This window comes from Corynebacterium sp. MSK012, from assembly GCF_030232435.1.
Lineage (GTDB): Bacteria > Actinomycetota > Actinomycetes > Mycobacteriales > Mycobacteriaceae > Corynebacterium > Corynebacterium jeikeium_D.
This window is the reverse complement of the sequence record NZ_JASPJU010000002.1, coordinates 1-57,671: the sequence shown is the minus strand read 5'-3', so window position 1 is coordinate 57,671 and position 57,671 is coordinate 1. Positions and strand designations below refer to the sequence as shown.

The window sequence follows — 57,671 nt, the reverse complement described above, 5'->3', positions numbered from 1 at the left end:
ACGCCCTTTGTCGTCGCGATGGCTCGCGCCCGTAGGCTTGCGCATCTCGGTGTCGAAGCAGTGGCCGATGTGACCTGCTCCATCGGTACTGAAGTGGCAGCAATTGACCACCTGGGCCTGACCGTCGTCGGGTCTGATCTCGACCTTGCACGGCTGGCCATGGCGCGGCATAACGTCGGCAAGAACATTTTCGCGCAGGCCGATGCTTTGCAACCGGCCTTTGACGCACCCGTCATTGTCGCTGACCCTGCACGCCGCTCCGGGGGCCGCAGGATCACCAACCCGGAGGACTTGCTCCCGTCGCTGCCGGCGCTCATAGCCGCCTGGCCCGACAAAGAACTAGCTATCAAATGTGCGCCGGGCCTCGACTTCAGCGAGTGGAGCGGGGAAGTGGCTGTCACTTCGGTGGACGGTGCGGTCAAGGAGGCGTGTCTATATACGCCGGGGCTGGCCGGAGTTACCGATGGGCAATCCGTAACGCGATCGGCGATGGTTATCCAGACCGTCGATAAGCACAGGCCGTTAGAGTTGTCGGCGGTGGACGTGCAGACCTACGACGACACCATGCCTGACGACGTCGATGTGCGCGCTGCCGGCCGGTACATCATTGATCCGGATGGGGCGATTGTGCGCGCCGGGCTGGTGCGGCATTTTGCGGCGGCGCATGGGCTCTGGCAGCTCGATGAGCGGATTGCGCACGTCAGTGGCGATGTTTTGCCGCAGGGGATTGCCGGGTTCGAAGTTATTGAGCAAGTGGGGTTGAAGCAGGTTCGCAAGGCACTGGCAGCGTTGGATTGCGGATCGGTGGAGATTCTCGTGCGCGGGGTAGACGCCAACCCCGACGCGTTGCGCAAGCAGTGGAAACTTAAGGGCTCCAGGGCATTGGCGGTGGTTGTCACGCGCATCGGACGGAGCGCGACGGCGTTTATCTGTCAGCCCCGGGAGATCGGTTAAGGACCGCTTTACGACGGAAAACTGGTGGGGGTAGCCCGTTGGGGATCGGTGTTTGCTGTCGGCGAATACTGCGGAGATAGCTGCAGTTGATTGCGTACTATTAACGTCTGACATGCGGAAATAGCATGTTGGCGGGCGGGCTGTGCTCGTGGTGTAGAAAAAAATTTAAAAAAATAACGACATTGTTATCTGGATCACCTTCGCATTGGCGATAGGTTCTGTTATCTTCAACACAGACGACCTAGAGCGTGGCCTGGTTCACTTTATTGTGAGGCGGCTTGCGAAGTAAGGTCAGATAAACGTTCACCAGTAATCAACCAGTAAGGACGACAGAAAAATGCCGAACATCGTGGTTCTGGTCAAGCAGGTTCCGGACACCTGGTCCGAGCGTAAGCTCACCGATGACAAGTTTGTCCTCGATCGTGAGTCTGCAGACGCAGTTCTCGACGAAATTAATGAGAACGCTGTTGAGGCTGCCCTGCAGCTGAAGGAAGAGCACGGCGGAAACGTTACCGTCGCAACTGTTGGCCCGGATCGTGCCATCGAGGCACTGCGCAAGGCTCTGTCCATGGGTGCAGACGACGCCGTCATTCTTTCGGACGACGCACTTGAAGGTTCCGACGCTGTTCAGACCGCATGGGCTCTGTCCAACGTCATTGACACCCTCGAAGATGTTGACCTCATCGTCACCGGTAACGCCTCCACCGACGGTGGCACCGCTTCCGTCCCGGCTATCCTCGGTGTCTACCGCGACCTCCCGGTTCTGACTCACCTGCGTTTCGTCGCTATCGACGGTGACTCCATCACCGGTGAGCGCGAGGTCGAAGACGGCATCTACCAGCTCAAGGCATCCCTGCCGGCAGTCGTTTCCGTCACTGAGAAGGCTAATAGCCCGCGCTTCGCATCCTTCAAGGGCATCATGGCCGCTAAGAAGAAGCCGGTCACCGAGCTGACTCTGGACGATGTTGCTGCTGAGGCAGAGCAGGTTGGTCTCGAAAACGCTGCTACCGGTGTCACTGGCTCCACTCCGAAGCCGGCTAAGACCGCTGGTGAGCGCATTAACGATGAGGGAGACGGCGGCGCCAAGCTGGCCGAGTACCTCAAGGCCCAGAAGTTCATCTAAGGCGCTTGACGCGAATAGAAGACAAATAGAGATACAAGTAGGAGAAAGATCACTATGACCGACGTCCTCGTTCTCGTCGAGCACGCAAATGGCGAGCTGAAGAACACCACCGCTGAACTGCTGACCGCTGCTTCCGCATTCGGCACCCCGGCCGCAGTTGTCGTGGGTACCCCGGGTACCGCTGCTGGCTTCGCAGACACCCTGGCCTCCTACGGCGCTGGCGAGATTCTCGCTGCTGAGTCCGACGATGCCGACAAGTACCTGATCACCCCTGAGGTTGACGTTCTCGTCGGCCTGGCCTCCGAGCGTGAGGTTCCGGTGCTGGTTTCCGCTTCCGCAACCGGCAAGGAAATCGCTGGCCGCGTCGCTGCGCTGACCGGTTCCGGTCTGCTGTCCGACGTTGTTGCTATCAACGATGACGCTTCCGTTAAGTACTCCATCTTCGGTGGCGAGTACATCGTCGACGGTGTCGGCTACGGCGCATCCCCGGTCTACGCTCTGCGTCCGGGCTCCGTTGACCCGGAGGAGAAGTCCGGTTCCGCTGACGTTACCGAGATTGCATTCCCAGAGATCGGCAACAACGCTGTCGAGATCGTTTCCTTCGCACCGGCTGAGGGCGGCGACCGTCCGGAGCTGACCGAGGCTAAGCTGGTTGTTTCCGGTGGCCGCGGTGTCGCATCCGAGGATGGCTTCAAGAACGTTGTTGAGCCGCTGGCAGACGTTCTCGGCGCAGCTGTTGGTGCTTCCCGTGCTGCTGTTGACGCTGGCTACTACCCGGGTCAGTTCCAGGTTGGCCAGACCGGTAAGACCGTTTCCCCGGACCTCTACGTTGCTCTGGGTATTTCCGGTGCTATCCAGCACAAGGCAGGTATGCAGACCTCCAAGACCATCGTTGTGGTCAACAAGGACGAAGAGGCTCCGCTGTTCGAGATTGCTGACTTCGGTGTCGTCGGTGACCTGTTCGACGTTGTCCCGCAGGCTATCGAGAACCTGAAGTAATACGCACTTGCCTTAAGGCTGCTAGTTGCGTAAGGCTGCTGGCCGAGAGTCAACTCGGCTAGCAACTACCCGCTCGGGGTGGGCACAGATTTCCTGTCTGTTCCCGCCCCGAGCATTTTTTGGTCCTACTCATCTGTTCGTGCAGACAGTGAGGTTTAACTATGGCGGATAGTGAGCATAAGGCGCACGCAGCGTTATACTGCCTGCATGCTTAATGACCACATCGTTGCCGCTCCGGACGAGAAGAGTGAAATGAAGTCTGCTGCGAAGACCCGTTACTTTGTGGATCATGCCGCGACTACACCATTGCGCCCAGAAGCGCGCACGGCAATGGTCGAGAACCTAGGTCTGGCCAACCCCTCGGGGCAGTACGCCACCGCACGCATTGCGAAAAAGGTTCTGGAAGAGTCCCGAGAAGAAATTGCAGAGCTGCTCAGTGCCGATCCCATCGAGGTAGTTTTTACTTCCGGTGGAACTGAGGCCGACAATCTAGCGATTTCAGGCCTGTACTTCAAGGCCTCTGGCTCGGACATTGTGGTTCCACCAATCGAGCACGATGCAGTGTTGAAGACATGCCACCATCTGGAAAAGGAACACTGGGCCAAGATTGTTGAGGCTCCTGTAGGTGCTGATGGTCGCGTTGACATGGTGCAGTTCCCGGAGATGAGTCGGCAGAACACCGCGCTGGTGACGTGCATGTGGGCGAACAATGAGACCGGCACCATCCAGCCGGTGGAGGAGATTGCCAAGCGGGCGAAGGATGCTCGCGTGCCTTTCCATATCGATGCTGTGCAGGCAGCCGGACATCTGCCCATTGATTTCCACGCAAGTGGCGCCACTACAATGGCCATCTCCGCGCACAAGTTCGGCGGTCCCCGTGGGATTGGGGCGCTGCTTGTTCGTCGTGAAGCGAAACTTACCCCGCATAACAACGGCGGCGGGCAGGAACGCGGACTGCGTTCGGGCACGCAGGACGTGGCGTCGGCGGCGGGCATGGCGGCAGGACTGCGCGCGGCGGTGGACACGATGGCGGCGGACGATGAGCGAATCCGCGGTCTGACGCAGCAGCTCATCAGGGCAATCATGCACATCGACGGTGCGATTATCCACACCAGCGAGCTCGCTTTGCCGGGGCATGTCTACGCCAGCTTCCCGGGCGCGGAGGCCGATAGTTTGATCATGCTGTTCGATGCGGCGGGAATTGACTGTTCTACGGGATCGGCATGTAGCGCGGGCGTTAATCGTCCCTCGCACGTGCTGATGGCGATGGGCGTTTCGGAGCCGGAAGCGCGGTCGTCGATTCGTTTTACGCTGGGGTACACCTCGACGCAGGCGGATGTCGACGCCGTCATTTCGGCGCTGCCGGAAACGGTCGAGCGGGCGCGGCGTGCTGGCATGGCTTAGTTTTTGCCCCGTGGTGGTACGGTGACACGTGCACAAAATCTAGAGGGGAAAGGTTGCAACGCAATGCGAGTTCTTGCAGCAATGAGCGGTGGTGTGGATTCGTCCGTGGCTGCGGCGCGTGCATTGGCCGCAGGTCACGAGGTCGTCGGCGTGCACTTGGCGCTGTCGAAAGATCCGCAGTCCGTTCGCGCCGGATCCCGCGGCTGCTGTTCGCTAGAGGACTCCGGCGATGCCCGCCGCGTCTGCGATGAGCTGGGCATTCCTTTCTACGTCTGGGATTTCTCCGAGCGCTTCAAGGAAGAGGTCATGGATGACTTCTACGACTCCTACGAGCGCGGCGAGACGCCGAACCCATGCCTGCGCTGCAATGAACGCATCAAGTTCGCCGCTCTACTAGAGCGCGGCATCGCGCTCGGCTTCGACGCTGTGGTCACGGGGCACTACGCTTTGCTTGGCGACGACGGCCTGTTGCGCCGCGGCCGCGATGCGAAGAAGGACCAGTCCTATGTCCTGGGCGTGCTGGATCGCGAGCAGCTGCAGCGCTCGATGTTCCCGGTAGGAAACACCGAGAAGCCAGAGATTCGTGAAGAAGCCCGCGGGATGGGACTAGGCACTGCCAACAAGCCGGACTCTTACGACATCTGCTTCATCCCGGATGGCAATACCAAGGCGTTCCTGGGCGCGAAGATTGGCCGTCGCCCGGGCACCATTGTGGATAAGGAAACTGGCGACACCGTCGCTGAGCACGACGGTGTCTACGGTTTCACCATTGGTCAGCGCAAGGGGATTGGCCTGGCGGGGCCGATGCCGGATGGCAAGCCGCGCTATGTCACCGGCATTGATGCAGAGACCGGCACGGTGACAATCGGCACGGCTGCGGACTTGAATGTCAACGTGCTCGAGGCCGACCGTGCCATCTGGCTGGCCAACCCGGATGAAGTACTCGCTGCCTCGGAGGCCGGCAAGCTGCAGGTGCAGGTGCGTGCGCACGGTCGCCCCATCGACTGCCGTATTGAAGTGCTGGCAGGACCTGACGATGACATCACCGGACGCGGTGGCGCCTTCCGGCTGCGCCTGAGCGATCCGCTCCGTGGTGTCGCTCCTGGCCAGGCCGCTGTTTTGTACCACACTGACACTGCGGGCGACTACGTGCTGGGCTCCGGCACGATTGTCTCGACCGCCCGTGAAGAGGACTTGTCGTGACCTCCTTTGTCGGCCTTGGCCCGATGCCGGGCCGCAATCCACACGAGGCGGCAGAGATTGTCATTGGCGAATGCCTGGAAGGTCACCTCACGCTACCGACGTTGCCCGCCCGTGGGTTCGGCGCCGATGCCGTCGGTCGCACGGCCGCCCTCATGGCTGACCTCGTCGTGGACAGGGGAGCGCGCTCCTGGAAAGTCGCCGACCGTCGTGGTCGCGCGAGTGCCTTGGCCACTGATTATCTCCACCGAGACATCGACGCGTGCGAGGAAGCGTGGGGACGCACCCCGCAGAAGATTCGCCTGACCGCTCTCGGCCCATGGACGATGGCGACTTCGGTGGAAAATGCCGCAGGCCATCTCATCGCCGTTGACCGCGGCGCCGTGAAGTACTTCGCGCAGTCGCTGGCCGCGGGATTGGCTTCCCACATCGCCGATGTCCGTCGGCGTTTCGACAGCGACATCGAGGTACTTCTGGCAGAACCCGCACTCGGCGCAGTCGTACAGGGCAAGATCAAGGCTCCGTCCATGCTGATGGGCAACGCGGGCTATCTCCCCGCCCAGGGGCACCGCGAGATCGCGGAGATCTTCCTCGAGGTCACGGGGCCGCTGCGTGACGACGACATCGAAGTGACCATCGCGCTGTCGAGCCCCGATGGCCTGGCTGTTCAGGCCTTGGCGGATTCCGGTGCGGCCGGAGTGTGGCTACCTCGCAAAGAACTGACCACCACGCAGCAACTGGATTTTGCGGCTGCCGTGGTCGGTGCCGATATGTCCCTGGAGCTGGGTATTGTGCCAGTGACGGTCACGGAGCGAGAAGAGCACACGGGCGTCCCGATGGCGACACCGGCTCGAGCACTCGCTGAGCAAGCAGCGCTGTTCTGGGATGAGCTGGGCTATTCGCGCCTACAGATTGCTGAGAGCTTGAATCTGGCGCCGATGGGCGGCTTTGCTGCCAGCTCCAATGAAGAAGCACAGGCGCAACTCGGCGCAGGCCGTAATGCCACGGAACTTCTTCGTCGGGCAGCCGGTGACTTGGCTCGCGACGAATAGCGACCTTATTCCACCAGCGTATTGAGGTAGTCGGCGAAGTAGGGAAGTGTGAATTCCACGTATCCCGTCGACGCTGACACAATCAACTCGCGGTAAATCAGGTCATGGCGAAGCTGTGAGATGCCAGAGAGTTTGCGTCCCATGGTCTCTGCGATGGCGCTCGTGGCCACGGGCTTTCCATTGGGGGAGAGGCGCGCCATCGCTTTGAGAAAATCAATCTGGCGAGGTGGCACTTTCCGCAGGCTGGGCGCATGAACTTGCAGCCCGATGCGGCGGATGGATTCCGCTGCGGCATCCGAGACATGCTGAGCGGTAATGGTGTCCGAGTGGGCCAACCTGGCCTTAGCCCAAGCGACTGAGCCAATGGTCTGTATGAGATACGGGTAGCCGTGGCTGAGTTCAGCGGCCAGCTCGACGGCATCCTCGGTCATCGCGCGTTCGCCGAGTTCTGCAGTTCTGCGAATGATGTCCTTGGTGGTCTCCAAGTCCAATCGGCCCAGAGACACGCGCTCGGCACGGCGTAAGAATGTTGCGCCCTCTAGCTGGAGCAAGTCTTCGATACCGCTGGGCAGCCCGGCTGCGACAAAGGCAATCTCCGCATCGTCGCGATTTAGGTCCTGGATTGCATGGGCAATTTCGTTGAGCTGTGCGGGTTCTGCACTTTGCACCTCGTCGAGAGTGAGCAAGATGCCGGATCCCTGTGGCATGAGGAGAGCCGAGAGATCCTGAAGTTGGCTGAGCAGATTCCTGCCGGGCTCGGGCTGAGAAGTGCTGACTTCCGTCTTAAACCCGCCAATGCCGGCGATGGACAGGCCGGTGAGGTGACGGCCGTTGCCCGTCGGTGCACTGTCAATGGCACTGAAAGCGCGCGGAATGGTGACATCGGTGAGCTCAGAAATCATTTCAGAGCCGATGTGAGCACGCAGCACAATCCATCCCAGTTGCTTTGCTGCGGCTTCAAACTCGTTGAGAAGTACCGTCTTGCCGATTCCGCGGGTACCGGAAATTAGCGCGGTTCGCCAGGGATTACCGGGGCCTTCCGCCAGAGCCAGCTCAAACGAGTCCAGCTCGACATCGCGCCCACCGATGATGGCCGGGGATCGGCCGAATGTGGGGTGGAAAGGATTGCGTGGGATGGAGATGGCCTTGTCGCTGCGAGTGGTCACGCATCAATAATAGCAATGGATAATCCACATCGACTTGGATAACTTGGATATCCCGCCGAAATTTGGATATTCGGTTTCCGTTGGATAATCACAAAACTCTGGATATTGGGAGAGCCGGGGAGGGTGAAGGGGTCGCTGCTCAGTCCATCGGCCACCCGAAGGTGAAGTCCGACGTATCCTTACCCTTTTCGGTCAGGTACTGCTGCAGGTTCTTCTTGTACTGGTAGTACGCGACGGCCTGCAGCTCCATCAGCTCTTCCCCTGATTTTTCGGTTAGCTCCCGGTAGTGGCGCGCCATCACCCATGCGATGCGCGCAGCCGCCAGAGCATCTTCGGTGGCATCATGTGCCCCGTCCAGGCGCACCTGATAATGGCGGGAGACATCAGTCAAAGTGCGTTTTTCACGACGTTCTGGGTCGACGTAATTATCCAGCACAAAGGGGTCGACGACGAGGCCGTCAACAGTAAAACTGGGATCCTGCGAGCGCAGTACCGTCAGATCATAAGCCGCGTTATAGGCCACTACGGTCAGACCATCGCGCCAGGCAGCTCGAAGGCCGGCAATGGTATCCGCTAGCACTTCATCGTGCGGGCGCCCCTCCGCGCGAGCTTTTTCAGTGGTGATGCCATGCACATCAGACGCAGCTTGTGGAATTTCGACACCGGGATTAGCGAGCATGATGGTGGAATCTTTGCCCTGCTCAGTCAGTCGGACCAGTGCGGAAGTGACAATCTTGCAGGTGCGAGGATCCGTGCCGGTAGTCTCCAGATCAAACGCGAGCATGCGTCGCGGATCGAAATTATGCATGTCTCAACTGTAGCGGAGAGTGCGGATTCGCTGAGGGGCAGGAACAAGGTCAAGAGAATTTCCGTGTCCTCCGGCGCATCCGGGCAATGACATAGAATGAGCGACGTGACTTCCTCGACCGATGAGAACTCCGACCTGTCAACCTCCGATTTGTCTTCGTTTTCCAGCGCCCCCGCCTCCGAGCCAGCGCCGGCGGACGTCCGGGAGAAGTGGCAAGATCTAGCAACTCGCATTCGTGAAAACGCTGCGCTGTACTACACCGCGCAGCCGGTTATCTCCGATGCTGAATACGACGAGATGTTCCGTCAACTGCAGCGGTTAGAGGAGCAGTGGCCCGATCTGGTGGTGCCGGACAGCCCCACGCAGCAGGTCGGTGCGCAGGTCGACACGCCTGCCGACGGGGAAGTGTTCGAGCCTGTTGAGCACCTCGAACGCCTTTACAGCTTGGACAATGTTTTCGATGAGCAGGAGTTGCGCGGCTGGCTGGCCCGCACCCCGGCCAGCACGTATCTGACCGAGCTGAAAATCGATGGCCTGTCTATCGATCTGGTCTATGAGAATGGCCGCCTTGTCCGGGCGGCCACCCGCGGAGACGGCCGCGTGGGGGAGAACGTCACCGCCAATGCGCGCACTATCGAAGATATTCCGCATGAAATCAGCGGCGAGAACATCCCCGACGTGCTCGAGGTGCGTGGTGAAGTCTTTATCTCGTTGGAAGAGTTCGAACGCATCAACGCCGATCGCGTCGAAGCGGGTCAGAAGCCGTTTGCCAACCCCCGTAACGCCGCCGCCGGTTCCCTGCGACAGAAGGATGTTGCAGAAGTGGCCAAGCGCCGGTTGTCCATGATTTGCCATGGAATTGGTCATATCGAGGGCTGGCGTCCACAGTCCCAGCACGAGGCATATCGTGCCTTGGACGAGTGGGGTTTCCACGTGTCGCCGTATACAAAGCAGGTTCATTCCGCGGATGACGTCGTTAAGCAGATGCAGTACTGGGGCGAGCACCGCCACGACGCCATCCACGAGATGGACGGGCTTGTGGTCAAGGTTGACTCCCTTTCCGAGCAGCGCGCGTTGGGCGCGACCTCGCGGGCGCCGCGCTGGGCGATTGCCTACAAGTATCCGCCAGAAGAGGTCACCACGGACCTGCTGGACATTCGAGTCTCCATCGGCCGAACTGGTCGTGCGACGCCATATGCCGTGATGAAGCCGGTCTTCGTGGCCGGGTCAACTGTCGAGATGGCGACGCTACACAACCCTTCCGAGGTGCACCGAAAGGGTGTGCTCATCGGGGACCGTGTGACCATCCGCAAGGCCGGTGACGTGATTCCAGAGGTACTCGGCCCCGTAGCCGATCTCCGAGATGGTAGCGAGCGAAAGTACATTTACCCGACTCTCTGCCCCGAGTGCGGTACTCGTTTGGCTCCGGCAAAGGACAGCGATGCCGATTGGCGTTGCCCCAATACCCGCTACTGTCCAGGTCAGCTGCGGCGTCGAATTGAATTCCTCGCCTCCCGCTCCGGGTTCGATATCGAAAACCTGGGGGAGAGGGGCGCTGCCGATTTGATTCATCGCGGCGTGCTTGCCGACGAGTCCCGCCTCTTCGACCTCACCGAGGAAGATTTGCTCGGCACTGAGGTCTACACTACGGCTTCGCGGAAAACCCTGAACGCCAATGGTAAGAAACTGTTGGCCAACATCGAGGCAGCTAAGGATAAAGAGCTGTGGCGCGTATTGGTCAGCCTGTCCATTCGTCATGTGGGTCCAACAGTGGCGCGGACCTTGGCACAGAAGTTCGGCTCGATGGAGGCGCTGCGCGCTGCGAGCCGCGAGGAGATTTCGGCCATCGATGGCATTGGCGAGATCATCGGCGATTCCGTGGCTGACTGGTTCGAGGTGGACTGGCACCGCGAGGTTGTCGAGCGCTGGGAAGCTGCCGGTGTGCGTATGGCCGATGAGGTCGCCGATCGTCCAGATCAGGTGCTAGAGGGATTGACCGTGGTAGTCACCGGCTCTTTGGAGGACTTCACTCGCGACAGCGCGAAGGAAGCCGTTATCTCCCGTGGCGGTAAGGCCGCAGGGTCGGTGTCGAAGAAGACCGACTACGTGGTGGTTGGCGAAAACGCCGGTTCCAAGGCCACAAAGGCCGAGGAGCTGGGCTTGCCCATCCTCGACGAGGATGGGTTCAAGCGATTGCTGGAAACTGGTCAGGCCTAGCTGGGGCTTGGCCCAGCCAGGATTTGACCCAGCCGGGCCTAAATCTTGGTCTCTTCCAGCTTCCAGACCTCATTGGCGTAATCGCGGATAGTGCGGTCGGAGGAGAAGCGGCCCGAACGGATGATGTTCAGGAAGCACTTCTTGGCCCACGCCAGCTCGTCGCGGTAGTCCTCGGCCATGCGGTCGCGGGTCTCGCGGTAGTCAGCGAAGTCGCCGAGGACGTAGTAGACATCGGCTGGCTCGTACCCGTTGGACTCCAGCAGCGAGAAGTGCAGGTCGTGGAACATTCCGCTGCCACCGTCAGCAAAAGTGCCGTCGACAAGCGAATCGACCGCGCGCTTGAGCCCCGGCACCGTTTCGTAAGTGCCACGCGGGCTGTAGGTGCGACGCAGCTCCGGCAGCTCCTCTTCCAGCGCACCGAAGATGTAGGCGTTCTCTTCGCCGGCGGCGTCGACGATTTCGACGTTTGCGCCGTCCATGGTGCCCAGCGTCAGTGCGCCGTTCATCATGAACTTCATGTTCGAGGTACCCGAAGCCTCCTTACCGGCAGTGGAAATCTGCTCGGAGACGTCGGTGGCCGGGATGATGTGCTCTGCCGGGGTGACGTTGTAATTCTCAACGAAAGCGACCTGCAGGCGACCGTCCATGTCCGGATCGTTATTGACCTTGTCCGCGATAGCGTTGATGAACTTAATGATGGCCTTCGCGCGAACGTAGCCTGGGGCGGCCTTGGCACCGAAGATGAACACGCGCGGTGGCACGTCCAGCGCTGGGTCTTCCTTGATGCGGTAGTAGAGATCGAGGATGTAGAGCGCGTTGAGAAGCTGGCGCTTGTACTCGTGCAGACGCTTAATCTGGGTATCGAAGATGGCGTCCGGGTTCACCGAAATACCCTGGCGGTGCTCCAGCCAGGTGGCGAAGTCCTTCTTGTTCTCGTGCTTGATGTCGAGAATCTCACGCAACACGGCCTCGTCGTCAGCAAACTTTTCGAGCTCAGCGAGCTTGTCCAAGTCAGTGACCCAGGCGTCCGAACCCGACAGGCGAGTCAGCAGTGCCGACAGGCGCGGGTTGCACTGGTTGAGCCAGCGGCGCGGGGTGACGCCATTGGTCTTGTTGTTGAAGCGCTCCGGCCAGATATCGTGCCAGTCCTTCAACGTTTCGCGCTTAATAATCTCCGTGTGCAGGGCAGCAACACCGTTGATGGAGTACGCGGCGTAGCAGGCGATCCACGCCATGTGGATGCGACCGTGAGAAATCGGCGCCATGTAGTCAATCTTGCCCTGGTCGAAGCCGCGCTCCGCCAGGTCTTCGCGGAAGCGGCGGTCAATCTCGCGGGTGATCTCCAGAACGCGGCCGAAGAGACGGTCAAAAATGGAGTATTCCCAGGTCTCCAACGCTTCTGCCAGAACGGTGTGGTTGGTGTAGGCGAAGGTGTTGGACACGACGTTCCAGGCGTCGTCCCAGCTCATATCGTGCTCATCCAGGAGCAGACGCATCAGCTCTGGGATAGCGAGCACCGGGTGGGTGTCATTGAGCTGAATGGAGTTGTACTTGTGGAAATCGCGCAGGTCCTCGCCGTGATTCTCGATGTAAGAATCGATCATCGTCTGCAGCGAAGCGGAGACGAAGAAGTACTGCTGGCGGACACGCAGGACCTTGCCGTCATAGGTCGAGTCATTCGGGTAGAGCACGCGGCACAGGTCATGGACGCGCTCCCGTTCGACAATGGCGTCGGTGAAGCGCTGCGAGTTGAAGGCGTCATAGTCGAACTCACGCATCGGCTCCGAGTGCCACAGGCGCAGCGTGCCGACGTTATCGGTGCCGTAGCCGGTAATTGGCATGTCATATGGAACAGCGCGCACCACCAAGTCATCAAAGGTGACAATCTTGGACAGTTCCTCGCGACGAATGACGAAGGGGTAGCCCTCTTCCATCCACGGGTCCGGGTGCTCATCCTGGAAGCCATCTTCGAAGGTCTGCTTGAACAGACCGTAGCGGTAGAGGATGCCATAACCGGTCACCGGCAGATTCTGCGTGGCACAGGAATCCAGGAAGCAGGCGGCCAGACGACCCAGGCCACCGTTACCGAGAGCGGCGTCGTGTTCAGCCTCGAGCACGTCTGTCAGATTCTTGCCGTACTTTTTCACGGCAGCAGAGGCCTCATCCACCAGACCTGCATTGAGCAGGTTATTCAGCAGGGCGCGACCCATGAGGAACTCGGCGGAGAAGTAGTGCTGCTGGCGGGTAGCAGCGTATGCCTCCGTGGTGCGCTGCCAGTTGTCCGCTAGGTCATCGACAACAACCCGTGACAGACCGGACCAGAATTCCATCTCAGTGGACGACTGGGGGACACGGCCGGATTCGGCACGCACGTGGGATCCGACGAGGTCACTCAAGTTCGACATCAAAGAAGCTCCTTATTGACTGGTATCATTTCCAGACTTTACCGCTAAGCGTGAATCACTGCGCTCCATAGGGGAGGAGCCATAGGGTAAGAGCTTCGAGCAGAAGGGAGCAGCCCACAGAAGGGAGCAGCCCACTAGCCGCTGCTAGTCGATAATCGCACCGACAATCGTGCCAATACGTCCCAAGTGCTCAACCTCACTTGGCAGGAAGTCTGGCCCGCCGGGCCGGCCAATAACGAGAACGAGGCCCTTGCCCATTGGGGTAGCGGCAATGGAGGAGTCCATAACCGTCCAGTCCTCCGGAAGCCACGTTTCTTCGTCCGGATCCAGGTTTCGTGGCGAGTCAATCGGGGCTTCCGGCAGAGTCCGGCCGTTATCCTCTGGAGCAGCGGTAGAGGAAGCGCGACGTACCCACCGGCCATCGCTCTGTTCGCCGAGGACGATAGCCCAGCCGGCAGTCATAGTCTGAGGCAGGCCGTCGACGACATCTCCGAGGGCACGATCCAAATTCTTCGTGTGCTGTGAGAACTTGGCCAGCAGCGCAATCTGTCCGCGGCGGTCGACCGAGCCGGAAAAAGGCCTAATTGAATCGACTTCCACTCCGCTAATGGACTGAGCCGCCGTAATCAGTGTGTCTGGGAGCAGGCCCATGGGCAGGTCAACCACGATGTCGTCGACAACAACGCCATTAGCGCCGTAATCTACGACATCGACACTGCGAATATCACCTTCTACTTCGCCCAGGGCAGCCGCGACGTAGCCAAGTGCGCCTGGTTCGTCGGGAAGCTGGATGCGAAGGAGGTAACTCATGGCTGTGTGCACAACCTTTCGAATAATTGATAGTGATGCTTGCGGTGTAACTATAGAAGTAGTGATTTAGGCTACAGGGTAAACCTTTGAAATGTAAGACCCTGCGGACAACTACTTGGCGACAACGACTACTGTTGGCAAGTACAGCCCGCTCGCGCGGTTCAAAATCAGTTTCAACTAAACTTCTGTGCACTAGCTTCGTACGAAGAAATGAAAGGGGTACTAGCGTGCCAGCTATCTCACGCGATGAGGTCGCCCACCTAGCGCGATTGTCCCGTCTGGCTCTGACTGACGCGGAACTCGACGAGTTCGCCGGTCAGATCGACGGCATTATTAACCACGTCCAGGCCGTTCAAAAGGTGGCTGCGGATGATGTTGAACCGATGAGTCACCCCTCTTCGCTGTCCGGTGTGATGCGCGAGGACGTCGTCAAGCCGACGCTGACTGCGGAGCAGGCGCTGGACCAGGCGCCGTCGCAGGACCGCCAGCGCTTCGAAGTTCCCCAGATTCTCGGCGAGTAGGAGTACGTGGAAGAAATGATTGCAGCTAACCCGAACCTGCATGCCGCTGTTGCTGAGGACCCGATTCTGGGGCTGAGCGCTTTTGAGCTCGCACAGAAGATTCACGCTCGTGAGCTGACCTCGGTAGAGGTCACCCAGGCGTTCCTCGACCGTATCGCGGCAATTGATGAGGACATTCACGCATTCCTGCACGTCGGTGCCGAAGAGGCCCTGGCTGCAGCTCGCAAGGTCGATGAGTCGCTGGATGCTGGCGAGGAGCCGGCCTCCGCGCTGGCCGGTGTTCCGCTGGCGCTGAAGGATGTCTTCACTACCACCGATGCGCCGACCACCTGCGCTTCCAAGATGCTCGAGGGCTACATGAGCCCTTACGACGCAACGGTTACTGCCAAGCTGCGTGCAGCTGGCATCCCAATTCTGGGTAAGACCAACATGGATGAGTTCGCCATGGGCTCGTCGACTGAAAACTCCGCTTACGGCCCGACTCACAACCCGTGGGATGTTGAGCGCACCGCAGGCGGTTCCGGTGGTGGCTCTTCCGCGGCGCTGGCCTCCGGTATGGCTCCGCTGGCTATCGGTACTGACACCGGTGGCTCGATTCGTCAGCCAGCAGCTCTGACCGCAACGGTCGGCGTGAAGCCGACCTATGGCACGGTATCCCGCTACGGCCTGGTCGCTTGCGCCTCCTCGTTGGATCAGGGTGGGCCGACCGCGCGAACCGTTCTGGACACCGCGCTGCTGCACGAAATCATTGCTGGTCACGACGAGAATGACTCGACTTCCACGGAGCAGCCGATTGCCGATGTGGTTGCTGCTGCCAAGGAAGGTGCTACCGGTGACCTCACGGGGGTTAAGGTCGGCATCGTCAAGCAGTTCGACCGCACCGAGGGTTACCAGGCCGGCGTACTGGACAGCTTCCACGAGGCCGTCGACAAGCTTAAGGAAGCTGGCGCAGAGGTGGTCGAGGTCGATTGCCCGAACTTCGACCACGCACTGAGCGCGTACTACCTGATTCTGCCGTGTGAGGTCAGCTCCAACCTGGCTCGTTTCGACGGCATGCGTTACGGCCAGCGTGTTGGTGATGACGGTTCGCACTCGGCCGATGAGGTCATGGCTATGACCCGTGCCGCTGGTTTCGGCGATGAGGTTAAGCGACGCATCATCATTGGTACCTACGCGCTATCGGTCGGTTACTACGATGCCTACTACATCCAGGCACAGCGCGTCCGTACCCTGATTCAGCAGGACTTCGAGCGGGCCTTCGAACAGGTAGATGTCCTGATCTCGCCGACCACTCCGACCACTGCGTTTAAGTTGGGCGAGAAGGTTGACGACCCGCTGAGCATGTACATGTTCGACCTGTGTACTCTGCCGCTCAACCTGGCCGGCATGTGTGGCATGTCCGTGCCGTCGGGCCTGGCTGAAGACACCGGCCTGCCGGTAGGCCTGCAGATTATGGCTCCGCGCCACGGTGACGATCGTCTGTACAAGGTCGGCGCTGCCTACGAAAAGGTTCGCGGCTCGATTGCATAAAGACGCTCAATAAGCCTTAGTCGGTTTTCTGCAACCGTCGTTTTCTCACTGAAGTGGGAGAGCGGCGGTTGTTGTCGTGTCGGGGAGAGTTTCATACATACGCAGGAACGCAAACATGGAGAGAGTTAGATTTAAAAACCCACCGCGGTTTATGCCTTGGATCTATGGGCTGGTCATTGTCATAGCCATTGCCGTCAGTCTGGTCGCTGCGGTGGTCTTCGGCTCGGCGGATATCACCTGGTCCACCACGACACAGGTCATTTCGCATCACATCTTCGGCATTGAGCTCGATGAATCTGTGCCCGCCAGTTCGGACACCATCGTCTGGAATCTCCGCGCTCCCCGGGGTATTCTCGCAGCGATTGTAGGGGCGGGGCTAGCTGTCTCCGGTGTGGCTATGCAGACATTGGTCCGTAACCCGTTGGCAGACCCATATCTGCTAGGTATTTCCGCCGGCGCCGGTGCCGGTGCGACCGCGGTGATTATCTTTGGTGCTTTCTCCGGTAGCCCCATCGCGCCGCTGACATTCGGTGCACTCCTCGGTGCAGTAATGGCCACCCTCGCGGTCGGTGCTTTCGCCACTGCAGGCGGTGGGCTGACTCCGCTGCGTTTGGTGCTCTCCGGCGTTGTGCTCTCCGCTGCGTTTTCCGCGCTGAGTAGCTTCATGGTCTTCGCTGGGCCAGACCCGAGGGCCGCGCAGTCCGTGATGTTTTGGATGCTGGGCTCTGTTGCCGGTGCGACATGGCTGAAGACGCTCTTCCCGCTCATTGTCCTCATCGCAGTACTGTTGTTTTTCCTGGTCAAAGCCCGTCATCTGGATGCGCTGGCAACTGGTGAGAGCACCGCAGCGGCCGTAGGTATTGATGTTTCTCGGCTACGCACACAGGTATTTGTGCTCCAGGCTGTCCTCGTTGGCACGCTCGTTGCGGTCTCTGGCGGCATCGGGTTTGTCGGCCTGGTGATTCCACACTTGACCCGCATCTTGGTAGGGGCCACGCACCGCGTTGTCCTACCGGTTGCTGCCCTCATGGGTGGACTGTTTCTCATCTGGGTGGACATCATCGCGCGCGTAGTGGGCGGAAGCCAGGAAATGCCGCTGGGAGTAGTCACGGGATTGGTTGGCGCACCACTTTTCCTCTACCTCATGAGCCGCTCGCACTACAGCTACGGAGGTGCTGAGTAAATGAGCGCTCTACCAAAATCTGTACTCGCCGCTAAAGATATGCGCTGTGATATCGCTGGGCGCACCATTGTCAGCGGAGTCAACCTCAACTTCGGTGCAGAACCCATGACCGCCATCATTGGTGTTAACGGCGCGGGTAAATCCACGTTGCTGCGTGCGCTCGGTGGAATCACGAAACCGGCCACGGGCGAGGTCGAGATTAACGGCAAATCGATGAGCTCAATCAGCTCGAAGCACCGCGCCCGCGATCTGGCTTTCGTCGCGCAAAACGAGGTTCCACCCGCCGAAATGCGCGTGCGCGACTTTGTCTCCCTGGGGCGCTTGCCCTACCAGCGCCTTTTTGGTGGCAACACCGCCGAGGACAATTCCCACGTCGACCGTGCGCTGGAGCTCGTGGGGTTGGAAGCGGTTGCGCAACGCCTGTGTGGGCAACTCTCGGGTGGGCAACGTCGTCGCGTGTGTCTGGCGCGTGCCATCGCCCAGGACTCGCCAATCATGCTTCTCGACGAGCCCACTAACCACCTCGACGTGCGCCATCAACAATCCGTCCTCCGTCTGGCCCGCTCCAGCGGAGCGTGTGTCATTGCCGCGATCCACGACTTGGACCTGGTGATGAACCACTTCGACCGCGTCATCGTGGTCGCGGACGGCGGTATCGCGGCCGACGGCATTCCCGCAGAAGTGCTTACCCGCGACTTTGTCGCCCAAATCTTTCAGGTTGAATCCTGTCAGCTCAATTCCCCCGCTGGCCGCCGCCACCTCGCAATCGATAGCGAGCTGGATGCTGCCACCATCAACTAGGAGTACTCCCTTGAATAACGCACATGCTTTCCGACGTCCCCTTCGTGCCTCAGCAGCTGGTATCGCTGTGGCTGCTCTGGCATTCGGAGCCGCCGCCTGTGGCTCTGATGAGGGAACGCAGGCCTCGTCGTCAGGCCTTACCCTCACCAACTGCGGTGAAGAAGTCAGCTACCCGGGTGTAGCTAAAAAGCTGCTGATTAATGACGGCAATATTGCTTCGCTGGCGCTGGCTGTCGGTGCTGCGGATGAGATCACAGCGGTGAGCTCTATGGCCTCGCATCTGCCGGTGTTGACCGCAGCTTATGGCGATGCAATTGCGCAGAAGCCAGAAGTTGCGAAGGAATACCCGAATCTGGAGCAGGTCATTGCGGCCGAACCGGATGTGATGCTGGCGGGCTGGGGCTATGGCTTTAGTGAAGACAAGGGCATTACCCCGGAATCGCTTTCCGAGCACGGTATCGGTGCCTACACCCTGACGGAATCTTGCCGTACTGGTGACGCAGCCTCGGCGGGCAAGGAAGGCAGTGGCGACCCGGGGCATACTCGTGGTCTGGTGGATCCGTGGGAAGCTGTCAAAATTGATTTGAAGAATATCGCTACCTTGACCGGACACGACGGTGAGGGCGACAAGGTTATTGCAGATATTGATAACCGACTGCAAGCCCTGGATGCCGCGCCAAAGGGAGATAAGAAGCCAGTGGGCTTCCTCTTTGATTCTGTCGGTGAAGCACCAATTACCTCGGGTTCCTTTGGCGCACCGCAGGGCATCCTGGAAAAGGCCGGTGCAATCAATGCGACCGAGTCGATTAAGGACACTTGGACTACGACCTCCTGGGAGCATGTCGCGGAGATGAATCCTGACTTCATCGCGCTTGTGGACTACCCAGGTCAGACCTTCGAAGAGAAAATCAAGGTTTTGCGCACGAATCCGGCAACGAAGGATCTCGAGGCGGTCAAGGAGAACCGCTTTATTAACCTGCCGATTGCATTGTGGACGGAGTCTCCGCTGAACGTCGATGCCGCAGAGTACGTGCGCAAGGCGCTCGAGGAATATGGTCTTGTGCCGGCGTCGGAGGTGACGACGAAGATGGAGCTACCGTCTGAGCTACCAGGGCAGGAGTACCTGCAGAAGTAGTTTCGACCAAGGCCGTCAAGCACGAACTGACTAACGCGACTAAGGTGGGCATCATGCGAATTGCGACCCTTACCTCCGGTGGAGATTGTCCCGGTCTGAATGCCGTTATCCGTGCAATTGTCCGTACCAGCTCGAGCGAGTACGGCTCAACCGTCGTCGGTTTTGAGGACGGTTGGATTGGTCTTATGGAAGACCGTAGGGTCCAGCTTTACGACGATGAGCGGATTGACCGTATGCTGCTGCGTGGCGGCACGATGCTGGGCACCGGCCGCGTGCATCCGGACATTCTCATGTCTAACCTCGACCGCATCAAGGAAAATCTCTCTGATGCGGGCATCGATGCCCTGATCCCAATCGGTGGCGAAGGTACGCTGAAGGCCGGCAAGTGGCTTTCGGACAATGGGGTGCCGGTCGTCGGTGTTCCGAAGACTATTGATAATGACGTCAACGGTACGGACTACACCTTCGGTTTCGACACGGCTGTGGCTGTTGCCACCGACGCGGTTGACCGTCTGCACACCACTGCGGAATCCCACCAGCGCGTCATGATTGTTGAGGTCATGGGTCGACACGTGGGCTGGATCGCTTTGCATGCGGGTATGGCCGGCGGTGCTCACCACATTGTCATTCCGGAAAAGCCATTCGACATCAACGAGATTGTGAAGTCGATGGAGCGCCGTTTCCAGATGGGTGAGAAGTACGGCATTATCGTCGTCGCTGAGGGCGCCACCCCGAAGCCGGGCACCATGGAGTACGAAGAGGGCGGTGTCGACCAGTTCGGCCACCAAACCTTCAACGGCATTGGTCAGGTTATTGGTGCGGAGATTAAGAAGCGCACCGGGTACGACGTTCGCACCACGGTGCTGGGTCACATTCAGCGTGGCGGTACGCCGACTGCGTACGACCGCGTGCTTGCTACCCGCTACGGTGTCCACGCCACCCGAGCAGTACACGAGGGGGACTTCGGCAAGATCGTCGCTCTGCACGGTGAGAACATCGAGCGTATCGACATCGACGATGCGGTTGCTGAGTTGAAGGTTGTGCCGGATGGCCGTTACCGCGCAGCTGCTGCGCTGTTTGGTTAAACGCGTCGGTTAAGCACGCGTTGCTAAACATTTAGGCACATCTTCGTAACAAAATAGGCATACTGCCCGAGCTGGTGTATCAATCACCAGCTCGGGCAGTATGCTTTGTAAGGTTCCGGTTTTTGAAAAATAGACTTATATTTAGGATTTTCTCGTTATGTGGAAAAGAGCCACAACAATCGCGATGGCCTTTGTCGGCCTAACTGTCGGTGCCGGATTCGCATCCGGCCAGGAAATGATGCAGTACTTCGTGGCATTTGGCACTAACGGCTTGTGGGGCGTGGTACTTGCCTCCGTCGTGATGATTGCCAGTGGCCTGGCAGTGCTGTCAATTGCCAGCTACTTGCAGGCTGATGAGCACTCCGAGGTCTTCGACGTAATCACCCGCAGTTGGGTTTCGAAGATTTTGGATATCGCCGTGATGATCACGCTGTTCTGTACCGGCTTCGTCATGTTCGCCGGTGCCGGTGCGAACTTGAACCAGCAGTTCGGACTTGAGGTGTGGATCGGCGCCGTCATCATGGTTGCCCTGACTTTGGGTGTAGGCATGCTGGATGCCGACAAGGTCAGCCGCGTGATTGGCATGATCACTCCATTCATTATCGTGTTCCTGCTTGGAGCCGGTATCTACACTTTGTTCACCACCGACACGTCGATGTCGGAGGCCGCGCAGTACACCAATGAACTGTCGACATCGCTGCCACACTGGTCTATTTCTGCCCTGAACTATGTCGGTTTCTGTGTGATGGTGGCCGTATCGATGTCGATTGTCATCGGCGGTAGCTACCTGAACCCGCGTGAAGCTGGCATCGGTGGTCTCATGGGCGGGAGCATCTATGCAGGTCTGCTGACGCTGGTGACCTTTGCCCTCTTCTTCAAGGTCAAGGATGTTGGCCACGAAGATATGCCGACCCTGGCAATCGTCAATGACATCCACCCGGTCCTGGGTACCGTGATGGCAATCATCATCTACGCCATGATTTTCAACACGGCCATTGGCATGTTCTACGCGCTGGGCCGCCGCCTAACACGCAATACCCCGCAGCGTTTCCGCCTGGTATTCATCGTGACGGTGCTGATTGGTTTTGGCCTAAGTTTCTTTGGGTTCAAGGCCCTGGTTGGCTCCATCTACCCGGCCCTTGGCTACGTCGGTATCGCTCTTATCGTGATTCTGTGTGGTGCGTACCTGGCTGGACGTAACAAGCTGATGGAGGAGTCGAAGCGTCGCGGCCGTATCCGTAAGCTCGCACGCCGGAAGATGCACCCGAACAAGAAGTTCACCACCGCCGATCAGAAGAAGCTCGACCGCGCTTTGGCCAACTCCAACATTTCCAACGTCGATCTTCAGGAGAGCGTCCGCGACGACATCGTCGAGGAACTGGTCAGCGACGATAATGTTGAATTCACCGAGGATGACGCCGAGCGCATCGTAGAAAAGGATAATGAGCGCCTGGAGAAACTTTCCGAAATCGAGGAAGCCTCCGATGATGACAATCCTCGCGAGACCGCGAGGGACTCCTTCCCAGGCGAGGCCACAGCCACTGCGCCGAAGAAGCTTGCCGGACAGACTAAGAATGCATTCAAGCGCGTGGCTCACCCTAAGCCGAAGAAAGAAAAGTAACTAGCGCGACTAGGCAGCTCGAAAATTTAGGCAGCTCGAAAATAGAAGGCATCGCACCGGTAGGGAAGGGCGATGCCTTCTTCGTATGTGTGCCCCAAGTGTTCGTGGAGATACCAATGCAAGTTCGCCTCCACCTTGGCGCGAGTGGCGGGCTTGGAACGAAGCCAATAGGAACGGGTTCGTGCCAGCAGCACGATGTCCTCGATGGTCAGTGTCTGCTCCCAGGCCAGACGCACCTCATCGACTAGCTCCAGCTCCGGGCCAACCTCGGGGTAGAAGCCGGGACGCAACACGTCGCCGGCGTGCATTATGCGGCTGAGCCGATGCACCCACGGTACGGAAACATCCAAGGTGTTCCACACCAACATAGCCACGCTATCCGCGCGTAGCACCCGAGTGAGTTCTTTACTTGCAGCTGTCGGGTCCACCCAGTGCCATGTCTGCGCACATGTTGCTACATCGACGCTGTTGGACTCCAGTCCCGTGCGCTCCGCAGTGCCTTCCAGGCATTCCGCCGCTGGCACATTGTGCATCAGTGCTTGCCGCATCGCGGTGGAGGGATCGAGTGCCAGCAGGGTGGCATCGCGGTAGACGTCGGCAAGCGAGGCGGTGAGCTTCCCAGTGCCGGCGCCGATATCGGCGACTACCTGTGGGTGCGGTGCGAGACGGGTAAGCGCTTCGATGACGGTTGGAGGATATCCGGGGCGCACGCGGTGGTAGCCCGTGGCTCCGTCGGCGCTTTCCTGCAGGTCGTTGTCGAAAGTAGCGCCTGCGCGGTGGCGGTCAGCGGCGTCGCGGAACGTTGGCGTATCGCGTGCTGACGTCGGTGGAATCGGTGGGTGTTCGTTAACTCCGGGCACGACTTATACCCTAGGGCACGCCTGCGGGGCCATCGCTAGTAGACTCTACAAACATGACCGCTGCATACGCTGATGACTTGATGGACTTTGATGAGGTCCTCGAACGTTTTGACCCGGTAATGGGCATGGAGGTTCACGTCGAGCTCTCGACGAATACCAAGATGTTCTCCTCCTCCTCGGCGCACTTTGGTGCCGAGCCGAATAGCAACGTCGATCCCTGCAGCCTCGGCCTACCTGGCGCGCTGCCTGTGGTTAACCGTCAGGGCGTTGAGTGGGCCATCAAGATTGGCCTGGCGCTGAACTGCGAGATTGCTGAGTCCTCCCGCTTCGCGCGCAAGAACTACTTCTACCCGGACCAGCCGAAGAACTACCAGATTTCGCAGTACGACGAACCAATCGCCTACGACGGATATCTTGACGTTCAGCTTGACGACGGCACGGAGTTCCGTGTCGAAATCGAGCGCGCTCACATGGAAGAAGACACCGGCAAGCTGACGCACTTGGGCGGTGCCGATGGTCGTATTCACGGCGCCACGCGTTCGCTGGTGGACTGCAACCGCGCAGGTATTCCGCTGATTGAGATCGTTACTAAGCCAATTCTCGGTGCAGGGGAGCGTGCCCCAGAGGTTGCTCGTGCGTACGTTTCTGCGCTGCGTGACCTGGTGAAGTCCCTCGGTGTCTCCGATGCCCGCATGGACCAGGGCTCGATGCGTGTGGACTCCAACGTTTCCCTGCGCCCAATCGGCCAGGAGGAGTTCGGCACTCGTACCGAGACTAAGAACATCAACTCCCTGAAGTCGGTTGAACAGGCTGTTCGCTACGAGATGCAGCGCCAGGCTGCTGCGATTACTAATGGCGAGGAGATCGTTCAGGAAACCCGCCACTACCAGGAGACCGACGGCACGACCTCCAAGGGCCGCCCGAAGGAATCGCAGTCGGATTACCGCTACTTCAACGACCCGGATCTGCCACCTGTGATTGCGCCGCGTGAGTGGGTGGAGGAAATCCGCGCAACTCTGCCGGAGCTGCCGTGGGTGCGTCGTGCCCGTATTCAGGAAGAGTGGGGTCTGAAGGACGAGGAAATGCGCGACCTGGTTAACGCCGGCGCTCTCGACCTGATTGTCGACACCGTTGAGGCTGGTGCCGGCCCGGCTGAGGCTCGTTCCTGGTGGGTCGCTTACCTGGCGCAGAAGGCCAACGAGGCAGGCGTGGAGCTGGCTGAGCTCGCGATTACCCCGGCACAGGTTGCACGTGTGATTGCACTGATTGAAGAGGGCAAGCTGACCAACAAGCTGGCCCGTAAGGCCGTTGACGGCGTGCTCGCAGGCGAGGGCGATGTTGATGAGGTCGTTGCTGCCCGTGGCCTGGAGGTCGTTCGCGACGACGGTGCTATTGAGAAGGCCGTCGACGATGCACTGGCTGCTAACCCGGACATCGTCGAGAAGTACCGAGCTGGCAACAAGAAGGTCGTCGGTGCCATCGTGGGGCAGGTCATGAAGGCCACCCGCGGCAAGGCAGACCCGGCTCAGGTCAACCAGCTGATTGCGAAGAAGCTGAGCTAGCCTCCCTGAAAGCTAATCCGGGGAACCGCCGGCGGCACCATCGCTCGGCAGTCTGACGACGCGCTCGTCGGACTCCGACGGTTGTGCCCCGGCGGTTTTGTTGGTCGTGGCACCCCAAACTTCAATACCCTGATTTGCTGCGACAGCCGCTACATACGAGATGTGGCCGAAGTCGCCGTCGACAAGCACTTCAGGGGAACCCTTGACCTCCCACGCCGCGTCGGGCCCACTTGACTTCGGACCCACCGGCATGGAGATGACCTTCTGCGCGTCTGGGATGGCAATGACCACGCGGTCACCCATCACTGCGCATCCACCGATGGAATCGTTCAGGTCCACACCGCCGAGGGGATTAATCACAGGGCCGGTGAGCTGAACCAGCTGTGGGGTGCCGTCGAGAATGGCGGTTGCCAACGGCGGCATTCCGTCCGGACCATGGCAGAACTGCTGAAACTCAATGCCTGGATCTCCCACGAGCAATTTGCGCGGGGACAGGGTGTCCGAAGTTCGGTCAAAATAGATTCCGAGAATGCCGGGCTCGCTGAGGTCCGGAAGTTCGCGCACATCAGCGGTGCTGCCCTCCACGAGGGTGACGCGCGCAATGGTGTCGTCGTTACGCAAAACAAAGACCTGACGGTCCTCTTCAACCGAGGGACTGGGCAGCAGTTGTTTTGCAGGGGCGCCGAGCCGTGCGACCTCACGCGGTGTCTTACCCGGTGCGACAACGGTGAGTGCACCGTCGTCGGTGGCGACGAGAGCCTCCCCAGGGCCGGTTGAGGCTAGCGCGGTGGTAAGCGGTAGGCAGGCCGCGAGAGTGACATCGTCGAGGTCGCAGGGACCTTTGTCTTTGGCTTTGCTTTCCGTGGTTGGGACCGGGGTAGAGGGCAAATCAGGGGAGGAAAACTTCGGCATGGCAATGCCTGTCGGTTCCGACTTGTCTTCAGTAAACGGTGACTCAAGCGCGCTCGAGGCACTCATGCAGCCGGAAAGAGAGACCATCCCGACGACACCAGCGGCGAGCGCAGCACGACGACGCCGCCCGCGAGCGCGAGCCTGTGCACTGCTGGTGTGGACGAGGTGGAATCCCATAGGCATACACAATACAGCCTCGTTTCCCGGCCACGCCTGCGACCAAAAGTGAGGCAGTAGTTTTAATGTGGACGATGTGAGCGACTCAGAGAAGTACCCGAACGACCGCGCCCTCGAGAATGTGGAGGACGGATTCGATGACGATCTCGACGTCCCGACCTACCGCAAGCTCGCTGAGCCAATGAACGAAGAAACAAACCGTGACGACAGCGACAACACCGCAACGCAGATTTTTCCGGGTGTGCCGGAAAAGCGCGTAGAGGAGGAGTCGGAGGCGGAGGTAGACCAAGAAAACCTGCCGCCGGAAGCCGAGACCGATAGCGGTGCTGAAGCCGAGGTGGAAACCGAGTCTGAAACAGAAACAGTGACTGAGCCGAGCCCCGAGCCGGAGCCTGAAGTTCAGGAAGCCCCGAAGAAGCGCTACGACGCCTACGCCGCTGCAGGCCGCACGGCACCTCAGGTGATTAGCCCTGCCGGTAAGCCTTCGCCGCGGGATGAACAGGCCGAAACTGAATTGGCACCCGCGGCCGATAAAGAGTCGGAGGTAGCCCCGGAGTCGGAGGCGACCGAAATCTTTGAGCAGCCGGCCCGTAGCGAGCGCGTTGATTCAGATGAGGATTTCAGTCAGCCGACGCAAGCCTTCTCGGCTTCTGAAGCAGCAGCAGCGTCCGCAGCGGGAACTGCCGCAAATAAGTCGGAAGCACAGTCAGCATTCGACGATGAGGCGGAGTCAACCTATGGCTCTGCACGCAATTCCGCAGCTGAGACTCAGTATTTCGATGAATCGGATTTCGCTGAACCGGCTGCCTCTCGCGATACCGCTGGTGCCGCTGGTGTTGCAGGAGCAGGCGTAGGGGCCGCCGGGGCAACTGCTGCTACGACTACCGCCGCTGCTGACGACGATGAAGACACGGACTTTTACGACGACAACGAACCGGAGCACCGTCGCGGCACCACCGATTTCGGCCTTCTGCTGCTGCGTCTTGGATTGGGTGCGCTGTTGTTGGTCCATGGCCTGACAACGCTGCTCGGCTGGGGTAACTCCGGTGGCACCACTGCGCTGGAGACACAGTTTAGCCAGAACAACTTCGCCCTCGGCCCTGTGATGGCCACTGCCATCCCAACGGTTCAGCTCATCGCGGGTGCCCTGCTCATCTTAGGGCTTGCGACACCGCTGGCCGCAGCATTGGCGCTGGCATTGTCCGCCTACCTCAGCATGTTTGATGTGGCTACCTCTGCCAATGGCGTGAATATCGTCGGCCAGGATTCCAGCAACCTTCAGCTACAACTGTTGATGACCGCCATGGCACTTGGCTTGCAGTTCACCGGTCCGGGCCGCATCGGTATCGACTTCGGACGCGGCTGGGCTCGTCGCCCACTGGCATCGTCTTGGATCTTCGGAATTCTGTCCATCGCTGCAGCAATTGGCCTGTGGTGGCTGACGACCAGCACGCTGCCGTTTGTTGGCTAAGGCAGTTCGCAGCTACACAAACAGTCGAGCGGCCTAAACTAGGTTCTCGGTTAGGGGCGGGGTACAATGCCCCCTATGCCAAAGTCGAGACACGCACTAAAGACCACCCTCGCGGTGGTCTTTTTCATGTCTTCGATAGGCGCGACAACGTCGATCCACTCACCGTCGACAGCTGCTGCCGACGAGCACAGTGAGGTTGCAGCCTCCGTCTCGTCGGCAAGCGTCTGGCCGACACATCAGGTGAGTCTGCCACGCATGGACCTCAACGCCGAAGGGTTGATTGAGGTTGACCCACGCACGCAAATGGCGGTGAGCTACGAACCGGTGGGCGTGGGGTACAGCAGCCAGGCATCGCAACGCCCGCTGCCGGCGCTATCCCTGATTAAGTTGTATATCGGTCAGTATGTGCTCGAACACGGCACTGCCGACGATGCCGAGCGCGTCGAAAAGATGATTTCGCGTTCCGACGACGATTTGGCAGCCGACTTCTACCGGAAGTACCCGGAATCGGTCGATTCCGTTGCGACCGAGTACGGCCTGTTCAACACCTCCGGCGGAGAAAAGTGGGGAGTATCGAGGACCACCGCGGAAGATGTGGTGTCTTTTATTTCCCAGCTCCGTCTGAAGCATCCTAATTCTGAGGTGCTTGAGGCGATGCGACACTGGTCGCCGATTGCTGCCGATGGCTATCGACAGAATTTTGGTCTTGCCGGCCTGCCCGGTTCTGAAGGCGCGAAGATGGGCTGGTCCAACCGGCGTTCGTGGCACTCTTCCGTTGTTTTTGGCCCCGGATATGTAATGGCGGCCATTACCGAGGGTGGCAAAAATGCACACACCGAGGACGTCGCTGAGGGGATTGCCGACGTCGAGTGCCGGGATTTGGTGAAGCCCACGCGGAAGACTGGGCGCAAAGCTACCCTAGAAACGCCAAAGGCCCGTGCGGTAAGCACAGGCCTTTAAGCGGGTTTGATCTAGCTAGTCGACAATGCGGACCGCGCCCTTATCCGCACTGGACGCCATCTTGGCGTATGCGCGCAGCGCCTTGGACACCTTGCGCGGACGCGGCTTGTGCGGAGTAAACGGCTTGTCGCGCTTGAGCTCCTCATCGCGGCGAGCGGCCAGCTCCTCGTCGGACACCTGAATTTCGAGGCGTCGTTCAGCGACATCGATGTACACCGGGTCGCCGTTGCGGACGAGACCGATTGCACCGCCGGCAGCGGCCTCCGGGGAAACGTGGCCGATAGACAGTCCGGAGGAACCGCCGGAGAAGCGACCATCGGTGACCAGTGCACAGACCTTACCCAGGCCAGCGCCCTTGATGAATGCGGTCGGGTGCAGCATCTCCTGCATGCCCGGGCCACCGGAAGGACCCTCGTAGATGACAAAGAGAACTTCGCCCGGCTGCAAGGTGCGGTTCAAGATGACCGAGACAGCCTCTTCCTGGCTCTCTACGACACGAGCGGTGCCTTCGAAGTGGAACTGATCCTCGCCGATACCCGCGGTCTTCAGGACAGCACCGTCTTCGGCGATGTTGCCGCGCAGGACACACAGACCGCCTTCCTTCGTGTAGGCGTGGTCGAAGTCGCGAATGCAACCATTTACGGAGTCCGTATCTAGGCTCTCCCAGCGGTTGGACGTGGAGAACGGCTCGGTGGTGCGGACACCGCCAGGGGCTGCGTGGAACAGCTCAATCGCCTCGTCAGTGGCCTTGCCGCCGCGGATATCCCAGTTGTCCAGGTGTTCCTCCAGAGATGGGGAGTGAACGGAGCGGACATTCATTTGCAGCAGGCCCGCGCGGCGCAGTTCGCCGAGGATGGCTGGAATACCGCCGGCGCGGTGGACGTCCTCCATGTAGTAGTCCGAGTTCGGTGCCACCTTGGACAGACAAGGCACGCGGCGGGAAATGGCGTCGATGTCAGAGAGATTGAAGTCGATCTCGCCCTCCTGTGCGGCAGCGAGAATGTGCAGCACGGTGTTGGTGGAACCGCCCATGGCAACGTCGAGCGTCATTGCGTTGACAAAGGCATCGCGGTTGGCGATGCTGCGCGGCAGCACGGACTCGTCACCATCGTGGTAGTAGCTCTTCGCCAAGTCCACAATCAGTTCACCGGCGCGGGTGAACAAATCGCGACGGGCCTGCTGAGTCGCCAAGGTAGAACCGTTGCCCGGCAGGGACAGGCCGAGGGCCTCGGTCAGGCAGTTCATCGAGTTTGCGGTGAACATACCCGAGCACGATCCGCAGGTCGGGCACGCCGAGCGCTCGATGTCGAGCAGATTCTTGTCATCGACCTTGTCGTTCGCGGATGCAGAAATAGCCGAGATGAGGTCAGAGCCGGGCTTGACGACGCCATCGATAACAACCGAAGATCCCGATTCCATCGGCCCGCCGGAAACGAAGACCACCGGGATATTCAGACGCAGAGCCGCATTGAGCATGCCCGGCGTGATCTTGTCACAGTTGGAAATACAGACCAATGCGTCAGCGGTGTGAGCGTTGACCATGTACTCCACAGAGTCAGCAATAATCTCACGGGACGGCAGCGAGTAGAGCATGCCGTCGTGCCCCATCGCAATTCCGTCATCGACAGCAATGGTGTTGAACTCACGGGGGACACCGCCTGCTGCGGTCACAGCTTCTGCGACGATGTCGCCAACGTCCTTCAGGTGCACGTGCCCCGGAACGAACTGAGTGTAAGAGTTTGCAATTGCGATAATCGGCTTGCCGAAGTCGCTATCGGTCATGCCAGTTGCGCGCCATAGGGAACGCGCACCTGCAGCATTACGGCCGGCAGTGGTGACTTTAGAGCGAAGGGGAATCATGGGGGCTGCCCTTCCTAGATAGGGTGCAAGGTAATTAATTATCCATATTAATCACAAAAAGCCCCTAATGTCTCATTTCGTGGTCACTAGTGTCCGCATAATGAGATTTAGGGGCTTTGTGGACTGCTTATATGCTACTCGGCAGTGGTGTCACTTTTAGGCTTGGCACCTTTGGCTTTAGCGCTTTTAGCCTTGGCATCGGCCTCAACCTCACTGACCTTCTTCATTACCGAGTAGCCATCGCGGTCGAAAACCTCGACCTTGTCATTTTCCGCCATGCGAGCCGAAGCAATCGGATCTGGAATCAGACCGCCGGTGGCTTCCTTCAACTCCGGTAGCGAATTAAAAGAGATGGCCGGCAGGGCGATGCGCTCATCGGACTTGGTCACTGCAAAGGCGCGACCGCCCTTGTTGAAGAAGATGCCCGCAAATTCGCTCCAGGGCACCGAGCGGCGCTTGGCCAATAGGTACACCGCGGTGATACCGCGTGGTCCCACAGTGGTGCGTACTCGGAAAATCCAAAGCGTATAAATCAACGGTGCCAGGAAGGTAACGGCCAGCCACGGGGCAAAACCGGTGGCAATTACACACAGCACGAGCATGAACGCAACGATGAACAGATGCGTCTTCTGTGGGCGAAATCGCTGCGTCGCAATTTTTGGCTGTGGAGTCGAGTCAGTCATGGCCTTTGATTGTAGCGGGTAGTTCGGATTCGCCAATGCACGGTGGGCGGTTGCGCGTTATTGCGTATCAGCGGAGTTCGGTTCCGCGTTGTTAGTGGAGTATGTCGACTGTGATCCGCCAGAGCTCTCGTTGTCGGTGTTGCTCTGGTCAGAGTCCGGCTCGGTGGAGGTGGCGGTCGAAGGTGCGCGGTTCTGCGTGCTCTGAGGCTGCTGTGAAGTCTCGGACGGCTGATTCTGTGGCGTCTGAGTCTGCTGCGAAGTCTCGGTGGGCTGCACACTCTGTGTAGTGCTAGTCGGCTGGTTCGATGACTGCGGAGCTGACGACTCTTCCGGGTCCTCTTCCTGTGTCGTTACCCGATCGCTCCACCTGCTCGGTGCCAGCCATCCGGACGGACCATCCTCGGTCTCGACCGTCAGCAGATTCAAAACGCCGAGGACAATTAGGGTTGCCAAGAGCATGATTGTCGAAACGCGAGCACGTCCACCTGCAGAGAGGATTCGCTGGATCTTCTGGCGCGTCGTGAGTGTCTTCCAGTCAGGGTGGCTAGCCAGTTTGCGGATGACATTGTTGCTTCCGCTGTCTTCCTGCTCGCGTCGGGCATCATCGAGGTTGGCACCTGCATGTGGCAGGTCGGATCGCTCGTTCCCGACTTGCTTGTCGACGGTCTGAGTTTCCATCAGCTTGGTTTCTGCGGTATCCGGCTGGACAGTAGTGTTCGCTACCGCTTCGACAATTTCGGTTGGAGCACTGTCGCCGTCGTCAAGCTGTTGTTTTTTCTCTTGCTTAGCATCGGCCTGTCTAAGCTGTTCGATCATCGTGTCATCACGGACGTGGCCGGTGATTTCTTCGGCGGGGGCAAACGGAGTCTGTTGGGCGCGCTCGCCGTAGTCATCCCACCAAGTGTCGATGACTACGGCGCGGATGGCGCGCTCGATGAGCCATTGGTCGCCCGGTTTGCAGTCGACAATCAAGCGCATAGTGACGGTCCACGGCAGGCCCATAACCGTTGGCGGGTTGAGTTCCGTGGAGGACTGCAGCTTGATCTCGGAGAGAACTGCGTCCTTGACGGAGTCCAGTGTGATTGCACGCTTGGCGGCGGCGACAGTGCGCTCTTCCAAATCCTTAATGGAGCCACCGGCGGTCATCGGTACGGGAACTTCAACGACAGCACGGGACCACTGTGAGGAGTAGTTGATACACATACGTGCCTCGGAGTTCGGAACGATGATTTCCTCGCCGTTAAGGGTTCGGATGGTGGTGGCGCGCAATGTCATATTGACCACGTCACCCTGCACGGTCCCCGAAGGGGCGTGGAACTCAACCCAGTCGCCAATGCCGTACTGCTTCTCGGCAATGATGAACAGTCCGCCAAGGAAGTCGGCGATGACTCCCTGTGCGCCAAAACCAACAGCGGCGGAAACGACCGTCGCGGGGATAGCGGCGGCGGTCAGTGAGATTCCGAATTTCGACAGAATCGCGATGATTAAGACGAAGTATGCAATGACTTCGACGATGTAAACCACAGCGCCAATCAGTGCGCGCCGTCCCTTGGACTGCTCCTCTGAAGAGGAGATGTTTCCGTCCGCAATTGCCAGAACGAAACGTCGGATACGGGGAACAAGAATTAGCAGAATGGCCAGACATGCGATGGCAAGGCCGTTATTGGCCACCCATTGCCATGTCCGTAACAACATGTATTGCAAGAATTCCATGCCATCCACCGTAGGTCGTTCGCCTTAATATGCGCTGAGTTTAAAGGTAAAGAATTATGCATAAAGACGAGCTTTGGACTTGGGGCTTGCGGGGCTCGGGCGTGTAGGGCTCGGGTGTGCAGGCTTGGGTGTGCAGGCTTGGGTGTCCCCGGGGTCGTGGTCGGGGAGTTTCTGGGTAGAGTGATTCCCAAAGTTGGGGCGGGGTTCTCGTTGGAATCGGGTGGGTGCTCGGGGTGTGATACGGATGGCGTGTCCAATTGACGGGATTGACTTCTCACTATGTGGACGTTAGGGTTGTAGCCAACGCCACATTCGTAGCTTCTTTGCGTGAATGTGTGTTGAGTAGTTGCCCACCATGATCCAGGAGCGAAATCGTGAACGCGCACGAGCAGCACACCCCATCGCCCGCCCAATTCGCGGCTAAGGCGCGCACCAGCGCCCCCGAGCGAATTTCTGGTGCACAAGCCATTGTCCGATCCCTTGAAGAGCTTGGTGTCGAGGTAGCCTTCGGTATTCCCGGTGGTGCAGTGCTTCCGCTCTACGATCCGATTTATGACTCGGAGAAGCTTCGTCACGTCCTGGTGCGCCACGAGCAGGGAGCTGGCCACGCTGCCACTGGTTACGCGCAGGTTTCCGGCAAGGTTGGTGTCTGTATCGCGACTTCCGGCCCGGGTGCTACTAACCTGGTGACCCCGCTCGCGGATGCTCAGATGGACTCCGTTCCGGTTGTCGCTATCACTGGTCAGGTCGGTCGCCCGCTGCTGGGTACTGACGCTTTCCAGGAGGCTGACATCCGCGGTGTGACCATGCCGATTACGAAGCACAACTTCATGGTCACCGAAGCTGAGGACATCCCGCGCGCGCTCGCTGAGGCATTCCACCTGGCTTCTTCTGGTCGTCCAGGTCCGGTTCTGGTCGATGTCCCGAAGGACCTCCAGAACACGATGATCGACTTCACCTGGCCACCGGAGATCAACCTGCCGGGTTACCGTCCGGTGACAACCCCGCACCAGCGACAGATCGACGAAGCCGCTGAGATGATTGCTGCGGCAAAGCGTCCGGTGCTCTACATCGGTGGTGGCGTCATTAAGGCCGATGCTTCCAAGGAGCTGGTCGAGTTCGCCGAGCAGACTGGGGTTCCGGTCGTGACCACGCTGATGGCTCGCGGCGCATTCCCGGACTCGCACCCGCTGCACATGGGTATGCCGGGCATGCACGGCAAGGTGTCAGCCGTCGCTGCTCTGCAGAAGTCCGACCTGCTCATCACTATTGGCGCGCGTTTCGACGACCGTGTTACCGGTGATCTGAATTCCTTCGCGCCGAACGCGAAGGTAATCCACGCCGACATTGACCCGGCAGAGATTGGCAAGCTCCGCGAAGTTGATGTTCCCATCGTCGGCGATGCCCGCGAGGTCCTTGCCGCACTTAGCGAGTCCTACACCAAGCTCGGTCTTAGTCGCCCGCAGATTGCCGACTGGCTGAAGCTTCTCGACGGTCTCCGCGACGAGTTCCCCCTCGGGTGGGAAGAGCCCGCTGATGGTGCAATCGCTCCGCAGTTTGTAATTCAGACTCTGTCCGACATCGTTGGTCCAGAGGCCATCTATGCCGCTGGCGTCGGCCAGCACCAGATGTGGGCAGCGCAGTTCGTCCAGTACGAGAACCCGCGCACCTGGCTTAACTCCGGTGGTGCCGGCACGATGGGCTACTCAATCCCGGCTGCGATGGGTGCCAAGGCGGCTGCTCCAGAAAAGGAAGTCTGGGCCATCGACGGTGATGGTTGCTTCCAGATGACCAATCAAGAGCTGACCACCTGTGCAATGGAAGGTTTTCCCATCAAGGTTGCCTTGATTAACAACGGTAATCTGGGCATGGTTCGTCAGTGGCAGACGCTGTTCTACGATCAGCGCTACTCCAACACCAAGCTGCGCCCGGAGGATAACTCCTACCTGCCGGACTTCGTCCAGCTCTCCGAGGGGCTTGGCTGCGTGGCGATCCGCGTGACCAAGAAGGAAGATGTCGCGGCGGCGATTAAGAAGGCACGCGAGATTAATGACCGACCGGTGGTTATTGACTTCATTGTCGGTGAGGATGCTCAGGTGTGGCCGATGGTGGCAGCTGGCAAGTCCAATGATGAGGTCGAATACGCCCGCGGTCTGCGCCCGCTGTTCAACGATGAGAATTCAGCAGCTGAGGCCCCGGCTGACATCCACGGCACTGTTGTGGACAACGCCGAGGACGCCGCGAAGCAGCCCGACGCTAACCACCCGTCCATGAAGACCCGCTAATCGGGATCCGAAGCAACAGGAAGTGAGTCCCAAAATGGCTGAACTGCACACTCTATCCGTGTTGACCCTCGATGAGCCGGGTATTCTGGTCCGCATTGCGGGCATGTTCACCCGTCGAGGTTTCAGCATCCAGTCGATTACCTCGGGTGAAACTGAGACCGAGGGAGTCAACCGCATCACCGTCGTGGTTGAGACGGAGACGCTGCCGATCGAACAGATCACTAAGCAGCTGAACAAGCTGGTGCCCGTGCTGAAAGTGGTCCGCCAGCCCCCAGAGACCATGGTGTCGCGCGGACTGCTGATGGTGAAGGTTTCCTGCGACAACACCAATCGTCCGCAGGTAGTCGATGCCGCCAATCTCTTCCGTGCCCGTGTGGTGGACGTTTCTCAAGAGTCTGTCATCATTGAGGCGACGGGTGAGCGCTCGAAGCTTGTAGCCCTGCTGGAGGTCCTCGAGCCGTTTGGTATCCGTGAGCTCATTCAGTCCGGTACCGTCGCAATGGCACGTGGGCCGAAGCCGATGCTCCAGGCCCGCTAACAACTAAACGCTAAGATTTTTAACGAATCCGATTCGAAAAGAGGCTAACTTTAATGGCTATTGAACTGCTGTACGACGACGATGCTGATCTGTCCATCATCCAGGGACGTAAGGTTGCCATCCTGGGCTACGGTTCCCAGGGCCACGCTCACGCTCAGAACCTGCGCGAGTCCGGTGTCGAGGTTGTTATCGGTCTGCGTGAAGGCTCCAAGTCCGCTGTGAAGGCTCGGGAAGCTGGCTTCGAGGTTAAGTCCAACGCAGATGCCGCTGCATGGGCAGACGTCATTATGGTGCTGGTTCCGGACACCACCCAGGCAAGGGTTTACAGCGAGGACATCGAGCCGAACTTGAAGGACGGCGACGCGCTGTTCTTCGGCCACGGTCTGAACATCCACTTCGACCTCATCAAGCCGGCTGACAACATCACCGTCGGTATGGTTGCTCCGAAGGGCCCGGGTCACCTGGTTCGTCGTCAGTTCGTCGATGGCAAGGGCGTTCCGTGCCTGATTGCCGTTGACCAGGACCCGAAGGGCGAGGGCCGCGACCTGGCTCTGTCCTACGCTGCAGCTATCGGTGGCGCCCGCGCTGGCGTTATCCCGACCACCTTCGAGGCAGAGACTGTGACCGACCTCTTCGGTGAGCAGGCTGTTCTCTGTGGTGGCACCGAGGAACTGGTCAAGGTCGGTTTCGAGGTTCTGGTTGAAGCTGGCTACGAGCCGGAGATGGCATACTTCGAGTGCCTGCACGAGCTGAAGCTGATTGTTGACCTGATGTTCGAGGGCGGTATTGCCAACATGAACTACTCGGTCTCCGACACCGCTGAGTTCGGTGGCTACCTGTCTGGCCCGCGCGTTATTACCGCTGATACCAAGCAGCACATGCGCGAGATTTTGTCTGACATTCAGGACGGCACCTTCACCAAGCGCCTGATTGCCAACGTCGAGGGCGGCAACAAGGAGCTCGAGGACCTGCGCGCTTCCTACAACAACCACCAGATTGAAGAGGTCGGCTCCAAGCTGCGCGACCTGATGAGCTGGGTTAAGGTCGACGCTCGCGCTGAGACTGCCTAAGTTTGTTGCTTAAGCGAATCCCTCGCTTGTTCGCGAAGTAGGGCTTCATCACTGAGCTTCACCGCCGTGATGAGGCCCTTTTCGTATCTCTCTTACTAGTTTTCTTTCACTGAACCGTGTGGGGTAGACGTGTGGAATAAACGTCTGAGCTAAAAGCAACTACTGCCAAACGGGTGTAGCCCCAGTCCTATCCGGGGTTCTAATCTGGGGTGAAAGGTCTCCCTCAACAAAGACGTTCGATAGTCTAATCGTTGAAATCAAATCATTTCACGGAGGTAAATGTGCGAGTATCCGCAATGACGCGGCGCGTGACGGCAACCGTTGCCCTGACGGTCAGCCTGGCGTTGGGGTCAAGCGCCTTGGTCGCGTGTGGAAATTCCGACAGCGCTGTTTCCACGAAGAAGGTGGACGCTGAATCGACGGTGCTTAGCGACGACATCGCAGCGTCGGAAAGTCTGATCGACAGTTCGGAAGCGGTTGTCGTTTCCTCGGCTGGCTCTGCTGAGCAGCGTAGGGCGGCAGGCATCGCGGTTGCTGCTGGTCTGCCGATGCTAGTGGCTGGTTCTGCCGAAGATGCGGAAGATGACACTACTGCCAAGAGCCCGAAGAAGGATGCTCGTGGCCGTGATACTGGCGCCGATATCGCCGATGTGGAAAAAGAGATTGACCGCCTGGGCGCAAAGACAGTCCTTACTGTGGGGGCAGTTGACCTGACTGGCGAAGAGGGCCGTCAGATCATTGCGGATCCGGGTACGACCGATGGCCTTAAGGAGCTCGTCGGTACCGAGTTTAAGGTTCTCAAGGAGACGGAGTCGAAGCCGACTCGCGCTGTCGTTGAGATGGATCCGGAGAAGCCAACTGTCGTCGAGGGCGATGCAACGAAGGATGGGGCAGCCAACCAAGAGGCTCAGGATCGCGCCAGCGATGGGCAGGACGACAAGGGACAGGAGAGCGTCACCCTGCCGAAGGGATCTCCGAAGGAGGTCAAGGACACATTGGCACTGGCCGCACCGGGTACCGGTTTGGCCTCCATTGCTACGGCCCGCGCCGCTGGCCTGAAGGTCAGTTGGTTGCCGGTGGGCGACGCGCGTGCTACCTCTGAGTCGATTTCCGCTGCTCGCGACGGCGAGTCCCTGATTGCTCTGGGTAAGGTTTTCGGCGATAAGGACAAGTTTGATCAGTCCATCGAGCTTGCCAAAGATGACAAGGTCAAGGAGCTGCCAGGTGGAGGCACACTGCTGTTCCCCGGTCGTCATCTGATTGCAACGTATGGTCACCCTGGTGTCGCTCCATTGGGTGTGATGGGTGAGGATGATCCGGAGGATGCCGTCGCACGTGCGAAGGACTACGTGAAGCAGTACGAGAAGTTCGCTGATGACCCGGTACTGCCGGCCTTCGAGATTATCGCTTCGGTCGCGCAGGCTGACCCGGGTCCACGCGGTGACTACTCCGAGCCAGCTCCGGTTGAGACTCTGAAGCCGTACGTCGAGGCCATGACCAAGGCCGGCGGCTACGTCATCATCGACCTGCAGCCGGGTAGTGCAGACTTCCTGGACCAGGCCAAGTTCTACGAAGAACTGCTGAAGATGCCAAACGTCGGTCTGGCGCTGGACCCGGAGTGGAAGATGGAACCGGGGCAGGTTCCGGCGACTCAGGTTGGTCACGTTAAGGCTGAAGAAGTCAACCGCGTTGCTGATTGGCTGGCTGAGCTGACTCGTAAGAACAACCTTCCGCAGAAGATGCTGATGCTGCACCAGTTCCAGCTACAGATGATTCGCGACCGCGAGACGCTGGATCTGTCGCACCCGGAGCTCGCATTCGTTCTGCATGCCGACGGCCATGGCACCGCGCAGGAGAAGTTTGAGACCTGGAACGTCATGTTGCAGGATTTGCAGCCGGAGATTTTCGAGGCGTGGAAGAACTTCATCGACGAGGATCAGCCGATGTTTACTCCTGAGGAGACCATGAACATCGAGCCGCGTCCGTGGTTGGTTACGTACCAGTAGGTTATAGACCAGCAGAAATAAAAATATAACGCGAAATATTTGCCGACTTGAATGTCGGGGGCAACGGCGCTTACTCCCTAAACAAAGGGTAGTAAGCGCCGTTTTGCTTAGGTAAGTCCCCCCGTGTCTCACCCCCAGAGTTTATGATGAGACGTAATGCGCGTGCACGCTTTAGTAGTTTTCTTAAGTGACACCGCACATACTGCATAAACTTTTCGAGACAAACCAGGAGATGCTTGTGAGCCAGAACGCTCGCCCCGTTGTCCTCATCGCCGACAAGCTGGCACAGTCCACTGTGGACGCATTGGGGGATTCCGTTGAGGTCCGTTGGGTAGATGGCCCGAACCGCGCTGAGCTCCTGGCTGCGGTTGGTGATGCTGACGCACTTCTCGTCCGCTCCGCTACCACCGTGGATCAGGAAGTCCTCGAGGCTGCTCCGAATCTGAAGATCGTCGGTCGCGCCGGCGTTGGCCTGGATAACGTCGACATCGATACCGCTACCAAGCGCGGCGTCATGGTTGTCAACGCTCCGACCTCTAATATTCACTCTGCATGTGAGCACGCAATCGCACTGCTGCTGGCCACCGCTCGCCAGCTGCCGGCTGCGGACGCGTCCCTGCGTGAGGGGGAGTGGAAGCGCTCTTCCTTCAAGGGTGTCGAAATCTTCGGCAAGACCGTCGGTATCGTCGGTTTCGGTCACATCGGCCAGCTGTTTGCGCAGCGTCTCGCTGCTTTCGAGACCAACATCATTGCGTACGATCCGTACGCGAACCCGGCTCGTGCTGCTCAGCTCGGTGTCGAGCTGGTTGAGCTGGAAGACCTGATGGCTCGTGCTGATTTCGTGACCATCCACCTGCCGAAGACCAAGGAAACCGCTGGCATGTTCGATGCTGAGCTCCTGGGCAAGGCCAAGAAGGGCCAGATCATCATCAACGCTGCCCGCGGCGGTCTCGTCGACGAGCAGGCGCTTGCCGACGCAATCAAGGCTGGCAACATCCGCGGTGCTGGCTTCGACGTGTACGCGACCGAGCCGTGCACGGATTCCCCGCTGTTTGGCCTGCCGGAAACTGTTTGTGCTCCGCACCTGGGTGCCTCCACCGTCGAGGCGCAGGACCGTGCAGGTACCGATGTCGCTAAGTCCGTACTGCTGGCCCTGGCTGGCGAGTTCGTCCCGGATGCAGTCAACGTTTCCGGTGGCGCTGTCGGCGAAGAGGTGGCCCTGTGGCTCGAGCTGGCTCGTGAGCTGGGTCTGGTTGCTGGCGGTCTGCTCGAGGGCGCTCCGGCTGCTGTTGAGGTCACCGCTCGCGGTGAGCTGCACACTGAGGACGTTAACGTTCTGGGTATGGCAGCAATCCGTGGACTGTTCTCTCTCATGGTGGAAGAACCGGTCACTTTCGTCAACGCTCCGCGTATCGCAGAAGAGCGTGGTGTGACCTTCACTGTCGAGACCGAGCCGGAGTCCGTCTCCCACCGCTCCGTACTCGAGGTCAAGGTCATCGGTGCTGATGGCTCCACCGCTACCGTCGTTGGTGCTCTCACTGGCCTGAACCGCGTCGAGAAGATTGTCCGTATCAATGGCCGCGGCATCGACATGCGTGCTCAGGGCCGTAACCTCTTCCTGCTGTACAACGACGTTCCGGGCGCTCTGGGTCGCGTTGCTACCACCCTGGGTGAGTCCGGCATCAACATCGAGGCTGCTGCTCTGTCTCCGCAGGAAGCAGATCAGACTGCCATCCTGGTGCTGCGCGTTTCCAAGGAGGTTCCGGAGGAGCTCGTCGGAAAGATTACCGAGGAGATCTCCGCTACCCACGCTCTGCAGCTCGAGCTGGACTAGTTCTGAGCGCCTAGGCGTTTTAGAGCTAGTCTCTAGCGCAGCTTCTACTGCATGAAAAAATCCCCTCCGCATGGAGGGGATTTTTGTTTCCCAGCTGATCTATGCAGCCGTAGCCCTACTGCCTAGCCCTTCATCGAGCCCTTCTCAATCATGTTGACGTGGAAGTCGAAGGCAGTACGCAGGTCGTGCGGGGTAGACATGCCCGGAGCGGTCTTCAGCGCGCGCTCGTAGTACTCCTCCAACAGTGGCTGGTACTCCGGGTGTGCAACGGAAATCATCTTCGCCACGCGGTCACGCGGTGCCAGGCCACGCAGGTCAGCGAATCCACGCTCGGTGATGATGACCATGGCGTCGTGCTCGGTGTGGTCAATGTGCGAAGCGAACGGAACGATAGTCGAAATCGCACCGTCCTTCGCCAGCGACGGCGAGATGAACGAGGAAACGAAGGCGTTACGGGTGAAGTCACCGGAACCACCGATGCCGTTCATCATGCGGCTGCCGTTGATGTGGGTGGAGTTGACGTTGCCGTAGATGTCGGCCTCAATCATGCCGTTGGTGGCGATTAGGCCGACGCGACGGACAACCTCCGGGTGGTTAGAAATCTGCTGCGGGCGCAGAATGATGTTCTCGCGGTAGCGAGCAGCCTCGTTGTTCATACGCTCGGCCGCTTCCGGAGACAGGGAGAAGGAGGTAGCCGAAGCGACGGTCATCTTACCTGCGTCAATCAGGTCGATCATGCCGTCCTGAATAACCTCGGTGTAGGCCTTGATGTTCTCAAACTTGGAGTCCAACAGACCCGCCATCACGGCGTTCGGAACGTTACCGACGCCCGACTGCATGATGTACTGGTCGTAAGCCAGGCGACCCGCGCGAACTTCGCCCTCGAGGAAGTCGAGGAAATGGCCGGCAATAGCCTTCGAGGTCTCATCCAACGGCTTGAACGGGGAGTTGCGGTCCGGCGCGTTGGTCTCGACAACTGCGACAACCTTGTCCAGGTTGATGTCGATGTAAGGGGTACCAATGCGGTCACCCGGGGCGTTGATCGGCACCGGCGTGCGGTTAGGCAGGTGCTGAATGCGGTAGATGTCGTGCATGCCCTCGAGTTCCTCGGACTGCCACGAGTTGACCTCGATGATGATCTTGTCAGCGTTGTCCATCCACTCGACGTTGTTGCCAACGCTTGACGACGGAACGAGGTGTCCATCTTCCGTAATACGAGTGACCTCAACAATTGCGGCGTCAATCGGCAGGAAGCCCTGCTCGATGTACAGCGCGGAGTGGGAGAGGTGGATGTCCTGGTACTTCGCCTTGCCGGAGTTGATGGACTTACGCAGTGCCGGATCGCCCTGGTACGGCATGCGGTAGCGGATGATGTCAGCTTCTGCCATCACGCCGTCACAGTCTGGGGCAGTGGAAGCGCCTGTGTAGATGTCGACAGCGAACTCTTCACCCTTGGCGTGAAGTTCCTTGCCACGGTTTGCCAGCGCAGTCGGCAGGGCCTTCGGGTAGCCAGCACCGGTGAAGCCAGAGATGCCGAGGGCATCACCATGATTGATAAACTGTGCAGCCTCGTCGGCGGTCATTACCTTGCCGCGCAAACCGGCATGTGCGATGCGATCAGACATGTCATCTCCTAGATAGACTGTTCGACTTTAGTTTTGTCGCCTAACCTAGCATGCGCTAACAGTGTGTTGCCACACCCGCAGGTTGAGAAGTGATTTATGACACTCTGATCGCTTCAGCGGGTCGTTTATCGGCGCTCTTCCAGGGGCTTTGTTACAGCAATTCCCGCACTTCTTCGTCGGTCAGCATCGCGTCCTCGAATGCCTGCAGTGTGGCCTCTGGGTTAAATTTCACACCGATGAGTACGACCTCATTGGATGGTGGGACATCGGTCTGCGCCCACATGACGGCAGGGGTGATTTTCAGGTTCGGCCCCGCCTGACTCCACACGTGGGCGACTTCGAGGCGGTCGGAAATCCAGCAGTGCCCCTTGGATCGTACGAGCCCCTTTGTGCCGCGGAGAGCCTTAATCAGTCGTTCGCGGTCGAAGGGGCGGTTGCCTCGGAAAACAACCGAAGAAATGCCGTATTCTTCAGTCTCCGGCGTGTGGGGATTCGCAAGTTCTTCTGCATATCCGTGGAAAGTGGCCGCGGTACCTTCGTCGTAAAGCGATGCGTCGAGAATGGCAGAGGTGGCGATTTCGCCGTTAGTCACGCGGACGATGCGTGCGCGGGGGTTCATGGCGCGGATCGTTTCCTCGGTACCGCCGGTGAGCTTTTCGCCGGCGAGGTCGGATTTGGTGATGAGGATGAGATCGGCGAATTCCACCTGGTCGACGAGGAGGTCGGCGACCGTGCGTTCGTCGTCAGGCAGTGCGCGTCCCTGGCGGAGACTGTCGAGGAATGTAGAGGCGTCGACGAGCGTGACCATCGTGTCGATGGGGGCGATGTCGGCGAGGCGACGGCCGTCGTCGAATTCCCACTCGAAGGTAGCGGCGACTGGCATGGGCTCGGAGATGCCGGTGGATTCGATGACGATGTGCTCGAACTTGCCGCTGCGCGCGAGCTTGCCGACGTTTTCAACGAGGTCATCTCGCAGCGTGCAGCAGATGCAGCCGTTGGACATTTCGATGAAACGGTCCTCGCCGCGCTCGAGATATGTGCCTTGCTCGATGAGGGCGGCGTCGACGTTGACTTCCGAGAAGTCGTTGACGATGACCGCGATTTTGCGCCCCTGTGAGTTTGCCAGGAGGTTGTTGAGGAGGGTGGTCTTGCCGGCGCCCAGGAATCCGGACAGGACGGTGACGGGAGTGGTCTCGGTGGTGCTATCAGAAAATTCGGTAGAAGTCACCCGACAAGATTAGCGTACTGAAAATGATTATCAATAACTACTGCGCGAATTGAGCTAGGCGAGGGGTCGTAAATGTGTCGTACGGCTTATTGTCAGACAGTTGTGACGTAGGGCATAAAACGGTGTTGTAGTCGGCTTTAGTGTCGCGTGAAGTGTGCCTAAAATGGGGGCGCTTTCGGGCATCTGAATGAAAGGCACTAACCGCTTCGTTGATAGGGTTGGGGGTGTGCTTTGGTGTTCGAGGCACTACCCCCGATAGTCGCGTTGGGGGATATAGAAAGGTGAATTCATGTCAGATCGTATTGCCCATGCTGGTCTCAAATCCAAGGTGATGACCGCGCAGGAGGCGGCGCAGTTCATTAACCACGGAGACATGGTGGGCTTTGCCGGATTTACCGGTGCTGGCTACCCGAAGGTTGTCCCGCCGGCTCTCGCTGAGCGCATGGAGGCCGCTCACGAGCGTGGCGACGAGTTCAAGATTAAGGTCTTGACCGGCGCGTCTACCGCTCCGGAACTTGATGGTGCGCTGGCGAAGGCCAATGGTGTTGAGTGGCGTATGCCGTACCAGTCCGACCCGGGAATGCGTAACCGTATTAATGCAGGCGATGCCTTCTATAGTGATATTCACCTGTCGCACTCTGGCCCGATGACTGAGCAGGGCTTCTTTGGCCCGGTCAATGTTGCTGTGGTCGAAGCTGTTCGCATTAAGGCCGATGGATCCCTGATTCTTTCCTCTTCGGTTGGTAACAGCATTTCTTACTTGAATGCTGCAGAGAAGATCATTATTGAGGTCAACTCCTGGCAGTCCGGGGATCTCGAGGGTATGCACGACATCTACAGTGTTGGGCTGCCTCCGAACCGTAAGGAGATTCCGATTGTGAACCCGGGGGACCGCATCGGCACTCCGGATGTTCAGATCGATGTCGATAAGGTTGTCGCTGTCGTCGAGACGAACGCCGAGGACCGTAACTCGCCGTTCAAGCCGCTGGACGATGACTCTAAGGCCATTGCCGGCTACCTGCTCGACTTCCTCGATGGGGAGGTCAAGGCCGGTCGTCTGCCGGAGAACCTGCTGCCGATGCAGTCGGGTGTCGGTAACATTCCGAACGCTGTGCTCGCAGGCCTGCTCGACTCCAAGTATGAGAACCTGACCTCCTTCACTGAGGTTATCCAGGACGGCATGGTCGACCTGATGGATGCTGGCAAGCTGACCGTGGCTTCCGGTACCGCATTCTCGCTGTCCCCGGAGTACGCAGCTCGTATGAATGAGAATGCTGCTGACTACCGCGAGAAGATTGTTCTGCGTCCGCAGGACATCTCCAACAACCCGGGTCTGGTCCGCCGCATGGGGCTGATTACCACCAACGGCATGATTGAGGCTGACATCTACGGCAACGTCAACTCCACTCACGTGGCTGGCTCCCGCATGATGAACGGCATTGGCGGTTCCGGTGACTTCACCCGAAACGCCTACATCTCTACGTTTGTGTCCCCGTCGCTGGCTAAGAATGGCGACATTTCCGCAATCGTGCCGATGGTCTCTCACGTTGACCACACTGAGCATGACGTGATGGTCATCATCACTGAGCAGGGTCTGGCTGACCTCCGTGGGCTGGCGCCGCGTCAGCGTTCCCGTGTTGTCATTGAGAAGTGTGCGCACCCGATGTACAAGGAGGCGCTGCTCGAATACGTTGAGCGTGCTGAGAGGGTCACCCCGTACCTGCATACTCCGCATGACCTGGGTACTTCTTATGACTTCCACCGTCGTTTCCTCGAAAACGGTTCCATGAAGCCGGTCGACTAGGTTTCTAGTGCGGTTCCCGCTTTACGACGAAGTTTGCGTCGTAGGGCGGGATTTTCTTTCGGCTTTAGTTCGAAATAGTGTTCGAGTAATGTGGAGATTTTTGGGGTGCGCAGCGGTTTGAATCCGGGGTGGGGGATATGGTGTGGGCGAATTGATAAAGAACTGTTCGTTAGGGGACCTCGTTAGGGAGGGGACAGTGCAATGTCAGAGTTGGAATCGTGTGGGGAATTTCGGTTCAGCCATGAGGTGAGGGCTCATTCGCTCGCTGAAGTGATGCGCGAGATTAATCGTCTGGAGATGGTTATCGCTCAGCGGGTCGCACCACCAGATGATGGCGATGTCGAAGCTCATTTGGCTTATTGGTCGGTGGTGCTTGGAATCTCACGCGCCGAAGTGAACAAATATATGGAAATTGGCTACATGCTTGGACGTATGCCGCAACTAGCGGAAATGTGTCAGGAGCGCGGGCATTTGTCGATGAGGCATTTAGCAATGCTTGGTAAACATACCCGACCTGTAGCCGATGACAAGGTTGACGCAGTGGAGTCGGGTCTCGTGGACGTCGTTAAGCCTAGGCGCGACGGGGAGGCACTCCGTGGCGTGCGTGCGATGGCAACGCGGGTGCAGCGAGTGATTGGTGAGTGTGCTCCGGAAGTGCGGCCACGTGATGTGGATGTCGCTGGGTTGCAGGCTGATAGGGTCCTGGCCCGGAATGTGGAGGCGACCGTAGATGCTGCAATTGATGCGGCGGCATACCAGGTCGAGGCGGATGGAGGGTCGGCGGATAATCCCGTGGAGTCGGAGGAGGTACGGGAGGTTCAAGCTGCGGCTCTCGACTACTTCGGCGATCGTATGACGGCTAAGGAGTTTATCGCAGTTGATGAACATGGTGACGCTGGAGTTACGACACTGACTACTGTACTCGAGCGGCATCATGCAGTGGAAGCCCTTGCAATTATCGACGCAGTGGCTAAGAAGATGAAAGTGAGTCGCGCGGCAGCTTTCATGCATGCGTTACGCGGTACTTGTGAGGTGGAGGTGAATCTGGAACTCTTCCGAGTGCTCTCTCCCGGGGAGGATGGCGAACCGGAAAACACTCCAGTGTGGCTCGCTGGCGCAGGTTGGCTTTCTTCGCTGGTGGCCGAGTCTTGGCTGAAGCGGGTATCGACATTGCGGGTGCTGGGGGATAGTGCGGTTGAGGGGTATCGGCCCTCCGAGTCTCAGCGTGCATTCGTGCGTGCCCGTGACGGTGTGTGTAGTTTTCCTGGATGCGATGTCCCCGCGGAAAAGTGCGATATCGACCATATTGTGGAATTTGATCACAGCCTTTCCGGTGGTGAGCGGCAAAAGGAAGGGGTCACGCACACAGATAATCTCCATTGTCTCTGTCGAAGGCACCACAACCTCAAAACTGCCGGTATGTGGCGAGTTGTTCGAGGTGATGATGGGATCGAAGCTTGGACGTTCCTCTCTTGTGATGAAGGGCCGTTTGCGCAGTCGGAGAAAGAGCACACTGGGCATGGTCGTTACACCTTTGCCTCGCAGACTGAAAAGAAGACCGCTGCGCTGGCTGAGCACAATGAGAAACGTCGCAAATTGCATGACAGTCTCCGCGGCCTAGTGGATAAGGTGCGGCGGGATTTGGAAAAGGAGAGAGCAGTAGGCGGGGTGGATTGTGAAAACGATGGAGATGTTAAAAATCGCGCAGACAGTGACGGGGAGTGAGCGCTAGGTTCTGCTACACTCATTTGTGTCCATATAGTGAGAAGGGTATCTCAAAAATGACTGAGGTAGGAAAGCTGAAGATCGCCGTCATCCCGGGTGATGGCATCGGCACGGAAGTTACGGCAGAGGCGCTGAAGGTGCTCAAGGCTGCTATCGGCGAGTTCGACACTACCGAGTACGACCTCGGCTCGCGTCGCTACTTGCGCAATGGCGAACTGCTTACCGACGCTGACCTTGACTCCCTGCGTGAGCACGACGCAATCCTGCTCGGTGCCATCGGTGACCCGGCGAACGTACCTCCGGGTGTTCTCGAGCGCGGCCTGCTGCTGAAAATGCGCTTCGCGCTGGATCACCATGTCAACCTGCGTCCTTCCAAGCTCTTCCCGGGTGTCGAGTCACCGCTGAAGAACCCGGGCGAAATTGATTTCGTGGTCGTCCGCGAGGGAACCGAAGGTGCCTACACAGGTAACGGCGGTGCAATTCGCGTTGGCACGCCACACGAGGTTGCCAACGAGACCTCCGTCAATACCCGCTTCGGTGCTGAGCGCGTCGTCCGCTATGCCTTCGAGCTGGCTATGACCCGTCGTAAGAAGCTGACCCTTGTCCACAAGACCAATGTGTTGGTGCACGGTGGCGGTATGTGGCAGCGCACGGTCGATGAGGTCGCTAAGGAATACCCAGAGGTAGATGTCGATTACTCGCATATCGACGCTGCGACGATCTACCTCGTCACTAATCCTTCGCGTTTCGACGTCATCGTCACCGACAACCTCTTTGGCGACATCATTACTGATGAGGCTGGTGCAGTGTCGGGCGGTATCGGCCTGGCGGCGTCCGGCAACATTGACGCCTCCAATGCCAACCCGTCCATGTTCGAGCCCGTTCACGGCTCCGCGCCAGACATTGCTGGCAAGGGGATCGCGGACCCGACGGCAGCCATTCTGTCGGGTGCCATGATGCTGCGCCACCTGGGTCGTGAGGAAGACGCCCAGCGCATCGAGGCTGCTGTGGAAGCTGACATGGCTACTCGCGGTAGTGGCCCGATTAAGACCACTGAAGTTGGCGACCGCATTGCTGCTGCTTTGAAGTAGCGCAGTAAAAAATAGGGAGGGAGAGGGCTAGGCAATCACAGTTTTGCCATCGACGGTAGTGATGTGAGTCTTACCGTCGGCGGTGTGCTCGATGAAGTCCGACGCATGTCCGACCTGGCGAAGTACATCGATGATGGTGTCAAGGGGGTATGGGGATGAGCTTCCTGCGCCGTTATCGGAATCATCCCCTCCCAGTCCTGCCACTAGCGCATCCCTCGTAATCTCCGCATGTCCCAGGTGCTGAGCCGCCTCGTGGAAGACATGCACGATCACGCCTTCGATGCTGCCGCACCACCAACGGTCCTTATCGGTAGGAATAACAGCAGGAGCACCAGCGCGGTCCGCGCCTTGCAACTCCACCAGCGCGGATTCAATGGCCGCGCGGTCACGGTGGTAAATCTCCAGCCCTTCCGAAACACTGCAATGAGCAGAAAACTCCCCATCGCGATCACGGACATAATCACGCCCAAGGCAGACGCGCTCGAGCCAGAACCTCGCGGATCCGGTCACATGTCGTAACAGCACGGCCAGGGAGTTAATGGCTGGGATGGGGAGGGTTGCGTTGAAGGTGTCGTCGTCAAGCGTGGCGACGAGTGCCGCGAGCTTGTCCATCCTGCCGAGGATGTGGGCGTCGAGCGGCCATTCGGGATTTATTGAAGCGCTGTGTGTGGAATTGGTCATAAGGTCGAGTATTCCCGCAAATCAGTCCTATTGGGAGCAAAAATAGGGGATAATTGACCCCATGACCGTCGAGCTTGCGGAAATCGCAGACTTCCTCAGCCATACTCGCCCCTTTTCGGACCTCAACGATGAAGAGCGCGCGACTATCCCACCGCTTTTGGCCATGCGCTATGCCCGTCGTGGAACGGAGATTATCCGGGCGGGTGCGGATAACAACAGCTGTTTCATTATTCGCTCCGGCATGGTGGATCTCTTTGACCCAGCTGGCACGCTGTTGGACAGGCGAGATGTGGGAGATCATTTCGGCTATTCGACACTGCTGAGCAGTGACCCCTCGCTGTACACGATGACGGCAGTGGAGGACTGCGTATTCCTGGTGATCTCCAAGGAGGTCTTTGACCAGCTCAATGACCAGTTCGTAGAGGTCCGGCGCTATTACGGCGGTGAAAACGCGCGCATTCGCGCAGTGGCATCGAAGCTGCGGAGTACTGCGGCATCGGAGTCGTTGCGCACACGGGTTGCGGACCTGATGGAAACATCGCTGGTGACCTGCAGTGCTGATGCGACAGTACAAGAGGCGGCGCAGATTATGACGGAGCGGAATGTCTCCAGTCTGCTCGTGATGGAGTCTGCAGGCGCCAACCAGAGCTCGCTCGTCGGCATCATCACTGACCGTGACCTCCGTCGTCGAGTGCTGGCAGAAGCCAAGCCGGCGGAGAGTCTCGTAAGCGAAGTGATGACCGGGAACCCGGAAACTATCAGTCCCGACCTGCTGGTCTTCGAGGCCATGCTGCTGATGGCCGAGCGCGGTTACCATCATCTGCCGGTGCACGATGGGACGCGGGTGGTCGGCATGATTGTCATTGGCGACCTCCTGCGCAGTCTGCACACCGATCCCGTGTACGCGACGGCGACGCTGGCGCGAAAGAGCGATATCTCCGAGATTGCGGAGATTGCTCAGAACGCACGGCGGATTGTGGGCCGGTTTATTGACCGAGGTGATTCGGGGGAGGAGGTCGCCAAGCTGCTGACCGCCGTGGCCGATGCTGTCACCCGACGCCTGGTGGCGCTTGCGGAGGAAAAGCTTGGGCCGCCACCGGTTAGCTATGCCTTTGCAGTACTGGGCTCGCATGGGCGCGGAGAGATGGGGCTCGCGTCCGATCAAGACAATGCGCTGGTCCTCGCCGACGATTACGACGCCGACGCTCATGCTGACTATTTCGCCGCGCTTAGCGACGAGATTTGCACCAACCTCGACCGAGTCGGTTATCCGCTCTGTCCAGGGGACATGATGGCCAGCAATCCTGCGTGGCGGATGACCAAGTCGCAGTGGCTGCGCACTTTCCACGGGTGGATTACGGCACCGGAGGCAGAGGCCCTGTTACATGCACAGACCTTCTTCGACATGCGTGGGGTAGCGGGCGACGTGCAACTGGTAGAGAGCCTTCGTGCGGCCTACCTGCCGCTGGCTCAGGGGTCGCAGCGCCTGCATGCGCACTTGGCCAAGCTCGCGGCCTGGCGGGAGCCGCCGCTCGGCTTCTTCCGGGGCCTAGTGCTGGAAAAGGGCGGCGATCACGCAGAGACCCTGGACATCAAAAAGGGGGGAACTGCTGCTGTGGTGCAGATGGCGCGTCTATTTACTGTGGCGGCCGGCCTGCCACAGCTGTCGACGCGTGAACGCTTGGCGGCGAGTGCGGGTGCCGGAAGCGTGAGCCGTCAGGGTGCGCAGGATCTGGCGGATGCGTTCGAGTTCCTGTGCACGGTGCAGCTTCATCACCAGCAGGCCCAGTTCAACGCTGGCGAGCAGCCGAATAACCACATCTACCCGAAGCGTCTCTCCAGCCTGGAACGCGAGCACCTGCGCGATGCGTTTGGTGTTATCCGCAAGTTGCAGCAGAGCCTCGGGGCGAAGTATCCCATCCGGGCGATGTCGTGAGCGCGCAATGTTGAAGTTTTTCAAACCCCGCAAGAAACTCTTGGACGCACCTATCCGCGACAATGCTTGGCTCGCGGTCGATGTGGAAACCACCGGTCTGGATCCCTCCAAAGATCAGTTGCTTTCCATCGGTTGGGTTGCCGTCGAAGGCCGCGACATCGTGCTGGAAGAGTCGGGTCACCTTCTCATTCGCCCAGAGCGCGAGGAGGTGAGCGTCGGCGAGTCGGCGACGGTGCATGGGCTTACCGACGACATGGTCGCAACCGGGGTAGAGGCAGAGGTGGCCGTCGGCAAGCTGTTAGAAGCTCTACGGGGACGGAAGCTGCTGGCGCACTACGCGCGGATGGAAGTTGGTTTCCTAGATCCGTTGTGCCGGAAGTACTTCGATGCGCGTTTTGATGTGCCGGTGGCGGACACTATGACACGTGAGTACGACGCAATTCTGCGAGCCAACCGCGAGCCGGTCCGTGATGAGCTGCGGTTGTGGTCACTGTGCGACAAGTACGGCATTCCCCGTTTTAAGGCCCATCACGCGTTCAACGATGCGCTGGCCTGTGCGCTGGTGTGGCTTGCGCAGGAATCCCGCGGAGTTTAGAGCGCAGAGTATAGAGAGTGGGGGTCGTTGCATAATTATCGCAATGTGACGTGTACCCTATTTTTATGCGTATTGCTCGAATCGCCCACCCAGAGGGCATGTGCTTCGCGCTCGTCGAGGGCGAAGGCAGTGAAGTTACTTTGCACGAGATCGAAGGGCACCCTTTCGGTCAGCTGAATAAGACTGGTCGTTCCTGGCCGCTTGCCGACGTACGTCTGCTTGCCCCGATGCTGCCGTCGAAGGTCATCGCTATTGGTCGTAACTACGCTGACCACGTCGCCGAGGTGTTCAAGAAGTCGGCAGAATCGCTGCCGCCGACGATGTTCATTAAGCCGCCGACGGCCGTTATTGGTCCGGAAGCGCCGATTCGCATTCCGGATTTCGCCACTAACGTCGAGTTTGAGGGCGAGCTGGCACTGGTTATTGGTAAGCCGTGCAAGAACGTCAAGAAGGAAAACGCTCACGATGTGATCTTCGGATACACCATCGTCAATGATGTTTCTTCCCGTGACCTGCAGTTCGCCGACGGTCAGTGGGCGCGCGCAAAGGGCATCGATACCTTCTGCCCGCTGGGCCCGTGGATCCAGACGGAGCTGGACTACAACGAGCTTCCAATCAAGGCGCACCTGACTCACGAGGGTGTTACCGAGACCAAGCAGGATTCCAACTCCAACCAGATGATTATGTCCATCCCGGAGATTATCGAGTTCATCACTGCCTCGATTACGCTGCTGCCGGGTGATGTCATCTGCACCGGCTCCCCGGCCGGTACCGCTGCGATGTTCCCGGGTGACCGCATCGAGATTGAGATCCCGGGTATCGGCAAGCTGGCCAACCCTGTGGAGCGGGCTTAAGCTGCCAGGGCTTAAGCTGCTAGGGCCTATGCGCCCTGGCTTAAGCGCCCTTAACTCCAAAAGCGCGGAGTACAGTGCCCATCTTGGCGCTGGTCTCCGTGACTTCTTCTTCTGGGTCGGAGTGCGACACAATGCCGCCTCCGGCCCATAGTCGTGCCACGAACCCCTCAGTGTCGATTTCGGCACAGCGAATGGAGACCACGAACTCGCCGTCACCATTCTCATCGCACCAGCCGACAGCGCCCGAGTAGAAGCCGCGGTCAGTCTCTACGGCCTGAATGACGCCGAAGGCGGATTCCGTCGGCGTGCCACAAATGGCTGGTGTCGGGTGCACCACCAGCGCCAAATCCAGCGCGGACAGCGACGGATCCTTCAACCGACCGCGGATATGCGTGGCCAAGTGCCACATTTCGGCGGTGCTCATCAGCTCGGGGCTGTCCGGAACATCCAGCGAACTGCACAGCGGCGCCAGGTTGTCGGCGATGTCATCGACAACGAAGGCGTGTTCATCCAGGTTCTTGCGCGAGTCCGCTAAACGACGAGCCGACGCCCGGTCCACCTCTTCATTCCGGGATCTCGGCAGCGACCCGGCCAAGGGAAATGCCTCAACGATGTCGCCTGTACGGCGGACCAGCATCTCCGGGGAAGAACCGATGAGCAACTTGCCCTCATAATCGGAACCGGCGGGAGAGAGATCCACGACAAAGCCATCGCGGTTGGGGGATCCGTCGATAAGCCGCGATGCGAGTAGGAGTGGGTCAATCGGGGGATCGATTTCGAGTTCCACAGCGCGCGCGAGCACGACCTTTTCCAGCGCCGAGTACTCGATGGTGCGGATGGCTGCGGCGATGCGCTCAGCGTGCTCGTCGAGCGGGGGATCGTAAGCGACGATGCTGGCGTGAGGCTTCGGTGCGTTCCAGCGGTAGTGCGCGGGTGGCTCCAGCGGCTGCGAGGAGCGGATGACTTCCCGGGGAACGGTCAGGGCGGCGGGCTTGTCCAAGTCGAAGGGCAGGGCGCCGACCACCATCTTGTGAATGCCCGAGTGCAGTCCCTCGGCCGCGAGCCAGGGGTCGGAAATCTGCTCTTCAATACCTTGTGTGCGGATGGAGCCGTGCGCACGGGAGAGCAAAAAATCAGGAGCGGTGGTTGGGCGGGACGTGTCCCAGCGCGTCGAACGCTTCGGAGTCGCTGCAGGCTCGTTCGACGGGTGAGACTTTTCCTGCTGCTCTTCCTCGTTTCCGCCGCCCAGAGAGGGGTGGTTTTCCATGGACATAGCCCTAACCCGCCTCCTCAATCTAAACCCAGTTGTGCTCCAGTTTAAGGGGCAGGCTAACCCCTGCCCAAAAAGGGCATACCCGCAGCGGTAATCGTAAGCTGATCGATGACGGCACCTGCCGGCAGATTCGCGGCGTAGAGGAAAGTTTCCGCAGCCTGCTTGGCATCGAACATCGGCTCGCTGCCTGTGAACGTCCCCAACAGGTCAGTCTGCGCATTGCCAATATCAATGCGCGTTGCCGTAATGCCGTATTCGCGTCCGTCGAGGGCAAGCACGTGGGTCATTCCGGCAAGCGCGCTTTTCGACGTCGCGTACGCCGCCGTGTGTGCTCTCGGCACCTGCGCTGCGATAGAACAATTGACCAGGATTCGGCCGCCCGCTTGCTCTGTCTTCCCCTCGCACCCCGCCTTCATCCGCGAAAAAGCCTCGCGTGCACACAGGTACGAGCCGACCACATTCGTATCGATGACCGCCCGGAAGTCTTCAATGCCGGTCTCTCCGAACTCCGCGGGCGTGCCGGGCAGCCCCGCATTGAGCACTGCAACATCGATGGTTCCCGTAGCCACCTGCGCGTTCTCAAACATCGCACGGACCTGTTCGGGGTCGGTGATGTCACACCTGGAGTAGGTGATGTTGTCCGCTTCGGCGGCAACAGTCTCGAGCGCGTCGATACGCCTGCCGCAGATATGCACGTGCCAGCCATCGGCGGCGAAAGCCAGAGCAATTTCGCGACCAATGCCCGCGCCGCCACCAGTTACTACTACCGTTTTGGTCATGAGCACCATTATTAACTGTTCTACGGTCTACGCACACATGTCCCCGCACGACGCCGTCAACGCCGCGCGTGACGACGGCTACGCGGCCGTGGAATTCTGGTGGCCATTTGACCTCGCAGTGCCCGCACCCGATGAGGTTTCCGCTTTTTGTGACCTCTTTGACGACAGCCTCGGTCTTTATGCCATGAATCTGTGGGGAGGGGACATGGCAGCGGGGCAGCGAGGAGTGCTCGATACGGATGGGCTGCCCGCGGGGCATCTGGAGGCAGTGAGCCAGATTGCGCGGGCCACTGGACTGAAATGCTCGAACGTGCTGCTGGGGCGCTCGGGGGAGCTAACGAACTTGCAGGTGCAAAGACTGACTGAGATTACTGCCCAGCTGGAGCTCAGCGGGGTTCGCGCATTGATTGAGCCACTGTCCGGGATGAGCGATTATCCCATTACAGATCCCTGGCAAGCCGACGAGCTAGCGCAACAGACTGGTGCTGGTGTGCTCGCGGACTTTTACCATTTTGCAGCTAATGGCGTCGACGTGGATGCTTGGCTCGCTGATGTGGAGACCGGAAGAGTGAGCCTGCCGGTGCACGTCCAGATTGCCGATTTCCCAGGCCGCGGCGCGCCGGGCACCGGTGAGGCGCCACTGCGCAGCTGGGTTGAGCGGCTGCGCGCCGCAGGATATGCAGGCGAAGTGGCTGGGGAGTGGACTCTGTAACCCTATGCAAACCCTATGCATGCCTGCAGGTGGGAGGGCGGGTATCGTGGGAAAGCATGTCAGATGTTCGCGTACGCTTTTGCCCGTCGCCAACCGGTACCCCGCACGTTGGCCTCATCCGCACTGCCCTGTTCAACTGGGCATATGCCCGTCACACTGGTGGCAAGCTGGTCTTCCGCATCGAAGATACCGATGCCGCTCGCGACTCCGAAGAGTCCTATCAGGCAATCATCGAGGCCCTGAATTGGCTCGGTATTGACTGGGACGAGGGCATCGATGTCGGCGGTCCGCACGGCCCGTACCGCCAGTCGCAGCGCAAGGACATCTACGCCGATGTATTGCAGCGCCTCATCGACGCCGGTGAAGCCTACGAGGCCTTTTCCACCGCTGAAGAGGTTGAGGAGCGCCACAAGGCTGCCGGTCGTGACCCGAAGCTGGGCTACGACAACTATGACCGCAACCTCACCGAGGAGCAGAAGGAAGCCTTCCGCGCAGAGGGCCGTAAGCCGGTGATTCGCCTGCGCATGCCGGACGAGGACATTGTCTTCAACGACCTCGTGCGCGGTCGTATCGAGTTCAAGGCCGGCCTGGTTCCGGACTTCGTCATTGCTCGCTCCAACGGTGAACCGCTCTACACCCTGGTTAACCCGGTCGATGACGCCCTGATGGAGATCACTCACGTCCTGCGTGGTGAGGACCTGCTGCCATCGACCCCGCGCCAGATCGCTCTCTACGAGTCGCTGAAGCGCATCGGTGTCGCCAAGTTCACCCCGGAGTTCGGTCACCTGCCGTTCGTTATGGGCGAGGGTAATAAGAAGCTGTCCAAGCGTGACCCGCAGTCCAATCTCTTCATCCACCGCGATAACGGTTTCATCCGCGAGGGTCTGCTGAACTACCTGGCACTGCTGGGGTGGTCTATGGACGGCGACCAGGACATCTTCACGATGGACGAGATGGTCAAGGCCTTCGATATCCACGATGTGCTGTCCAACCCGGCTCGCTTCGATCAGAAGAAGGCCGACGCTATCAACGCGGACCACATCCGCATGCTCGATCCGAAGGACTTCGAGCAGCGTCTGCGCACGTACCTGGAAAGCCACTTTGACTTCCCGGCCGACTACCCTGCGGATAAGTTCGCTTTCCTGGCAACGCTGCTGCAGACCCGTGTGAAGACGCTTTCCGACGCCTGGGACCTCTCGAAGTTCCTGGTTGTGGAAGAGGACGGGTTCACCTTCGATGAGCGCTCGGCACGCCGTAACTTCAAGGAAGACGCCGTCGCTGTCCTGGAGGCCACCATTGCAGCTGTGGAGCCGCTCAGCGAAGAGGACTTCGTCACCGAGAAGCTTGAAGCTGCACTTCAGAAGGCCCTCATCGAGGACCTGGAGCTGAAGCCACGCAAGGCTTTTGGCCCGGTGCGCGTGGCCGTGACTGGCGCTCAGGTATCGCCGCCGCTGTTCGAGTCCATGGAGCTGCTTGGTCGCAGCCGCAGCCTGGGCCGACTGCGCAAGGCGCTCGAGGTCACTCCTGTTACTGCTGCTCAGTAAAGAGCGCGAGCTGGGCTGAGCGAAGCAGGTTCGTGTAAGAGCCCGCTTCCTTGCCCACCTTCTGCGGGTCGCGGTTCAGCATATTCATGGAGGTTTCGCGGTAATCCTTGACCAGCGACCCCATGTGGTTGTTGAAGAACTCGTGCCAGTCGGTTCCCCAGTGGACCGTGCCGTCCTCGTTTTGCTTGAGCGGTGCGGCAAAGGCGTACACGAGCGGGTAGATGAACCCGTCTGGAATCGCGTAGCCGATGGGCTGGCGGTAGAACTTCGAGTACTTCTGTGGAGTCTTGCCAGTCCGCGGATTCTTCTTATTGGCCTTGTCAACAGCATCGATGCCGCCGAATTTACCGCCGCTTTTGTTGTAGAGATCGGGTAGCTCTGCGTTGATGCGCTCGAAAATATCGATGAAGTCACGCGTGAGGTTCAATGCGCTGCGGACCTTCTCGTTGTAGAGAACGACCTCTTCGGTGCGCTCATTGATGCTTTCAGTGCTGGGCTTAGTGACCTCCGGTGAGCTCATGACATCCTCGAAGCGGTCAAGCAGCTTGGCCTTGCCGGAGTAGAGGCTGGTGGGGGTCGGTGCTTCAATCTGCTTCCCGTCGGCATCCTTCGGCAGGTCAATACAAGACAGCGGAATCCACGCCATAGCGATGACATCGCCCACCTTTAGTCGACCAGTATCGTTGGTGCGCCACTGCGCGTTGTCGCTAATTCCCTGAGGCAGAGCATGCTTCAGATCGTCAAAGTAGCCTGCGCGATTGAGCTTTGCTTCCGCCTTGAGCTCCGCATTGTTGTTGCGGGCGGCACAGATATCGAGCAGAGCATCGGAGAAGTCCTGCACAGTGTCCTCGTCCCGAGCACCGGGCACGAGTACCTCTACCGGAACACGGGCATCGAGCTCGGTGAGGCTTTCGTCTGCAAGCAATTCCTCAATTTCTCCCGTACGCGCCGACCAGACCTCCTTCATTTCGGACCACGTCTTGATTTTGCGGCTAGGTGGTGGAGTGAGCTTGCCCAGAACGAACAGTGCGATAGCCAGCGAGTTGTGACCGCCGTCGAGGATGCCTTCGATGCGACGGTTGCTGAAGGTGAAGCGGTAGAGATTGTCTTCACTGGTGAACTGAGTGGAGGCCAGGAGCACACCCTTGGACTTGTAGGCGAAGAGCTCCGGCGTGGTGTCGATGGTTTCCATGATGGCATCGGTGATGCGGCCGGTGCGGGGACACGCGTGGGTTGGCGTCGAGGTTGAGGGCCGAGATGATTTTCGCGAACTGACGGATAGTGACAGTGCCGATGACGCGACCGATGGTGCCGTTCATTTGCTCCGTGATGTCGGAGAACTCCAGCTCGAGCGTGATGGGGGCGGATGTTGCCGTCGTTGTTGGGGAAGTCATGGTGCCTGCCTTTCAGGTCTGGTTTTTTGGTGTGTGTCGGCTGTTTGCCAGCCGCTTCACCACGAAGTGTCTCCTGAAGGGCGGATCAGCTTTGAGCTGCGATCGAATGGGCTTTCGATCTGGGACTGCGTTAGTTATATGCATTGCATTAGTTATGCATTAGCTATGCGCACTGCTGAGGTGGGCTGTGGGGAACTCGCGAATTTAAACGAACCTTTGACAACGAACCTTTGACCAGGTGATTTGCTCTTGTTCACGCCAATTGGCTATATTATTCCTCGTTGCGTTCAGCAGCGATGGCCTATGGTGTAATTGGCAACACAACGGTTTCTGGTACCGTCATTCTAGGTTCGAGTCCTGGTAGGCCAGCAGTGAAGAAGTTCATTGTTGAATGTATTCACTAACTGCAAAGTTCTAAGCCCCGTTCGTCTAGCGGCCTAGGACGCCGCCCTCTCACGGCGGTAACACGGGTTCAAATCCCGTAC

General features: G+C 59.1%; 46 protein-coding genes and 1 tRNA gene (1 of these 47 running past the window's edge). 31 read left to right on the top strand and 16 right to left on the bottom strand.

The features are described from left to right. The 6 genes from QP977_RS01500 to QP977_RS01475 all read left to right on the top strand — a co-directional run. Positions 1-954 carry the 3' portion of a THUMP-like domain-containing protein gene (locus QP977_RS01500; RefSeq protein WP_049194092.1) on the top strand. The gene continues 231 nt to the left of window position 1, outside the view, so 954 of the gene's 1,185 nt are visible here — the last part of the coding sequence; its start codon lies off the left edge, out of view; it ends in the stop codon at positions 952-954. Between the two features lie 337 nt (positions 955-1,291). Beyond that, positions 1,292-2,077: an electron transfer flavoprotein subunit beta/FixA family protein gene (locus tag QP977_RS01495; RefSeq protein WP_284847073.1), complete on the top strand. Its 786-nt coding sequence runs from the start codon at positions 1,292-1,294 to the stop codon at positions 2,075-2,077. A gap of 54 nt (positions 2,078-2,131) precedes the next feature. After that, a complete protein-coding gene (locus tag QP977_RS01490) occupies positions 2,132-3,076 on the top strand; it encodes an electron transfer flavoprotein subunit alpha/FixB family protein (protein WP_016422471.1) in 945 nt (314 codons plus the stop codon). Between the two features lie 252 nt (positions 3,077-3,328). Further along, a complete protein-coding gene (locus QP977_RS01485) occupies positions 3,329-4,480 on the top strand; it encodes a cysteine desulfurase family protein (protein ID WP_049194138.1) in 1,152 nt (383 codons plus the stop codon). A 63-nt stretch (positions 4,481-4,543) separates the two neighbouring features. Continuing rightward, positions 4,544-5,683 (top strand): tRNA 2-thiouridine(34) synthase MnmA, encoded by a 1,140-nt coding sequence (mnmA, locus tag QP977_RS01480; RefSeq protein ID WP_070437874.1) that lies wholly within the window; start codon positions 4,544-4,546, stop codon positions 5,681-5,683. Then, entirely contained in the window at positions 5,680-6,732 is a 1,053-nt protein-coding gene (locus QP977_RS01475) for a uroporphyrinogen decarboxylase/cobalamine-independent methonine synthase family protein (RefSeq protein ID WP_147765739.1), read from the top strand. Before mnmA ends, QP977_RS01475 begins: the two co-directional genes overlap by 4 nt. 5 nt (positions 6,733-6,737) lie before the next feature. Here QP977_RS01475 and QP977_RS01470 read toward each other — a convergent pair whose 3' ends face one another. Both QP977_RS01470 and QP977_RS01465 read right to left on the bottom strand, forming a co-directional pair. Further along, positions 6,738-7,898, bottom strand: coding sequence for an ATP-binding protein (locus QP977_RS01470; RefSeq protein ID WP_147765737.1), 1,161 nt, complete (start codon positions 7,896-7,898; stop codon positions 6,738-6,740). A 139-nt stretch (positions 7,899-8,037) separates the two neighbouring features. Beyond that, positions 8,038-8,706 carry a 3'-5' exonuclease gene (locus QP977_RS01465; protein ID WP_069358819.1) on the bottom strand — a complete coding sequence of 223 codons (669 nt, stop codon included), beginning with the start codon at positions 8,704-8,706 and terminating at the stop codon, positions 8,038-8,040. Between the two features lie 96 nt (positions 8,707-8,802). On the opposite strand from QP977_RS01465, the gene ligA reads away from it, so the two are divergent. After that, positions 8,803-10,923 (top strand): NAD-dependent DNA ligase LigA, encoded by a 2,121-nt coding sequence (gene ligA / locus QP977_RS01460; RefSeq protein WP_101738712.1) that lies wholly within the window; start codon positions 8,803-8,805, stop codon positions 10,921-10,923. A gap of 38 nt (positions 10,924-10,961) precedes the next feature. On the opposite strand, the gene QP977_RS01455 is transcribed toward ligA, so the two are convergent. Beyond that, positions 10,962-13,328 carry a glycogen/starch/alpha-glucan phosphorylase gene (locus tag QP977_RS01455; protein ID WP_069358818.1) on the bottom strand — a complete coding sequence of 789 codons (2,367 nt, stop codon included), beginning with the start codon at positions 13,326-13,328 and terminating at the stop codon, positions 10,962-10,964. Positions 13,329-13,472: 144 nt separating this feature from the next. Then, positions 13,473-14,138: an ACT domain-containing protein gene (locus QP977_RS01450; protein WP_048735304.1), complete on the bottom strand. Its 666-nt coding sequence runs from the start codon at positions 14,136-14,138 to the stop codon at positions 13,473-13,475. A gap of 227 nt (positions 14,139-14,365) precedes the next feature. On the opposite strand from QP977_RS01450, the gene gatC reads away from it, so the two are divergent. The 7 genes from gatC to QP977_RS01415 all read left to right on the top strand — a co-directional run bounded on the left by gatC (position 14,366) and on the right by QP977_RS01415 (position 22,014). Further along, positions 14,366-14,659, top strand: coding sequence for an Asp-tRNA(Asn)/Glu-tRNA(Gln) amidotransferase subunit GatC (gene gatC, locus QP977_RS01445; RefSeq protein ID WP_005509328.1), 294 nt, complete (start codon positions 14,366-14,368; stop codon positions 14,657-14,659). A 15-nt stretch (positions 14,660-14,674) separates the two neighbouring features. Next, positions 14,675-16,189: an Asp-tRNA(Asn)/Glu-tRNA(Gln) amidotransferase subunit GatA gene (gene gatA / locus QP977_RS01440; protein ID WP_049172086.1), complete on the top strand. Its 1,515-nt coding sequence runs from the start codon at positions 14,675-14,677 to the stop codon at positions 16,187-16,189. A gap of 115 nt (positions 16,190-16,304) precedes the next feature. After that, a complete protein-coding gene (locus QP977_RS01435; RefSeq protein WP_370449368.1) occupies positions 16,305-17,372 on the top strand; it encodes a FecCD family ABC transporter permease in 1,068 nt (355 codons plus the stop codon). After that, positions 17,373-18,173: an ABC transporter ATP-binding protein gene (locus QP977_RS01430; protein ID WP_049172090.1), complete on the top strand. Its 801-nt coding sequence runs from the start codon at positions 17,373-17,375 to the stop codon at positions 18,171-18,173. Between the two features lie 10 nt (positions 18,174-18,183). Then, on the top strand, positions 18,184-19,308 hold the full coding sequence (locus tag QP977_RS01425) for an ABC transporter substrate-binding protein (protein ID WP_049172092.1): 1,125 nt from the start codon (positions 18,184-18,186) through the stop codon (positions 19,306-19,308). Between the two features lie 53 nt (positions 19,309-19,361). Then, a complete protein-coding gene (locus tag QP977_RS01420; protein WP_038628534.1) occupies positions 19,362-20,393 on the top strand; it encodes an ATP-dependent 6-phosphofructokinase in 1,032 nt (343 codons plus the stop codon). A gap of 157 nt (positions 20,394-20,550) precedes the next feature. After that, on the top strand, positions 20,551-22,014 hold the full coding sequence (locus QP977_RS01415; protein ID WP_049172094.1) for a membrane protein: 1,464 nt from the start codon (positions 20,551-20,553) through the stop codon (positions 22,012-22,014). Between the two features lie 26 nt (positions 22,015-22,040). Here QP977_RS01415 and QP977_RS01410 read toward each other — a convergent pair whose 3' ends face one another. After that, positions 22,041-22,874, bottom strand: coding sequence for a class I SAM-dependent methyltransferase (locus tag QP977_RS01410; protein ID WP_049194081.1), 834 nt, complete (start codon positions 22,872-22,874; stop codon positions 22,041-22,043). Between the two features lie 53 nt (positions 22,875-22,927). On the opposite strand from QP977_RS01410, the gene gatB reads away from it, so the two are divergent. Beyond that, positions 22,928-24,436, top strand: coding sequence for an Asp-tRNA(Asn)/Glu-tRNA(Gln) amidotransferase subunit GatB (gene gatB, locus QP977_RS01405; RefSeq protein WP_016422487.1), 1,509 nt, complete (start codon positions 22,928-22,930; stop codon positions 24,434-24,436). A 12-nt stretch (positions 24,437-24,448) separates the two neighbouring features. Here gatB and QP977_RS01400 read toward each other — a convergent pair whose 3' ends face one another. Continuing rightward, a complete protein-coding gene (locus tag QP977_RS01400; protein ID WP_224783716.1) occupies positions 24,449-25,525 on the bottom strand; it encodes a glucose dehydrogenase in 1,077 nt (358 codons plus the stop codon). Between the two features lie 76 nt (positions 25,526-25,601). Here QP977_RS01400 and QP977_RS01395 point away from each other — a divergent pair, with 76 nt between their 5' ends. Both QP977_RS01395 and QP977_RS01390 read left to right on the top strand, forming a co-directional pair. Beyond that, positions 25,602-26,996: a DoxX family membrane protein gene (locus QP977_RS01395; RefSeq protein ID WP_239271930.1), complete on the top strand. Its 1,395-nt coding sequence runs from the start codon at positions 25,602-25,604 to the stop codon at positions 26,994-26,996. Between the two features lie 75 nt (positions 26,997-27,071). After that, positions 27,072-27,956 carry a hypothetical protein gene (locus QP977_RS01390; protein ID WP_239271932.1) on the top strand — a complete coding sequence of 295 codons (885 nt, stop codon included), beginning with the start codon at positions 27,072-27,074 and terminating at the stop codon, positions 27,954-27,956. 15 nt (positions 27,957-27,971) lie between these two features. On the opposite strand, the gene ilvD is transcribed toward QP977_RS01390, so the two are convergent. From ilvD to QP977_RS01375, 3 genes are all read right to left on the bottom strand, one after another. Then, a complete protein-coding gene (ilvD, locus tag QP977_RS01385; RefSeq protein ID WP_284847072.1) occupies positions 27,972-29,816 on the bottom strand; it encodes a dihydroxy-acid dehydratase in 1,845 nt (614 codons plus the stop codon). A 134-nt stretch (positions 29,817-29,950) separates the two neighbouring features. After that, positions 29,951-30,499, bottom strand: a complete 549-nt coding sequence (locus tag QP977_RS01380) for a PH domain-containing protein (RefSeq protein ID WP_070437865.1) — start codon at positions 30,497-30,499, stop codon at positions 29,951-29,953. A 57-nt stretch (positions 30,500-30,556) separates the two neighbouring features. Continuing rightward, positions 30,557-32,212 (bottom strand): mechanosensitive ion channel family protein, encoded by a 1,656-nt coding sequence (locus QP977_RS01375; RefSeq protein ID WP_070652967.1) that lies wholly within the window; start codon positions 32,210-32,212, stop codon positions 30,557-30,559. A 374-nt stretch (positions 32,213-32,586) separates the two neighbouring features. Here QP977_RS01375 and QP977_RS01370 point away from each other — a divergent pair, with 374 nt between their 5' ends. From QP977_RS01370 to serA, 5 genes are all read left to right on the top strand, one after another. Further along, positions 32,587-34,497, top strand: a complete 1,911-nt coding sequence (locus tag QP977_RS01370) for an acetolactate synthase large subunit (protein WP_069358810.1) — start codon at positions 32,587-32,589, stop codon at positions 34,495-34,497. Between the two features lie 34 nt (positions 34,498-34,531). Then, entirely contained in the window at positions 34,532-35,035 is a 504-nt protein-coding gene (ilvN, locus tag QP977_RS01365; protein WP_048735338.1) for an acetolactate synthase small subunit, read from the top strand. A 53-nt stretch (positions 35,036-35,088) separates the two neighbouring features. Continuing rightward, a complete protein-coding gene (gene ilvC, locus QP977_RS01360; protein ID WP_049194075.1) occupies positions 35,089-36,105 on the top strand; it encodes a ketol-acid reductoisomerase in 1,017 nt (338 codons plus the stop codon). A gap of 281 nt (positions 36,106-36,386) precedes the next feature. Then, positions 36,387-38,111, top strand: a complete 1,725-nt coding sequence (locus QP977_RS01355; RefSeq protein WP_049172104.1) for a hypothetical protein — start codon at positions 36,387-36,389, stop codon at positions 38,109-38,111. A gap of 238 nt (positions 38,112-38,349) precedes the next feature. Next, a complete protein-coding gene (gene serA / locus QP977_RS01350) occupies positions 38,350-39,945 on the top strand; it encodes a phosphoglycerate dehydrogenase (protein WP_049190146.1) in 1,596 nt (531 codons plus the stop codon). Positions 39,946-40,067: 122 nt separating this feature from the next. Here the strand turns inward: serA and scpC (QP977_RS01345) are convergent, their stop codons facing one another. Further along, a complete protein-coding gene (gene scpC, locus QP977_RS01345) occupies positions 40,068-41,570 on the bottom strand; it encodes a succinyl-CoA:acetate CoA-transferase ScpC (RefSeq protein WP_048735346.1) in 1,503 nt (500 codons plus the stop codon). Positions 41,571-41,721: 151 nt separating this feature from the next. Then, positions 41,722-42,798, bottom strand: a complete 1,077-nt coding sequence (locus QP977_RS01340) for a GTP-binding protein (RefSeq protein ID WP_049172106.1) — start codon at positions 42,796-42,798, stop codon at positions 41,722-41,724. A gap of 289 nt (positions 42,799-43,087) precedes the next feature. Between QP977_RS01340 and scpC (QP977_RS01335) the strand changes: the two genes are divergently transcribed. The 3 genes from scpC (QP977_RS01335) to QP977_RS01325 all read left to right on the top strand — a co-directional run bounded on the left by scpC (QP977_RS01335) (position 43,088) and on the right by QP977_RS01325 (position 47,418). Further along, the gene (gene scpC, locus QP977_RS01335; RefSeq protein WP_284847070.1) at positions 43,088-44,602 is read left to right on the top strand and encodes a succinyl-CoA:acetate CoA-transferase ScpC; all 1,515 of its coding nucleotides are present in this window, start codon (positions 43,088-43,090) and stop codon (positions 44,600-44,602) included. Positions 44,603-44,803: 201 nt separating this feature from the next. After that, the gene (locus QP977_RS01330; protein ID WP_070652914.1) at positions 44,804-46,327 is read left to right on the top strand and encodes an HNH endonuclease signature motif containing protein; all 1,524 of its coding nucleotides are present in this window, start codon (positions 44,804-44,806) and stop codon (positions 46,325-46,327) included. A gap of 74 nt (positions 46,328-46,401) precedes the next feature. Beyond that, positions 46,402-47,418, top strand: a complete 1,017-nt coding sequence (locus QP977_RS01325) for a 3-isopropylmalate dehydrogenase (RefSeq protein ID WP_141753112.1) — start codon at positions 46,402-46,404, stop codon at positions 47,416-47,418. Between the two features lie 27 nt (positions 47,419-47,445). On the opposite strand, the gene QP977_RS01320 is transcribed toward QP977_RS01325, so the two are convergent. Then, the gene (locus tag QP977_RS01320; RefSeq protein ID WP_070652916.1) at positions 47,446-48,099 is read right to left on the bottom strand and encodes a mycothiol transferase; all 654 of its coding nucleotides are present in this window, start codon (positions 48,097-48,099) and stop codon (positions 47,446-47,448) included. A 61-nt stretch (positions 48,100-48,160) separates the two neighbouring features. Here QP977_RS01320 and QP977_RS01315 point away from each other — a divergent pair, with 61 nt between their 5' ends. From QP977_RS01315 to QP977_RS01305, 3 genes are all read left to right on the top strand, one after another. Further along, positions 48,161-50,035, top strand: coding sequence for a DUF294 nucleotidyltransferase-like domain-containing protein (locus QP977_RS01315; RefSeq protein ID WP_070652917.1), 1,875 nt, complete (start codon positions 48,161-48,163; stop codon positions 50,033-50,035). A 40-nt stretch (positions 50,036-50,075) separates the two neighbouring features. Beyond that, complete coding sequence (locus QP977_RS01310) at positions 50,076-50,630, top strand: 3'-5' exonuclease (RefSeq protein ID WP_246821108.1); 555 nt, start codon at positions 50,076-50,078, stop codon at positions 50,628-50,630. Between the two features lie 65 nt (positions 50,631-50,695). Then, on the top strand, positions 50,696-51,484 hold the full coding sequence (locus tag QP977_RS01305) for a fumarylacetoacetate hydrolase family protein (RefSeq protein WP_049172137.1): 789 nt from the start codon (positions 50,696-50,698) through the stop codon (positions 51,482-51,484). 40 nt (positions 51,485-51,524) lie between these two features. Here the strand turns inward: QP977_RS01305 and QP977_RS01300 are convergent, their stop codons facing one another. After that, complete coding sequence (locus QP977_RS01300; RefSeq protein ID WP_070827380.1) at positions 51,525-52,757, bottom strand: isochorismate synthase; 1,233 nt, start codon at positions 52,755-52,757, stop codon at positions 51,525-51,527. A 56-nt stretch (positions 52,758-52,813) separates the two neighbouring features. Then, positions 52,814-53,536 carry an SDR family oxidoreductase gene (locus QP977_RS01295; RefSeq protein ID WP_070605133.1) on the bottom strand — a complete coding sequence of 241 codons (723 nt, stop codon included), beginning with the start codon at positions 53,534-53,536 and terminating at the stop codon, positions 52,814-52,816. Here QP977_RS01295 and QP977_RS01290 point away from each other — a divergent pair. Further along, positions 53,535-54,248, top strand: a complete 714-nt coding sequence (locus QP977_RS01290) for a TIM barrel protein (protein WP_224433168.1) — start codon at positions 53,535-53,537, stop codon at positions 54,246-54,248. The two genes, QP977_RS01295 and QP977_RS01290, sit on opposite strands and share 2 nt — an antisense overlap. 56 nt (positions 54,249-54,304) lie before the next feature. Then, the gene (gltX, locus tag QP977_RS01285) at positions 54,305-55,792 is read left to right on the top strand and encodes a glutamate--tRNA ligase (RefSeq protein ID WP_147765724.1); all 1,488 of its coding nucleotides are present in this window, start codon (positions 54,305-54,307) and stop codon (positions 55,790-55,792) included. Here the strand turns inward: gltX and QP977_RS01280 are convergent. Then, positions 55,776-56,984 (bottom strand): hypothetical protein, encoded by a 1,209-nt coding sequence (locus tag QP977_RS01280; RefSeq protein ID WP_284847068.1) that lies wholly within the window; start codon positions 56,982-56,984, stop codon positions 55,776-55,778. The two genes, gltX and QP977_RS01280, sit on opposite strands and share 17 nt — an antisense overlap. Further along, positions 56,902-57,186, bottom strand: a complete 285-nt coding sequence (locus QP977_RS01275) for a hypothetical protein (RefSeq protein ID WP_168163230.1) — start codon at positions 57,184-57,186, stop codon at positions 56,902-56,904. The genes QP977_RS01280 and QP977_RS01275 overlap by 83 nt, the downstream gene beginning before the upstream one ends. 297 nt (positions 57,187-57,483) lie before the next feature. On the opposite strand from QP977_RS01275, the gene QP977_RS01270 reads away from it, so the two are divergent. Then, a tRNA-Gln gene (locus tag QP977_RS01270) sits at positions 57,484-57,555 on the top strand. Positions 57,556-57,671: the final 116 nt, after the last annotated feature.

Coding starts and splice junctions, on each gene's coding strand:
- QP977_RS01495 (WP_284847073.1), top strand. CDS start 1,292: ATGCCGAACATCGTGGTTCTGGTCAAGCAGGTTCCGGACACCTGGTCC.
- QP977_RS01490 (WP_016422471.1), top strand. CDS start 2,132: ATGACCGACGTCCTCGTTCTCGTCGAGCACGCAAATGGCGAGCTGAAG.
- QP977_RS01485 (WP_049194138.1), top strand. CDS start 3,329: ATGAAGTCTGCTGCGAAGACCCGTTACTTTGTGGATCATGCCGCGACT.
- mnmA (WP_070437874.1), top strand. CDS start 4,544: ATGCGAGTTCTTGCAGCAATGAGCGGTGGTGTGGATTCGTCCGTGGCT.
- QP977_RS01465 (WP_069358819.1), bottom strand. CDS start 8,706: ATGCATAATTTCGATCCGCGACGCATGCTCGCGTTTGATCTGGAGACT.
- ligA (WP_101738712.1), top strand. CDS start 8,803: ATGAGCGACGTGACTTCCTCGACCGATGAGAACTCCGACCTGTCAACC.
- QP977_RS01455 (WP_069358818.1), bottom strand. CDS start 13,328: ATGTCGAACTTGAGTGACCTCGTCGGATCCCACGTGCGTGCCGAATCC.
- QP977_RS01450 (WP_048735304.1), bottom strand. CDS start 14,138: ATGAGTTACCTCCTTCGCATCCAGCTTCCCGACGAACCAGGCGCACTT.
- gatA (WP_049172086.1), top strand. CDS start 14,675: ATGATTGCAGCTAACCCGAACCTGCATGCCGCTGTTGCTGAGGACCCG.
- QP977_RS01435 (WP_370449368.1), top strand. CDS start 16,305: ATGGAGAGAGTTAGATTTAAAAACCCACCGCGGTTTATGCCTTGGATC.
- QP977_RS01430 (WP_049172090.1), top strand. CDS start 17,373: ATGAGCGCTCTACCAAAATCTGTACTCGCCGCTAAAGATATGCGCTGT.
- QP977_RS01420 (WP_038628534.1), top strand. CDS start 19,362: ATGCGAATTGCGACCCTTACCTCCGGTGGAGATTGTCCCGGTCTGAAT.
- QP977_RS01415 (WP_049172094.1), top strand. CDS start 20,551: ATGTGGAAAAGAGCCACAACAATCGCGATGGCCTTTGTCGGCCTAACT.
- gatB (WP_016422487.1), top strand. CDS start 22,928: ATGACCGCTGCATACGCTGATGACTTGATGGACTTTGATGAGGTCCTC.
- QP977_RS01400 (WP_224783716.1), bottom strand. CDS start 25,525: ATGGGATTCCACCTCGTCCACACCAGCAGTGCACAGGCTCGCGCTCGC.
- QP977_RS01390 (WP_239271932.1), top strand. CDS start 27,072: ATGCCAAAGTCGAGACACGCACTAAAGACCACCCTCGCGGTGGTCTTT.
- ilvD (WP_284847072.1), bottom strand. CDS start 29,816: ATGATTCCCCTTCGCTCTAAAGTCACCACTGCCGGCCGTAATGCTGCA.
- QP977_RS01380 (WP_070437865.1), bottom strand. CDS start 30,499: ATGACTGACTCGACTCCACAGCCAAAAATTGCGACGCAGCGATTTCGC.
- QP977_RS01375 (WP_070652967.1), bottom strand. CDS start 32,212: ATGGAATTCTTGCAATACATGTTGTTACGGACATGGCAATGGGTGGCC.
- ilvN (WP_048735338.1), top strand. CDS start 34,532: ATGGCTGAACTGCACACTCTATCCGTGTTGACCCTCGATGAGCCGGGT.
- ilvC (WP_049194075.1), top strand. CDS start 35,089: ATGGCTATTGAACTGCTGTACGACGACGATGCTGATCTGTCCATCATC.
- scpC (WP_048735346.1), bottom strand. CDS start 41,570: ATGTCTGATCGCATCGCACATGCCGGTTTGCGCGGCAAGGTAATGACC.
- scpC (WP_284847070.1), top strand. CDS start 43,088: ATGTCAGATCGTATTGCCCATGCTGGTCTCAAATCCAAGGTGATGACC.
- QP977_RS01330 (WP_070652914.1), top strand. CDS start 44,804: ATGTCAGAGTTGGAATCGTGTGGGGAATTTCGGTTCAGCCATGAGGTG.
- QP977_RS01320 (WP_070652916.1), bottom strand. CDS start 48,099: ATGACCAATTCCACACACAGCGCTTCAATAAATCCCGAATGGCCGCTC.
- QP977_RS01315 (WP_070652917.1), top strand. CDS start 48,161: ATGACCGTCGAGCTTGCGGAAATCGCAGACTTCCTCAGCCATACTCGC.
- QP977_RS01305 (WP_049172137.1), top strand. CDS start 50,696: ATGCGTATTGCTCGAATCGCCCACCCAGAGGGCATGTGCTTCGCGCTC.
- QP977_RS01300 (WP_070827380.1), bottom strand. CDS start 52,757: ATGTCCATGGAAAACCACCCCTCTCTGGGCGGCGGAAACGAGGAAGAG.
- QP977_RS01290 (WP_224433168.1), top strand. CDS start 53,535: ATGAGCACCATTATTAACTGTTCTACGGTCTACGCACACATGTCCCCG.
- QP977_RS01295 (WP_070605133.1), bottom strand. CDS start 53,536: ATGACCAAAACGGTAGTAGTAACTGGTGGCGGCGCGGGCATTGGTCGC.
- gltX (WP_147765724.1), top strand. CDS start 54,305: ATGTCAGATGTTCGCGTACGCTTTTGCCCGTCGCCAACCGGTACCCCG.
- QP977_RS01280 (WP_284847068.1), bottom strand. CDS start 56,984: ATGGAAACCATCGACACCACGCCGGAGCTCTTCGCCTACAAGTCCAAG.
- QP977_RS01275 (WP_168163230.1), bottom strand. CDS start 57,186: ATGACTTCCCCAACAACGACGGCAACATCCGCCCCCATCACGCTCGAG.